Raw genomic sequence first — 54,746 nt, 5'->3', positions numbered from 1 at the left:
ATCGAGGACATCGAGCGCATCTACGCGCATCCGCAGTCGTTCATGCAGACCTCGGCGTGGCTGCGCGCCAACCTGCCGAAGGCCGAGAAGATTCCGGTCTCGAGCAATGCCGAGGGTGCGCGTCGCGCGCGCAACGCCGACGACGCAGCGGCCATCGGCGGCGAGAGTGCCGGCCACGTATACGGCCTGAAGAAGGTGGTCACCAAGCCGATCCAGAATGATGCCGACAACACCACCCGCTTCCTGGTGGTGGGCCGCAACATCTTCCCGACCTCCGGCCACGACCGCACCTCGGTGCTGGTGTTCATCCATGACAAGCCCGGTGCGCTGTTCGATGTGCTCAGCCCGTTCGCCCGCCACGGCATCAGCATGAACCGCATCGAGTCGCGGCCGTCGCACCACGGAAAATGGGAATACGGCTTCTTCATCGACCTGGCCGGCCACATCGACGACGCGCCGATGCAGGCGGCGCTGGCCGAGCTGGAAGCGCACTCGGCGCAGATCAAGGTGCTGGGCTCCTACCCGGTGGCCGTGCCCTGAGTGCTGCTGTGGCGGCCCTGGCCGCCGCTCCCTGATGCATCGCCGGCGCTGCCGGCGTTTACGGAACGATCGAACGATGAGCAACGCGCAACACTGGATCGCCCGCAAGGGCCAGCCGCTGCAGGGCAGCCTGACCATTCCCGGCGACAAGTCGGTCTCGCACCGCTCGGTGATGTTCGCCGCGCTGGCCGATGGCACTTCGCATATCGAAGGCTTCCTGGAAGGCGAGGACACCCGCGCCACCGCGCGCATCTTCAGCCAGCTGGGTGTGCGCATCGAAACCCCCAGCCCGTCGCAGCGCATCGTGCATGGCGTCGGTATCGACGGCCTGAAAGCACCGGAGGCACCGCTGGACTGCGGCAATGCCGGCACCGGCATGCGCCTGCTGGCCGGCCTGCTGGCGGGCCAGGCGTTCGACTGCACGCTGATCGGCGATGAGTCGCTGTCCGGCCGCCCGATGCGCCGTGTCACCGGCCCGCTGTCGCAGATGGGCGCAAGGATCGATACCCAGGACGACGGCACGCCGCCGCTGCACGTGCATGGCGGCCAGACGCTGCATGGCATCGACTTCGCCTCGCCGGTGGCCAGCGCACAGATCAAGTCGGCCGTGCTGCTGGCCGGCCTGTACGCGCAGGGCGAAACCCGCGTGGTGGAACCCCACCCGACCCGCGACTACACCGAACGCATGCTGTCCGCGTTCGGCGTGGACATCGAATTCTCGCCGGGCAAGGCGCGCCTGCGGGGCGGCCAGCGCCTGCGCGCCACGGACATCGTAGTGCCGGCCGATTTTTCCTCGGCGGCGTTCTACCTGGTCGCCGCCAGCATCATTCCCGGCTCCGAGCTGCGCCTGAAGCAGGTCGGCCTGAACCCGCGTCGCACCGGCCTGCTGCACGCGCTGCGCCTGATGGGGGCGGATATCACCGAAGAGAATCCGGCCGAGCAGGGCGGTGAGCCGGTGGCCGATCTGGTGGTGCGCTACGCTCCGCTGAAGGGCGCGCGTATTCCCGAAGCACTGGTGCCGGACATGATCGACGAGTTCCCGGCGCTGTTCGTGGCCGCCGCCGCCGCCGAAGGCCAGACCGTGGTGAGCGGTGCTGCCGAACTGCGGGTGAAGGAATCCGATCGTCTTGCGGCGATGGCCACTGGCCTGCGCGCGCTGGGCATGCAGGTGGACGAGACCGAGGATGGCGCCACCCTCCATGGCGGGGCTCGGCTGGGGAGTGGCACCATCGAAAGCCACGGCGACCATCGCATCGCCATGGCATTCGCCATTGCCGGCCAGATCAGCGACGGCGAAGTGCGCATCAACGACATCGCCAACGTCGCCACGTCCTTCCCGGACTTCGATGGCCTGGCGCGCAGAGCCGGCTTCAACCTGGCCTGATCGGCGGATCGCGTTTTCCGGTAGGTGCCAACCCTGGTTGGCACGCTCATATCGCCCGGTAGGTGCCAACCCTGGTTGGCACGCTCACATCGCCCGGTAGGTGCCAACCCTGGTTGGCACGCTCACATCGCCCGGCAGGTGCCAACCTTGGTTGGCACGCCTCTCCAGATAAAAGGACGGAGGCCGAAGCCTCCGTCTAAACATCACGAACCCCTCGTCCGCGATCAACGCTGTTCGGTACGGAAATCCACCGGGACCCGCACCACACTGGCCACTGCACGGCCCTCATGCATCGCCGGCTGGAACTTCCAGTTCTGCACGGCGCTCAACACCGCGCGATCCAGGTCACGGCTGCGCTCGCCGGTGCGCGAAACGATCGCTGCACGGGTGACCTGGCCGCGGGTATCGACATTCAGGCTGGCGATCACGCTGCCCTGGACGCCATTGCGCAGTGCGGCGGCGGGATAGGTCGGCTTGATGTTGCCCGCCAGCGGACGTGCCTCGCGATTGCGCACGGCAGGAGCGGGGTGGCGCGGGTCGCTGGCCGGCGCGGCCTGGCGGGCGGCGGGCGCCTGCGTGTCGGCCACCGGCGCCTGTTCGGGGGCGGGCAGCATGCGCTCGCCGACCGGTGCAGGTGCCACGTCTTCCGGGTTCGCGTGACGCAGCCAGAGCAGGGCGGCGGCAAACATCGCCACGATCAGCGCGATCCACATCCAGGGCGACGTGGACCTGTGCTGCGGGCCGGATTCCTGCTGCAGCTGCGGCGAGTGAAGGTCTTCGTGGGTGGTGGCGGTCATCGCAAACTCCTTCCGTCAATGGACGACGGGCAGAGTGTTGCGCGGGGCGGCGGCGACAAGTGTCAGCGTTGCGTCAACGTCACCGGCAGGGTTCAGTTTGCCTGCCGGGAAACGTTCAGTTACTGGGTCTTGAAGTCGAACGGCACTTCAATGCTGCCCGGTACGGGCTGGCCGTTGCTCTGCGCCGGGGTGAAGCGCCAGCGCCGCACGGCATCGGTCGCGGCGCGGTCGAGCTCGCGTGAGCCGCTGCGCTGGATCACGGTGGCATTGTTCGGATAGCCGGTGGCATCCACGTCCACGCGTACCACCACGCTGCCCGTCTCGCCCGCGCGCAGGGCGGCGGCCGGGTAGGTCGGCGGCGGCGACTGGCCGGCAATCGGCATCGGCTGGCTGTTGCCGGTGGTGGCTGGCGCAGGGGTCGGCGCGGCCGGGGCCGGTTCAGCGATGGGCGCCGGCGGCGGCGGGGCGGTTTCGACCAGCTTCGGGGCGTCTTCCTCCACCGGGGCCGGCTTGGCATCAGGCATGTCGCTGGAACCGGCAGCCGCCGCCAGCGGTTCGGGCAGCGGCTCGACCTGCGCGGTCTCCTGCGGGGTCTGCGCGGCCGGGTCGGCGCGGAAGAACTCCTTGTCGCGACCGGTCAACCACACCAGTACGAACAGCAGCACGCCCACGCCGAAGGCGATGCCGGCGATCTTCAGGGCGTTGCGCGGGATATGCACAGTGAACGACTTGGAGGACGACGAGCGAGGTGCAGACATGGACCGGACCAGTACGGAATGGCTCGATTCTGCCACGGCGGGAATGAACCGGGCGGCAGAAATCCGTATAACAGGCGATAATCCCGTTCCTGACACCCACCACGACACCTGCCATGCTTGATCCAGCCCTGCTCCGCCACCAGCCCGCCGACCTCGCTGAACGCCTGCGCACCAGCCGCGGCTTCGAGCTCGACGTGTCTGCCCTGGAGGCCCTGGAGGCGGATCGCAAGCGCATCCAGGTGCGGACCCAGGAACTGCAGAGCCTGCGCAACAGCCGCTCCAAGGCCATCGGCCAAGCCAAGGCCAAGGGCGAGGACGTCTCGGCGATCATGGCCGAGGTCGCTGCCTTCGCCGACGAGTTGAAGGCCTCGGAAGTGGCGCTGGACGAGCTGCGCGAGAAGATCGAAGCGATCTCGATGGGCATTCCGAACCTGCCGGCCGATGACGTGCCGGCCGGTGCCGACGAGAACGACAACGTCGAGCAGGCGCGCTGGGGTACCCCGCGCCAGTTCGATTTCAAGGTGCTCGACCACGTCGAACTGGGCGCCCGCAACGGCTGGCTGGACGGCGAGACCGCGGCCAAGCTGTCCGGTTCGCGCTTCACCGTCCTGCGCGGCCCGATCGCGCGCCTGCACCGCGCCCTGGCCCAGTTCATGGTCGACCTGCACACCGGCGAGCACGGCTACGAGGAAACCAATGTGCCGCTGCTGGTCAACGCCGATTCGCTGCGCGGCACCAGCCAGCTGCCGAAATTCGAGGACGATCTGTTCAAGACCGCCGTGGGCGACTCCACGCGGTACCTGATCCCGACTTCGGAAGTGCCGCTGACCAACATCGTGCGCGACGAGATCGTGGACGCCGAGCGCCTGCCGCTGCGCATGACCGCGCACTCGATGTGCTTCCGTGCCGAGGCCGGCAGTGGTGGCCGCGACGTGCGCGGCATGATCCGCCAGCACCAGTTCGAGAAGGTCGAGCTGGTCTCGATCAGCCGCCCGGAAGACAGCGACGCCGAACACCAGCGCATGACCCGGTGCGCCGAAGTGGTGCTGGAAAAGCTGGGCCTGCCGTACCGCAAGGTGCTGCTGTGCACCGGTGACATGGGCTTCTCGGCAGTGAAGACCTACGACCTGGAAGTCTGGCTGCCGTCGCAGCAAACCTACCGCGAGATTTCCTCGTGCTCGAACTGTGGCGATTTCCAGGCCCGCCGCATGCAGGCGCGCTGGCGCAACCCGGCCACCGGCAAGCCGGAGCTGGTGCACACGCTGAACGGCTCGGGCGTGGCCGTTGGCCGCGCGATGATCGCAGTGATGGAGAACTACCAGAATGCCGACGGCAGCATCACCGTGCCGGAAGCCCTGCGCCCGTACATGGGCGGCCTGGAAACCATCGCCTGATTCCCTGACCGGGTAGGTGGCATGCTTGCATGGCACCGCATCCACGCATGGCGTGGATCTACTGGAGGATGTTGCACGCGCCCGGCATGAATTCGCCGATGCCACAGTAGATCCACGCCATGCGTGGATGAACCACCGTGATCACTCCACAGCGCGCAGCTTCTCCAGCGGTACCCATCCCGGTTCGCCGGTCTCCGGCACGCACCACGCCCAGCCATTGAGCGTGCGCATCCCGCGCAGCACCTGCCCTGGATCCACATCCAGCTCCCGCGCGCAGTAATCTTGCGTGGCAAACGCGCCACCCTGCGCATCGCGACCGATCACCGGCGCCGGCACGAAACCGGGCTGCTGCCCCTCGGCCTCGCACAGGAACCAGTCGTCCCAGCCCTCCGGGCCTTCATAGCGTTCGCCCACCACCAGCGCCTGGCCGCGGCGCAGGATGATCGGATGCGGAAATTCGCTGCGGTGCGCAGCCGTCACGATGTAATCCATCGCCCCAGCCTAACGTTCTGGTGAGCGCCGCGCATGGCACGGAATCCACGCACGCGTGCAGTAGATCCACGCCATGCGTGGATGGCGCAGACCCCAGGCCGGACGCCACAAAAAAACGGCCCCGCAAAGCGGGGCCGCCAGGGTGGGCCGGGAGGGGGAGGGGATCCCGGCCCGCGTTCAGCGCCCAGACGAGGAGAGAGGGGCGCCGAACGTTGGAACGCGTTACGCAGCGACGGCTTCGGCCGCTTCGTGCGACGGCAGCGCCGCCAGCGCACCGGCGATGGCGTCTTCACGGTGCTGCGGCGAGTAGGCGATGCCCTCGGCGCGCACGAACTCGACTTCGTTGATGCCCATGAAGGCGAACACCTGACGCAGGAACGGCTCCTGGAAGTCGGCCGGCGAGTCGGTATAGATGCCGCCACGGCTGCTGGCGATGATCACCCGCTTGCCACCGGCCAGGCCCACCGGGCCGTTCTCGGTGTACTTGAAGGTGCGGCCGGCCACGGCCACGCGGTCGATCCAGGCCTTCAACGTGGACGGGATGCTGAAGTTGTACATCGGCGCGCCGATCACCACGATGTCGGCCTCCAGGAACTGCTGCATCACCTGTTCAGCATCGGTCGCTTCAGCGGCGTCGGTCTTGGCCAGCGAGCTGCTGCGCAGGTGCGGTACCGGATTGGCGTCAAGATCGCGATAATCGACCTGCAGGCCGTCGATCTGGCTGGCGAGGCGGGCGACCACGGCGGCCGACAGCTGGCGCGAGACGGAGTTGTCGCCAAGCACGCTGGCGTCGAGATGCAGAAGCTTCATGGCAGTCACCTATGTTCTGGGAGGAAGGAGCGGGGTGGCCCCGCCGACGGAGAGAACGATAGGTTGTTGCAAAGGCGGAATAAAGGTGATTGAATGCCACGTATTGTTCTAGATATGGAACTCGGGCATGCATGACCTGAATGACCTGTACTACTTCGCGATGGTGGTCGACCACGGCGGATTTGCCGCCGCCGAGCGGGCGCTGGGTATTCCCAAGTCGCGACTGAGCCGCCGCATCAGCCAGCTGGAAACCGACCTGGGCGTGCGCCTGCTGCAGCGCTCCACGCGCCGTTTCGCGGTCACCGATGTCGGCACCAGCGTGCACCGCCATGCGCAGACGATGCTGGCCGAAGCGCAGGCCGCACGCGAAGTGGTGGACCGCCTCAGCGCCGAACCGCGCGGCGTGGTGCGCGCCAGCGTGCCGGTGTCACTGGCGCAGATGCAGCTGCCCAAGCTGCTGCCCAAGTTCCTTGAGCAGTATCCGAAGGTGCGGTTGCAGCTGAACATCAGCAACCGCCGCGTGGACATCATCAACGAAGGCTACGACGTGGCCCTGCGCGTGCGTTCGCGCCTGGACGACGACGGCAGCCTGGTGATGCGTAGCTTCGGCCAGGTGCAGGAACTGCTGGTGGCCAGCCCGAAGTACCTGGACCGCGCCGGCCGCCCCAAGGACCCGGAAGAGCTGACCCAGCACGTGACCCTCAGCATCAGCGAAGACGAAGCCCGCCAGCGCTGGGAACTGCATGGCCCGGAAGGCGAAGTGCGCCGGGTCGACCTGCAGCCCCGCGTGGCCGGCTTCGACTTCCCGCTGCTGCAGAGCATGGTGAAGGACGGTTTCGGCATCACCATGCTGCCGGAAACCGTGTGCGCCGACGCCGTGCGTAATGGCGAGCTGGAAGTGGTGCTGCCGGACTGGTCGCTGCCGCAGGGCGTGTGCCACGCCGTGTTCGCCTCGCGCCGCGGCCTGCTGCCGGCGGTGCGCGTGTTCATCGACTTCCTGGCCGAGCACCTGCCGCCGCAGCTGGAGGCCTCGCGCCTGGATTGCGGTGGCGCCTGTGAAAAGGCCAAGGAGCGGATCAAGGCCAGTGCACTGGGTGCGCTGGCGGTGGATGCCGGCTGAGAAGGCGGGTAGGTAGCGCCGGGCCATGCCCGGCGTTGCTGTATTCCGGCGCCGATCAGTTCCGGCCGAACAGCCGGTCCCAGAAACTACGGCGTCGCGGTGCGGCCGGTGGCGGTCCGGCTGCAACGACGGGCGCTTCCAGCACCGCCATCAGCTCCGCGCTGCGCGGCTTCTTCAGGAATCGCGCATAGTCCAGATAGCTGGTCACCTTGCTCATGTGCAGGCGTTCGGGCATTGCCGGCAATGCGCCGCCCTGCAACAGCACCCGCAATGCCTGCGGACGATCCAGGCGGATCGCCTCGTACAGGGCGGTGCCGCCACAGCCCGGTTCGATCAGGTTGGCGCGCTGCGGCGCATCCTCCAACAGGGTTTGCAATGCCTCCGCGTCGTCTCGTTCTACTGCAGCCACCAGCCGCGCCAGCGCCTCGGCTTCCGCAGCTGGCAGGTTGTCGCGATAGGCCTGGTCGGCAATCTCGCGCTCGTCGCGCCCATCGCCGCCCTGGATGCAAAGGAAATCGGTGACCAGGGCGACCGGAATGCCGGACGTATCCAGCGCCCAGTAGCTGGGATAGACACCGTCGCCCCAGCCGCTGGTGAACACCACCAGGCCATGCGGCGAGTCCTTCCCCCAGGGGCGGTACTCGGCGCCTTCATCCAGGCCATCGTGGTCGATCAGTGCATCCGACCATTCACTCTCTTCGTCGCCATCGGCCTGTTCGATCAGGGCCAGCAGCGCCTGCTGGGTGTCGGTGTCCATGAAGCAACCGATGCCGGCGTCGACCGGGTAGCCGATGAAGCTGTCCTCATCCAGTCCGGTCAGGTCCTGCGTGGTCCAGCGCGCCATCTGCCAGTGCAGGGCGGTCGCGGTGAGAGCTTCGCGTGGCTTGAACCAGACCACGGCCAACGCCGGGCGGCCGCTGTGCACGATGATCTCGACCGGATGCCGGCCCAGCGGGGCGGTGTAGTCGGCCAGCGCAGGCGCCTCGGCCTGCACCAGCGGATCGCAGACCACCACGTGCCCGCTGCTGACCGGCAGGTGCCCGGCGAAGGTGCGGTGCAGGGCCACAGCGGCCAGCTGGGTGTCGTCCAGCAGGCAGGTGCGCAGGTTGGCCAGATCGAGATGGGCCATGGCGGCTCCGAGTGCGGTGAAGGCCCCCACCGTGCCGGATGCGGAGGGCAGGGGCAAGGTGGTCTTGGGCAAATGCCCTTCACGTGCGAGAATACGGCGCTGCCCGGGCGACCGGGACCCGATTGGAGAGATGGCCGAGCGGTTTAAGGCACCGGTCTTGAAAACCGGCGAAGGGTTAAACCTTCCGTGGGTTCGAATCCCACTCTCTCCGCCAAGAAGTTCAGAAGAGCCCCTGGAAGCAGGGGCTTTTCTGTTTCCACGGCCCTTGCTGGCCAGCCATCCGGCAACCAAGGTCAGGTGAACGAATGAACCGGTGCATTCCTCTGACCCAACAGGGAATTGCTTCATTCAAGGACGTAATCGTTGCAGGTGCACAAGCGCTGACGTTGGCGCCGGGCAATTTGAATGTGCCAGACACCCGCGCTAGGCTTCGGATGCCCAAGGAGGGCGACCAACGGAGTCATGGCATGAAGATTGGATTCAAGCTTTCTGTTGCTGTTGCGGCCTGTGCGTTGACCTTTGGAATCAGCAGCGCCACGGCGAAAGCCCCTGACCCATGTTCCGTCTGCGAGGTCCAATACGTTGCGTGCGAGGCGTCAGGTACAAACTTGAGTATCTGTACCCGCAACTATATGCAATGCCTGCGTCTGAACGGCTGCATTATCCCGTAGCAGGGCGCGGCGGGGACGTGTGGGGACCTTGCGATACCCTGCAACCTTGCCACCCTCCAGACAAAAGCCTCGGTCCTGCCGGGGCTTTTTCGCTTCCGGAAACGCCATGGCGCGCATCGTGCCGGGGGCGAAACCGAGACGGTGCCTATGTGCCCTGATGCAGGCAGGCATATGTGGAGGGAGCGGCATTCAGCCCCGACGCCCACCTGTTGGCTTGTTGTGGCACAACGGGTAACTCGAGCACGACCGGAAAGCCCCATGTGGCCCATTCCGGTCCACGAATACGCCCACCTTGCACACCGGGCAGCGCTCATCGTGGATGGCCGCGCCTGAAATCGCGGTTACTTCCACTGCCCCGTCCTTCACCAGCTCATCCAGGAATGGCGAGTGCTTGCCCTGCAGGGTGAACATCGCGACCGACCGTCGCGCACGCGTCAGCGCGACATAGAACAGGCGCCGTTCTTCGCTCAGCGGATAGGTATCGCCGTCCGGCATTGCCAGCGAAAGCACCGGGTCATCCGCGCGCAGGCTCGGGAAGCTGCGGTTGATCATGCCCGGCAGGATCACGTAGTCCGCCTCGCGCCCCTTCGATCGATGTGCGGTAAGGAACTCGACGTCCATCGTGCTGCCGAAGGCCGTCTTCCAATCCGAAGGCATCGCACCGCGATCCGCGCGATACCGCCCCAGAACAAAGACCGTCACGCGCCCGGTGCGGCCCTGCGGCACCGCACCTGACAACAGTTGCTGGTGCAGCTTCGCAAGGTACTGGCGAACGCCATCCTGCACCTCCTCGCGCCGGTTCATCTGGAACGCCTGCAGCACCGGGCGCATTGCCGGCGCAGCAGAGCGAACTTCCTTGGCGATCTGCGCGGGGTTGCGGCTGATGAAGCGGCTGGACACATCACACAGTGCCTGTGGGCAGCGGAACGTCTGCTCCAGTTTCAGCACCTGGCCATGGCCCATCCATTCGCGGAATCCAGTCATCACCGCAACGTCGGCGCCAGCGAAGCGATTGATCGATTGCCAGTCATCGCCCACCGCAAACAGATGGCGGCCCGGTTGGCTGACCAGGGCACGGCAGAGGCGCGCGCGGGCGCGCGATGCGTCCTGGAATTCGTCGGCCATCACCAGTTCGTAGGGCGATTCATAGTGGCCCTGTTCCAGCAGCCCGGCCGCCATGTTGAGCATGTCCTCGAAATCGATGCTGCGCTCGTCAGCCAGTGCGTTGTCCCAGGCCTGGAAAACCGGCCCGGCGATCTCCAGGAAGCGCCGGTAGCGTTCCTTGAACTGATCCTCGGGCATCTGCCGCAGGCGCGCCGCCATATCGTCCAGTGTCAGGCAGTTGCTCTTGGCATGGGCAATGAAGGTGCGCATCAGGCCAATCAGGTCTGCGTCCGGCATCGGCTTGGCGCCTTGATCAGGCAGCTCGCGGTCCGGGTTCGGGTCGAGCTCGACATCAGACGCGCCAAGCCGCTCGGCAAGATGCTGCAGGGCCTGTCCACTGCGCAGGCCAAACGACGTCGTCTCGACCAGGGCGGTGCCGCGCGCCACATGCTGCTGGCGCTTCCAGTGCATCCCTTCGCTGTAGTTGGCAAAGTGCTTCGGCGGCTGGCCATCGGCATCCAGCGCGAAGTGCTCGTGATACAGCCGGGCGTCCGGGTAGTAGAAGTCCGGACGATACTGGCGGTGGGTGTCTGTCGCGGTATCGAACTCGTAGCGCCGCTCGTAGTCGTAGGCCACGCCGTTGTAGAACAGCCAGTCGGCGATGACGCACTCTTCCAGGCTCTTCACCCGCTCACCCTGCAGGGTACGCATGTAGGGCGTGCCATCGCGGTCGTAGCCATCGGCCATCATGTCGGCACCGAACGGCGGAAGGTCGCGCCCGAACACCAGGCGGAACATGTCCCACTGGGTGCGGAAGTGGGTCGAGCGGTCCTTCAGGTCGTCCACCAGTTCGGCCAGCTTGTTGAAGCCCAGCGTCGCGTCGACCGCCCATTCCGGGATATCGGGCTTGCGCCCTGTGGCTTTGGCGATGATGGACAGGCCGAGGGCGTGGAAAGTCCGGGCCTCAACCACGGTATCGCCCATGCCGAGCCGGTCGAAGCATCGCTGTGCGCGCGCTTCCAGCTCCTTGGCGGCGTCCTTGTTGAAGGCGAGCATCACGATCCGTTCGGGTTCGACAAAGCCACGATCGATGGCATAAGCGGCCTTGGCGACCATCGTGGAGGTCTTGCCAGAGCCGGCCGCGGCCACGACCTGCACCCGGTTGTCGAAGCAGATGACGGCACGGGCCTGTTCCTCGGTCAGCGGTTTGCTCTCGACCCGGTCCAGGAAGTCCTTGGCCAGCACCCGCTCACGCGTTGCCATGGTCGCGTTGGCCTCGGCCCAGGTGGCGGGCCAGTCCAACTGCCAGTCGTGCAGGGCATCCAGCGCAGCACGATGGCTGTGCGAATGCAGGTCGCCATGCACGCTTTCATCAAGGAACAGTTGCTCCAGCTCCGCCGGCTGCAGCGGCAGGGAGGAACGTTCGGCCAGCAGCGCCTGCTGCTGTTCGTGGGTGATCCAGCGGCGGCCGGCACGGCCGCGATCGATGAGGGCGTCCGCGGCGCTCAACCACGCCTGGATCTGCGCCAGGATCGTGTCAAACAGAGCCTTGCGCCCGCGTGTGGTGCGCGCAAAGCGCACCTGCTGCAGCGCCGCCGCAAGCCGGGACGCCTGCGCGTTGGCAAGCCCGTCCACCGACAGCCTCAGTGCGCCTTCTGTCTTCAGCTCGACCCGCGACCAGAAAAGCCCTGGAATGACCTGCACGCTGTGATCGTCATCCAAGCGTTGCCGGTATTGCTGACCGGCGACGTTCAGCTCGATGCTTTCGCCATCCAGCCGCAGCCACCAGTGTGGCGAACGAGTCACACGTTGGCCCCAGATCGAGGGGCGCCATTCCATAGACATCCAGGTACTGCCTTGCAAGCGTCAACCGGGCATGTAGAGCCCCTAAGCCCGCATGATAAGGGGCCTTGACGTTGCATGTGGCCTTTCACACGCGGGCGGGGTGAGTGCGGGAGCCGTCCATTGCTGCCCACCCAATTGCCTGGCGCATGGCATCATGGAGCGTCTGGATCCAGGAGCTGGCCATGGATATCGACTGGGACCGCGTGGGAACCTTGAAGCACATCGGTGGTGGCTACGATATCCGGACGGATCCATTGAGGATCCTGGTGACCACCGCGAAGCAAGGGCACGAGGGCGAAGTTTCCGACATGCTGATCGTGATGGATGATGGCACCGTCATTCCGCCGGATGGGATCCTGCGTTTGGCACGGGCGCCGGGCCGGATCCCTTAGGCGTTCGGAAACCGGCAGCGCCAGCGGCAGTTGCTGAATCAGCAGTTGCTGAATCACTCGTAGGCACGATCCCGCTTTGCAGGGGGGACTTCAACCGCGTCGCCACGCCGGATCAGCTCATCCAGATCCACCGCCGATGCCGCCAGTGCATCCTGTGCGTCGAAATCCCACCTGTTCCTGTAGTCCCGCGCCAGCAGGTCGCAGACCGCTTTTGCGCGCTGGTAGGCATCGTCTTTTCCCTCGGCCTGCTGCAACTCATCGCGATGGATCTGGCACAGCATGAGCTGGTGCGCGTCCTCGGCGCGCTGGCGCTCCCAGTCGATGTCGGGCAGGCCCGAAAGTGCGGCGGCAAGCGCGAATGCGGTCATTGGCATGTCGGGAGTCCAGCGGCGGTGGGAGCCTGAGCGTATGCGACCGGCGATGGCCGAAGACCACTGCCGCGCCGCATGTTTCACGGCAGGTTCACCATTCGCTGCAGCATGGAAGGCGCGTTGCAGCCCTCCATCTACACCCATCCATCGAGCCCCGTTGCGGTCATCCGCTCAGGCATTTACATCCACAACGATGCGGCCGCGCACCTGACCGGGGATGATCTTCTCGTACACGTCCAGCACGTCCGCAAGCCCGATCAGCTGCACCGTGCTTTCCAGCTTCTGCGGGTCCAGGTCGGTAGCGAGGCGATCCCACGCGCGCTGGCGAACGTCCTGCGGCGCGTTCACCGAATCCAAGCCCGCAAGGGTCACGTTGCGCAGGATGAAGGGCAGCACCGAGCCGTGCAGCGCGTCGCTCTGCGCCAGGCCGCACGCGGCTACGGCACCGCGGTACTTGGTCTCGGCGATCGCGTTGACGAGGGTAGGGCCGCCGGCCACATCCACCACGCCGGCCCAGCGTTCGGCGCTCACCGGCCGGTCGCGCGGTTCCGAAAGCTGCGCGCGGTCGATGATTTCGCTCGCACCCAGGTTGTGCAGATACTCAGCATGCTCCGGGCGCCCGGTAGCGGCCACCACGCGATAGCCCAGCTTTGAAAGGATCGCCACCGCGATCGAGCCGACACCGCCGTTGGCGCCGGTCACCAGCACATCGCCCTTGTCGGGCGTCACGCCAGCATGTTCCAGGGCCAGTACGCACAGCATGGCGGTATAGCCAGCGGTGCCGATGGCCATGGCGTCGCGGGTGCTCAGGTTGCCGGGAATCCGGTTGAGCCATTCACCCCGCACGCGGGCGCGCTGTGCCAGGCCGCCGTGGTGGCCCATGCTCAGGTCCCAGCCATTGAGCACAACGCGGTCGCCTGGCTTGAAGTCGGCCCTGCTGGATTCCAGCACCACGCCTGCCAGATCGACGCCGGGAATGAGCGGGAACGTCCGGATGACCGGACTCTTGCCGGTGAGGGCAAGCGCATCCTTGTAGTTGAGCGTGGAGTACTCGACCTGCACCAGGACGTCACCGTCCATCAGGTTGGCTTCATCGAAATCGACCAGTTCGGTCGAAACCTGGTTGTTCGTCTTGCGGGCGAGCAGTGCTTTGAACGTCATGGAGGGGCTCACATTCACCGGATGAGGCCATGCTAGGCTCGCGCCTCTATCGCAACAAGAACGATGATTTCCCGTAGGTACTATGGTTTTCCGGAGTATGCATGCGTAGCAAGCGTTGGGATGGCAAGAGCGGTTGTGCCGTGGAAGTCACGCTGTCGGTGATCGGCGGCGTGTGGAAGCCGATCATTCTTTTTCACCTGATGACGGGCAAGCGGCGTTTCATGGAACTGACGCGGCGGGTGCCCAACGCCACCCAGTCCATGCTGACCAGCCAACTGCGTGAGCTGGAAGCCGACGGCGTGGTGATCCGCCACGTGTACCCGGAAGTGCCGCCGAAGGTGGAATACGAGCTGTCCGAGTTCGGACGCACGCTGGTGCCGGTGCTGCTGGCCATGCGCGAGTGGGGTGAAACCTATCGTGGCCATGGAAGCACGGAAGACGATTGCCAGCGTTGAAGACACTTTTGGTCCTGCGCGAGCGCATTCTGGATGCGCTCGCGCCTGGATGGGTCAGGCCGGCTGCGCTTTCCGGCCCTGCACCACCCGGGTGGCCAGCAGCGCCAGGGTGACCAGCCCGGAGGCGATGGCCAGCCACAACAACAGCAGGGAGTTGTCCGTTTCGCCAACGGCCATCGCCACGGACGGGTCTTTGGCGTTGTAGCGGATATCAATCTCTTCCGCCTCGTCGGTGGCACGCATCCGATTGCCAAGGTCGTTGGAGACCGCGATCTTCTCGACGCGTGATTGGCCGTCTTCGGTTTCGAACTCGACATTCAGGACGAAGTTGCTCTTTCTTCCCCTTTTCTCATCCCAATGCACTTCGGTGACGAGGCCCACCGCATCGCGCCCCTCGGCACCGTCAGTGAGGGCATGACGGTGATGGTCGTTGTAGGCGGCCACGGAAAGTGCGACCGCCACGCCAGCAGCAACAAGAATGTTGCGCCAGGAAGTGAATTCCATAATGAGCTCCTGATCCATTGAGGTCGGCGACTATAGTCTTCACCTCGCGGATCTCGTACGGAAATGGCCTGGCGCAGAAATTTCGTTGTGATCAGATCGCGCTCGAATGTGCCTGTGGGCTCCTCCATGCAAGCGTTCCCGGTGTGTATCCAGCGCGGAACGTCTGTGCTGGAGCTGAAGGCGGAGGCCGTGCGTATTGCGACTTTCTGCGCGATCGCCATGGTCGGCGTGTCGCGTTCGGCTCGATGTGATCGTTGGGTAGTACGCGCAGGCAGGCGCGATGTATCAACGAAGCACGTCAGTCGGTGGACGGTTCGCCATCCCGTGACGCAACCAGCGTAGGAACGCGTCAGCGCGGACTTTTCCTACTTTGCTTCGGCGATGGAGTGCGCCCATCATCGCCGCGCCAAGGCACTCGCCCTGGCCGGGATTGGCGTCCCGAACTTACGTACCGCTACCGGTCGCGATTGCAGCCGAAGCTGCAACCGCGACAATGCACCGCCTACCGGCTCATGGTGGACGGTGCGTGGGGATCTTCCGATCCGCCGGCTTTAGCGGTACGTATCCGGCACGCCAACCCGCACCGTCCGCCACCTTGCATCTGCAGGTGGCCACATCGTGAGGTTGCCGTCATGCCCGAACGTCTTCCCGACCATCCCCGCCTGCACGCGCTGCTGGGTGCCGCTGTACTTGATCTTCCCGCTGCCTTGGCCGAAACGCTGGAGGACGCGCTCCGCGAATCAGCCGAGTTCGTCACCCCATCGGCATTCTTTGCACAACTGAAAGGCCACGGCAGGAACCTGCGCGCTGATGGCGAGGCCTGGAGTGAAATGTGCCTGAGCCCCGGCCGCGCCTTCGACATGGCCCTGGCGACCCGCAGCGTTTCGGGCATCACGGCGTTGACCGCGGTGCTGCATGCCGCGCATGTGGCACGGGAGAACGACGATCCTGCCTGCTGTCCCTCCGCCGCCGTGGTCGAAGGTCTGTTCAACGCCTGCCAGGCGCTGTCGCTGCAGGTGGAACGCTGCCTGGTGCCGTGAAGGGCTGCGACGCGGTTCCTGTTCCGTTGACGCCCGGTTCCCTATAGTGGCGCTGGAACCCTGCAATGGAATGCCCATGCACGTGATGTCCCCCGGCCGTTGCCTGACGCTTGCACTCGCCGTCGCAACGAGTGCCAGCGCGTGTGCACGGCCGCCGTCCACCGAACACGAAAGGAATCCCGCCATGTCCGGCGCACCCCAGACCGGCCGCACGATCAACGGCCACACCTATACCGATGCGCCCGTGGACGTGAAGCTCGGGCCGAACACTTTCCGCATTCCGGCCAACTACCTGGACAGCCAGATCGCACCGTGGCCCGGCGAGGGCGTGACGCTGGTCATCGAGTGGCCGGACATGAAGCCGACGCCGCCGGGTGCCCGGGCCAATCCGCGTACGAATGATTTCCGGAAGGAGATTGCTGTTCGTATCAACTACATCGATCGCATTCCAATTGAGACTTCGCTTTCAAGGCTTTCCTCAAATGAAGCCATCACGGAGGAGGGTTCTGTGGAAAGGGAGGATCCCAGGGACCGTCTCGATCAACGCGTTGCACAGCCGGAGACCTTGGGCCTGACGCCCTATGCAATCGATGAAGCGAAGATGGTGTTGTACGCGAAGAAGTACGAGGCCCGGTATGGGAAGCCGCCTGTCCGCAATCCGGCATTCGAGCGCGACTGGTATGTTGCACGGGACGGTGCTGGGGGACTGACAAGCTTCATCAAGTGCGATAGCGCAACGTTCCTGGGGGACGGAGTGCGCCTGACGCAGGACGAGGTCATTGATCTGGACGATCCTGTGGCTGCCGGATGCGTTCACTACTTTGTCGATATCTCTGACAGCCTATCCATCTCCCTGCATTACAAGAGAGCTTTCTTGAAAGACTGGAAACGCATGGAAGATGCTGTTCGCGATGTTCTTGCTGCAGCACGGACGCGCTAAACGACGAGGCTCAAGGAGAAAGCAATGAGCGGCCTGACCCAGAAGGACATCAGAATCCTCATCGATTATGCAGATGCCGGTAATCGTGAGCTGTACTGGAACTACCTGTCGCAACTGCCGGGTTCGGACGGCTACGGTACGCTGGCGCTAGGTGTGGTACGTAATGACAGTTTGCCTGGACGCGTGGCCAATGCCTACGCGCAAAGCCATGCCAGATCTCAGAATGACGAAGGTTCGCGCTTTCCAAATGCCGAGCTGAGCGAGCGCCAGTGGGAAGCATTCGGGCGGACACTGCTGCGGGAAGATCTGGAGCTTCGACAGGCGTGGATGGGAAACGGACGTGCGGATCTCGCGCTGAATCTGCCTGGCGCTGACGTCATGCTGGCTCATGACCGCGCTTTCGAGCAGCACAGACTGGACCCCAATTGCTGGACTCCTCGAGTGCTCCTGCAAGCCGCCTCGGACAAGAGCGGCCCCGAGAAGCTGGAACAGATCTGGACCAACATGCTCAACAATGACTACGCCGGGGGCCCGCGCGTAGGCAACACCAGCGTCGATGCCATCAGCCAGATGGGATGGGCGAAGGGCGGGCAGTACCTGACCCGGTTGAGCGTGCTGGAAGCTACCCAGGCATTGGAAGGACGCTCGGCGGTCGATCCGAACGTCATCGGTGGCAACAGCTACTACGCGATGTACTTCGAAGCGGACAGGAAGTGGGCCAGTGTCAGCGCGGGTGGCGGCCATATGTCGATGCGGGAGATCACTGACCCCGCCCGTATCGCCGAACTCAACGACGCGCGCGAGGTTCGTCTGGAACGGCAGGAAAAGCGAACCCAGTTCCACCCGGACGACCCGTACCGGACCATCACCCGCAGTCCGCTTACCGCAGCCGTGGACGACGTGCCGGATCCCGCGCAGGCCCCGACCCGTCTGGCCGACATTGGTCCTGGCCACCGTGAGTACGCCTTGATGCAGCAGGTGCGCGAAGGCGTGGCCGCGATCGATGCCAGCGCGGGACGTACCCATGATGAGAACAGCGAGCGCCTGGTGGCGAGCGTGATGGCCTTGGCGCGTCACAACCAGCTTGAACGTGCCGACCATGTCCTGCTGAGCGCGCAGACCGCCGATCATCCGGCCGGCCGCAACGTGTTCGTGGTGCAGGGCGAGTTGAATGATCCGGCGCATCTGCGGGCCTCCATGCCCACGGACCGGGCGGTGCAGACGCCGGTCGAGCAGTCACTGCAGGCCCTGCAGGCAGTGGGTGCGGAACGTGAACAGGCACACGCGCAGCGCCAGCAGCAGGAGGTCGATGCGCGGGCGCGCGACACCCCGGCCATGCGGATGGCCTGACCGGCCCCCCGGGTGAGCCGGTCACGGGCTCGGGTCTAAAGTGGTTTTCGCCTAGGCCTTTAAGCCTTGGGGCGCGGACCCTTCGTTCGCCTCCGCAGTTTTACCTATAATCGATTGGGAACTCTGCAATGGAATGCCCATGCACGTGATGTCCCCCGGCCGTTGCCTGACGCTTGCACTTGCCGTCGCGGTGAGTGCCGGCGCGTGTGCGCGGCCGCCGTCCACCGAACACGAAAGGAATCCCGCCATGTCCGGCGCAACGCAGACCGGCCGCACGATCAACGGCCACACCTATACCGATGCGCCCGTGGACGTGAAGCTCGGGCCGAACACTTTCCGCATTCCGGCCAACTACCTGGACAGCCAGATCGCACCGTGGCCGGGCGAGGGCGTGACGCTGGTCATCGAGTGGCCGAACATGACGCCGACGCCGCCGGGTGCCCGGGCGAATCCGCGTACGAATGATTTCCGGAAGGAAATTGCTGTGGCGATCGACTACATCGATCGTGCGCCAATCGAAACATCATTGGAGCGATTGTCCTCCAACCAGGCATCCACCGAGGAAGGATCCGTGGAGCGAGGGGATCCTCGGGATCGACTCGATCTGCGTATTGCGCGGCCCGACGTCATGGGACTGACGCCTTACGCCATCGATGAAACGAGGATGGGGATTTTCTCGAAGGAATACGAGGCACGCTATGGAAAACCGCCCACCCGTAATCCTGCCTATGAAGATGACTGGTACATCGCGCGCGCTCCCAACGGCAGCCTGACCACATTCATCAAATGCGAAAGCACGGCGTTTCGTGGGGATGGCGTTCGCCTGCAGGGCGATCAGGTCATCAGTGAGCAAGGGCAAGCCGCTGCGGGGTGCTTCCACTATTTCTCGGATGTGGAGAACAAGCTTTCCATCTCGCTGAACTACAAGCGGGCCTTCCTGGCGGACTGGAAGCGGATGGAAGATGCGGTGCGGGATCTTCTCGCGCGCTCCCGCGTCCGGCAGTGAGTGCATTCAGGAGCAGGCGATGGGCGGATTGACGCAAGAGAATCTCAGGATTCTGGCCAGCTATGCCAAGGCCGGAAACCGTGAGTTGTACTGGAACTATCTGTCGCAGCTGCCAGATGCGGATGGCTATGGCACGCTTGCGCTGGGTGTTGTTCGCAACGACAGCCTGCCAGGCCGCGTTGCAAACAGCTACGCACAGGATTACGCCCGAGATCAGGAAGGCAAGGGCTCCGGCTTTCCCGATGCGCAGCTGAGCGAGCGGCAATGGGAGATGTTTGGGCAGACGCTTCTGCGCCAGGACCTGGAGCGACGCCTGTTCTGGATGGAGCAGGGGCGTCCCGAATTTGCACTGAATCTTCCCGGCAAGGATGTAATGCTGGCACACGACCGGGCATTCGAACGGCATGAACTCGATCCCAACTGCTGGACGCCGCGCGTGTTGCTGCAGGCGGCTGAGCAGAAGAGCGGCCCCGAGAAGCTGGAACAGATCTGGACCAACATGCTCAACAATGACTACGCCGGAGGCCCGCGCGTAGGCAACACCAGCGTCGATGCCATCAGCCAGATGGGATGGACGAAGGGCGGGCAATACCTGACCCGGTTGAGCGTGCTGGAAGCCACCCAGGCACTGGAAGGGCGCTCGGCGGTCGATCCGAACGTCATCGGTGGCAACAGCTACTACGCGATGTACTTCGAAGCGGACAGGAAATGGGCCAGTGTCAGCGCGGGTGGTGGCCACATGTCGATGCGTGAGATCACCGATCCGGCCCGCATCGCTGAACTCAACGACGCGCGGGACGTTCGTCTGGAACGGCAGGAAAAACGTACCCAGTTCCACCCGGACGACCCGTACCGGACCATCACCCGCAGCCCGCTGACCGCAGCCGTGGACGACGTGCGGGATCCCGCGCAGGTAGCGACCCGTCTGGCCGACATTGGACCCGGCCACCGTGAGTACGCATTGATGCAGCAGGTGCGCGAAGGCGTGGCCGCGATCGATGCCGGCGCCGGGCGTACCCACGACGAGAACAGCGAGCGCCTGGTGGCGAGCGTGATGGCCTTGGCGCGCCACAACCAGCTCGAACGTGCCGACCATGTGCTGCTGAGCGCGCAGACTGCCGATCACCCGGCCGGCCGCAACGTGTTCGTGGTGCAGGGCGAGTTGAATGATCCGGCGCATCTGCGGGCCTCCATGCCCACGGACCGGGCGGTGCAGACGCCGGTCGAGCAGTCACTGCAGGCCCTGCGGGCAGTCGGTGCGGATCGTGAACAGGCACACGCGCAGCGCCAGCAGGAGGTCGATGCGCAGGCGCGCGACATCCCGGCGATACGGATGGGCTAGGGTCCCGGCCTGTCGCAGCTTCGCCTCACGCGGTCTTTGCAACTCGGTGCGCGGGCATTGCTAAGTTCGCTTGGCGACCGACGCGTACCAGCCGGGTAGATGTCCGCCTGGGTGGATGCCATTTCACCGCTGCGGTAGCCGCCCACTTTGGTGGGCATTCTGGCCCTGGCGCGCGGTGACGCAGCCGTGCCCACCAAGGTGGGCACCCACCAAGGCGATGTGGATTGGCATCCAGTACCGGGGCGCTACCTCGCCGGGGCGTCTGCCGTCTGCGCGGCCACCATGGCCTGCTGCATCTCCTTCAGCGACAGATAGCCATCACCATCGGTGTCCAGGCCCGCAAAGTACTTCGCAATCTCCGGCACCAACGTGGCTTCATCCTTGCTGATCCTGCCATCCTTGTTCGTGTCCATGGCACTGAACGCGGCGTCGATCGAATCGGCCTGCTTGCTGAAGCGCCCCTGCTGGAATCTGGTGTATTCGGCCTTGTCGACACGCCCATCCTTGTTGGTGTCCATCGCTGTGAACGTGGAATCGATGTAGGCCTGCTTCGGGTCAGCCGGCGCGGCCTGGGAGGCCAGCGGAGCGGCGCACAATGCGATCAACAGAGCGGTCTTCTTCATGGGTCGTATGTCCTTGAGATGTGCAGGTCAGCGGCAGGGATAGGTGTAGCCGTCGGCGCCGCGATAGGTATCGTTGCGGCGGTCATAATTGCCGTAGCGGCGAATGCAGTAGTCGGCGCGTTCGCGGGTCTCGCGTTCGCGCTTGGCGGCTGCGGCAATCACACCGGCCACGACGGCTGCGCCCACCACGCCCACCACCACACCGGTGGTCTTGGCATCGTGGCGGCGCTCACGTTCCCGGTCACGCTCACGCTCGCGTTCACGACGCTCCCATGCATCACGATCGCGGTCACGGTAGTCCTGGTCCCACTGCGGGTTGTAGCGGTTACCGCGTTGCGCATGGGCGTCGCCGGAGTAGGGCAACAGCAGCATCAGTTGTGCAGCCGCTGCCAGCAGCAGTGCGGTTCCTCCTGGTTTCAGAGACATCGTCCAGCTCCTGTGCGGACATTGTTGGTAGCTCCAGTAGAGCCCGCAGACATTGCGCGAACCTGCCGTCACTGCAGGTAAGGTCACTGGCTATCGAACCAGTGCTTCGACCGGGTCCAGCTGCGCGGCGCGGCGTGCTGGCAGGAAGCCGAAGCCAATACCGATCAGGCTGGAACAGGCGAAGGCGGCCAGGATCGAATTGGCGGAGAACACCAGGCTGAAACCCACGTTGGCCAGCGCCAACCCTGCCCCCAATGCCAGGGCCACGCCGATGCCGAGCACGCCACCGAGCAGGCAGACCAGGACCGATTCGATCAGGAACTGTTGCAGGATGTCGCTGCGCCGCGCGCCCACCGCCATGCGCACGCCGATCTCGCGTGTTCGCTCGGTCACCGACACCAGCATGATGTTCATCACTCCGATTCCGCCCACTACCAGCGCGATGGCGGCGATGGAGCTGATCATCATGGTCAGGATGCCGGTGGTCTGTTCGATGGACTGGCGGATCTGCGCGTTGTTGCTCATGTAGAAATCGGTGCTGCCATGGCGGCGTGCCAGCAATCGTCCGATGGCGCGCTCGGCCGCCTCCATGCTGATGGCATCGGAGACACGCACGGTGATGCTGGAAACGTGGCTCTGCCCGAGCATGCGCGCCATGGTGGTGGTGTAGGGCAGCCACACCCGCAGCAGCGAGGCATCGCCGACCGCGCCGGCGTCCTTCTTCACCACGCCCACCACGCGCACCGGCACGTTGCCCAGCAGCAGGGTCTGGCCGATGGGATTGTCCACCGCAGCGAAGAAGCGGGCGCGGGTATTGGCATCGATCACCACTACCTGCTGGTAGCCGGCCACGGCGGCCGGGCCGAAGAAGGCACCTTCGCCCAGCTTCAGGCCATGCACGCGGAAGTACTGCTCGCTGACGCCCTGCACCTGCACGCTGGCCGAGCGGTTGCCGCGCAGCGCGGTGCCGGTGGTGGCCACGCCGGGTGTAGCGCTGTCCACGAACGGCTGCCCGGCCAGGGCCACGCTGTCGCCGGGGGTGAGCGTTTCCACCCGCGCCGAGTGCAGGTCGCCGAAGCCGGACCCGGGATAGATCTCGATGGTGTTGGTGCCCAGCGAGGAAATGTTGGACAGGATGGCCTGGCGCGCGCCGGTACCCAGCGCGACCACGGAGACGACCGACGCAATGCCGATGATGATGCCGAGCATGGTCAGGAAGGTGCGCATGCGGTGCGCGTTCATTGCGCGCAGGGCCATGCGTAACGCCTCCGTAAAGCGGTCACGCACCGCCTGCCAGCCGCTGCCACCGCCGCGCTGCGGCGGGGCCGCCGCTGACCCATCCGCGGCAGAGACCTTGCCCGTGGCGCGATCATCGACAATCCGGCCATCGCGGATCTCGATGATGCGATGAGCATGTTCGGCCATGGCCATGTCGTGCGTCACCAGCACCACGGTGTGGCCCTCGGCATGCAGCTCGCCCAGGATCTTCATCACCTCCCTGCCGGAGTGGGTGTCCAGTGCACCCGTCGGCTCATCGGCGAAGATCACCGCGCCGCCGTTCATCAGTGCGCGCGCAATCGAAACACGCTGCTGCTGGCCACCTGACAGCTCGCCAGGCAGATGCTGCATACGTTCGCTCAGGCCCAGCCGCGCCAACAGCTCGGCCGCGCGGGCGTGGCGGGTGGCCGCCGCCATGCCGGCATAGATCGCTGGCACTTCTACATTGCCCAATGCGGTCAGGTCGGTCAGCAGGTGATAGCGCTGGAAGATGAAGCCGAAGTGCTCGCGGCGTAGTTCGGCCAGTTCATCGGGCGACATCTGAGCGGTTTCGCGTCCGGCGATCTGGTATGCACCGGCGGAAGGGCGATCGAGGCAGCCGAGGATGTTCATCAACGTGGACTTGCCCGAGCCGGACTGGCCCACGATGGCCACCAGTTCGCCTGCGTGGATGTCCAGGTCCACGCCATCGAGCACGACCAGGGTCTGTTCGCCGGCCGCGAACTCGCGGCGGATGCCGCGTACGCGCAGCAAAGGGGCGGTGGTGGATGTGCTCATTTCGACGGCGCGTGTGCGGTAGCGGCTTCGTCCCGGGCCTGCGCCAGCACCACCTGTTCGCCCTCTTTCAGGCCGCTGCGTACCTCCACCTGGATCTGGTCGTCCAGCCCGATGGTGATGCGGCGCGCATGGGCGTGCCCGTCCGCGCCACGCACCTGTACGCTGTAGCTGCCATCGGCCGCGCGTGCACCGAGCGCAGCGGAGGGCAGCGTCAGTACGTTGTCGGCGCGACCCAGCACGATGCGCACCTGCGCGGTCATGTAGCTGCGCAGGCGGCCATCGGCGTTGGCGACGTCGAACTGCCCGTTGTAGTACATGGCGGTGCGGCTGCCACCGCCGGTCGCGGGTGAAGCAAGGGCGGAGGCGTCTTCCTGGGTGATCGATTCCGGAGCCGGGGCGATGTCGCGCAGCGTGCTCCTGTAGCGACGTCCCGCGTCGCCAAGAATGGTGAAGTACGCTTCCTGACCAACGGACGTGTGCACAACATCCGCCTCGGAGATTTCCGCGTAGACCGTCATCACGTCCTGGTTGCCCAGCATCACGATGGTCGGTGCGCTCTGTACCGCGTTCACGGTCTGCCCCTGGCGCGCCACCACGGCCAGCACGGTGCCGTCGGTGGGGGCGGTGATACGGGTGTACTCGAGGTTGGTCTGTGCGATATCCACGTCGGTCTGCCGCTGCACGATCTCACCCTCCAGCGCGGCGATCTGTTCCCGGGTGGCATCGACCTTGGCCTTGGCCGCATCGACGTCGGCGCGTGCCACCAACTGCGAGGTCACCAGCTGCTGCTGTCGATGCAATGTCAGCTCGAACTGGCGCAGGTCGGTGGCCAGCGCATCGCGGTTGGCGCGCGCGGTGCGCTGTGCTGCCTGCGCACTCAGCAATGCGTTGCGCTGGGTGCGCGAATCGATATCGGCAATCGGATCGCCGGCCTTCACCTTGTCGCCCAGCTTCACATGCAGGGCCTCGATGCGGCCGGATACCTGCGCGCCCACGCTCACCAGCCGCGAGGGCTTCAGTGTTCCGGTGGCTTCAACGACCTGTTCAATGTTGCCCCGGGTTACCGGTGCCACCTGCAGCTTCGGTGGTGGTACGGGCCGGAGCCAAGCGAAGAGTGCCAACGTTGTGCAGAGGAGTGCGGCAGCAATGATCAGCACACGGCGGCGGCTGCGCGGTGTGGCGCTCATCGGCGCGGCATCCGGAAGAGACAGGGCATCGTGGATCCTCGAGACTGTTGGAATGCACGCCTGGGGCGACAGGTGTGGATGGTGGTCGAGTCTCGATGCGCTGGATTGCGCGAACCTTGCGATGGTGCAGGCGTGTCAGTGGGCAATGCCCTGCGTGAGCAGTGCCATCGCGATGAACTGGATCATGCTACCGAGCGCCAACAGCACGTGGCGGAGGCGTTGCGCCGGCGTGGGCAAGGTCGAAAGGTGGCACAATGCGCCGACCAGCAGCACGGCGCAGACCGCAATCGGCAGCGTTGCGGTGGCGGCGATGATCGCGATGATCATCAACGTGGCAGCAAGCATCACGGTGGCTGCATGCGTATCCAGGGCCCGCAGCAGCGGGGGAGCCGGGCGCAGTGCAGCCCCTCGCCACACGACCAGCATGTGCAGTGCGGCATGCACGGCGACGAACACCAGCACGGCAGTGGCCGTTGCATGCGCGTGCCGATACGCGGAAGCCACCAGCGCAAGGCCTGGGAGCAGCAGGAACAGTGCGGCGAACAGGCGGATCAGTACGCCGGCCCGCTCGCGTTCGGGAATCATCCGCAGCCAGTGCGGCCAGTGTTCCAACCCACGCGCGCGGCCTGCATGCGCGCGGCAGTTCCATGCTGCGGCGGTCAGGCTGGGCGTATTCCGAGGCGGCGGGGCAGGGGTGGAAGAGGGCGGTGGAGGAGCTCCCTGTGTCACATGCAGGCTTCCTGTCAGTTCCGGACGCAGCACCTGCTGTGCCGCTCACCTGGATGCTGGGCAGCGAACATTGCCGCAACCTTGCGCATCAACCGCAGTCCTGGCGCGCGGACAGCCAGTAGTCATCCGCGCATAGTCATCCACGTGGAAGCGATGCGCTCAGTACTCCGGCGCCAATGCGCTGGTGACGCCTGGATGCACGGGGAACTCGATGCGGATCAGGGCGCCGCCACCGGGCGCATCCAGAATCGTGACGTGGCCACCGTGGCGGTCGATCACCTGCCGCACCAGGTTCAAGCCCAATCCGGCGCCTGTCTGCCGGGGGCGCAGGCGTTGGAAGGGTTCGAATACGCGTTCGCGCTGGTCGACCGGAATGCCAGGTCCATCGTCTTCCACCTCAAGGCAGCTGCCCTGTACGCGCACGATGATATGGCGTCCACCGTGCTCGGCGGCATTCAATACCAGGTTGGAGAGCACCCGTTCGATGGCACCGGACTCGCCCAGCACCGGGAAGTTCGGTTCCACTGCCACGGCGACCGTCTTGTCGGACTGGATCAGCAGGGGGGCCAGATCGGCGACGACCCGCTTGGCCACGCGGGCCAGGTTGAGGGAGTCCTTCGGTCCATCGGCTTCCATGCGGTGCAGGTCCAGGAGCTGCTCGGCAAGCGTTGCCAGCCGAGCGACTTCCACCGCCAGGCTGCGTGAGGTGGAATCGTCGGTGGCATCGATCTTCACCCGCAGGATGGCGATCGGTGTACGCAGCTCATGGGCGGCGGCGGCGATGAAGCGGCGCTGCCGTTCGTGCCCTTCGTCCAGTCGGTCCAGCGCTTCGTTCACCGCGGTCACCAGCGGTGCGATCTCCACCGGTACGGCGGTCTCTGTCAGACGGATGCCGCGACGGCTGGCAGAGATGTTGCGGGCTTCCTGCGCGATGCGCTCCACGCCAGCCAGGGCGCGGCGCACGATGATCGGGGTCAGGATGATGGTGGCCAGGCCCAGCAGCAGGAAGATCGGCAGGGTGATGATGTGTGCGGCCAGCGCCATCTGCCAGGTCAGCGAATCGGTTTCGCCATGGGCCATGATGGTCAGCTTGCCGGCCGGACCGCTGTGCTGGCGTATCACCACGGCCAGGCCGTCGTTGCGGCCGCGTCCGCGCAGGTCGCCATAGGGAATGCCGTCGAGGGCGCCGACCAGCGAGGCGTAGGCGGGCGGAACGTGGCCGAATGTCACATGTTGGCCCTGCTCATCCTCGGCGATGAACCACGCGCCGGGGACGATCTTCAGCAGCTCGTCCAGCGCCGGCGTGCGTTGCACATACAGCTCGCCCTTGCTGTCCCGACGAACGGCCTCTGCCGCCACCGGGGCGAAGGTCTGGATGGTGTAGTAGCCGCCGCTGTCGACACGCACCAGCACCATCAGCAATGCGAAGAAGGCCACCAGCAGTGCGAGCAGCTGGTAGATCAGGGTTTTGACGATCAGCGGGCGCTTCAGTGAGGGACGAAGCGCCATTACTTCGTTTCCCGCATCAGATAGCCGACACCGCGGATGGCATGGATTTCCACCCCCGCATCCGCGTCGGCCAGCTTGCGCCGCAGGCGTGAGACATGCGAGTCCAGCGTGTTGGAATGGATGCCGTCGTCGAAGCCGTACACCGCCATCTCGATGGATTCGCGAAGCACGGTGCGGCCCAGCCGGCGGGCGAGGGCCGCCAGCACGCGGATCTCGCGGCGCGGAAGCTCCAGTCGCTGTCCGCCCACGCTGGCTTCGCCCGAGGTGGGGTCGAACAGCAGCCGGCCGATGCTCACCGGCTCCACCTGCATGCCGCTCGGCCGGCGCCCGGCCGCGCGGATCCGCGCGAACAGTTCTTCCAGCGCGAAGGGCTTGGCCAGGTAGTCGTCGGCGCCCTCATCCAGGCCGGCGATGCGGTCCGGCAACTGTCCCAGTGCGCTGAGCACGATGATCGGCACCCCCGGATTGCGCCCGCGCAGCACGGGAATGAGCCCCAGCCCGTCACCATCGGGCAGGGTGCGGTCCAGCAGCACCAGGTCGTGTGATCCGGAAAGTGCTGCTTGGCGGGCCAGTGCCAGGGTGCTGGCCAGGTCCACGACGTAGCGCTCCCGCTGCAGGGCAGACTTCAGGGTGGCAGCCAGTTCGGCTTCGTCTTCGATCAGCAGGATGTGCATCGGCAGGCGTCAGGCGGGAAGGAGGCATAAGGCGGGCGGCAAGCGCCGGCACCGTATTACAGGAACATTGCGTGAACATGGCGTTCCTTCGGGGCCTGCCGGTGACGCCGCAACACCCGCTGCGGCGCGGGCCGCCCGGCGCAAGGTTCGCGCAATCCGCGCACTCCAGCCTTGGCGCCCGCTCGCTGATCCCCAACCCCTGGAGTGCCCATGAAGTTGTTCGTCCCGCTGTTGCTGGTTGCCGCCTTGAGTGGCTGCACCACTGCCAAAATGACCGTCACCCCCGATGGCCGCCGTGGTGTTTCCATCGACTGCAGCGGTTCCAGTTCCTGGAGTGGCTGCTACGAAAAGGCCGGGCAGATGTGCCCAGGCGGCTATGTGGTCTTCAGCAAGGATGGCGATGAAGGAAATGCCATCGCGGTGGGCAACAGGAACGGCTTCACCTCTACCCAGATGGCCACCCGCTCGATGCTGGTGTCCTGCTCGCACTGACCTGGGCAGGGGAGGTGGGTTGCCACCTCCCCCTCGATATCCAATACAACGATGCCCCTCGAAAGGGGCATTGTTGGGGGTTACGGCGCTGTCTTCGCTTGTCGCGGATCGGCAATGATGCGCGAGGGCGATCCATACAGCACCAGGACCCGCATGCCGGTGGTGAACACCGGATCGGGGCCCTGCACAACCGTCATCAGGTTGCCGTTCTCCGTCTGCACAACATATTCCAGGCCCTTGGCCTGCGAGAGTGCGCGTTCGGAGGCTGCACCGGCAATAGCTCCGACCACGAGGCCGCCAATGGCACCGATGGCCGCCCCCTGGTCGCTGCCACCGATGGTGGAGCCGGCCACACCGCCAGCCGCAGCGCCGGCAACGGCACCACCGCCCTGTGAACCGTCAATACTGACCGCGCGGACGCTGATGACCGTACCGCCGACAGTTCGATTGACCTGTCCCACTGAACCGATGGAATAACTGTCCGTACGCACATTTGGCGCGCAGGCCGTCAGCATCGCAGCAACGGATGCAGCCACCAGCAGGCGCTTCATGGCGCTTCCTGCTTGTTCGGGAACATCGGCTTGGTAATGTCCACGGTTTCCAGCGCCTGCAGGAACTGGGCGATGTTGTTCTGTGCTGAGCGGCTGATCGACTCGCGGGCACGGATTACCCCTGCGAAGGCATAGTTGAACGGAACTTCGCCGGATGCGCTGACATCCTGGGTGTAGACGATGCTGCCGGTTGCACGATCGATCAGCTCGTAGCGGGCGATCGTCTTGGTGGTCATCGATGCACCGAAGCTGGGAATGTCGATCGCCAGAATCTTCACCGACAGGCTCAACTTCACCGGTGCATCGTCGCGGAACACCGCCATCTTATTGAGCGCTTCGGTCAGCGCGTTCTGCCACATCTGCGGCACTTCGTGCTGGGCCTGCGCGGGAATCTTGCCCTTGGCTTCATCCGGACGTGCCAGCGTGACCGTCAGCGACTTCAGTTCGCCATCAATCTTCTTGCTGCTGACCCCGACGTTCGGGACCGAGAAATTGAGCGGCGGATTGGTGGTACAACCCGCCAGCGACACGGCGATGATCGCCGCGAACAGGAACTTCTTCATCCATTTTCCCCTGTGACTACGTTGAAACATCCATGGTGAATCGTATGTTCGTCGGCAACGTCGATGCTGCACCGCAGCGGTCGCATGAAGACGTGGCTGACTGCGCGCAAGGATACCTGAATTGGGGTGGTCTACCGTCCGGGCAGGCGGCACGCTGGCACGAGATGCCGGCGACGCAGGTGGCTCCGCTCAGAAGCTGTAAGCCGCCTGCACATACACCCGCCGCGGCTCGCCCGGGAAATGCCCGTTGCGCTCGATGAAGCCGCTGGCCGCGTACACCTTGCCGAACAGGTTCTTGACGTTGGCCTGGAACTGCCACTGCTTCCACGTGGTCTTCCAGCTCATGTCGAATACCGTGTATGCCTTGACCGCCTGCCCATCCAGGCTGACACGCTCGCCCACATGGTCGGCGCCGAAGCCGATGGCCGAGTTGATCGACGGCAGGTCGTAGCGCGTCCACAGGCCGAGCTTGTTGCGTGGCGCATTGGCGAAGCGGTCGCCGGAGGCATTGGTGATGCCGTTCGGTCCGGCATCCTTCACCCGTGCGTCGTTGTAGGCGTAGGTCAGGTTCACCACCCAGCGCTCGGTCACGTCGGCCAGCAGGTCCAGTTCCATGCCCGTGCTGCGTACCAGGCCCAGTGCAGCGAGTTGGTTCACCCCGCCGATCACCTCGCCGGTGGCCTGCACGATGTTGCTGCGGTCGATGCGGTAGGCCGCCATGTTCAGGGTCACACGGTCGGCCAGCAGGGACTTCAGACCGACTTCCCATTGCCTGCTGCGCTCCGCGTCGAACGGTCCGCCGGCCGCCGGGTTCTGGTTGGTGGCACTCTGCGGCACGAAGCCGCTGGCGATGTTGGCATACAGGTTCACGCCGTCCCGGACGGTAAAGGTACTGCCCAGGCGCCAGCTGAGATCGTTGCCATCCACGCTGCCGCCACCCATGCGGTCCTGATCCTTGAACCCATCCCAGCGCAGCCCGGCCAGCACATGCCAGCGCGTGCCCAGTGCCAGCTCATCCTGCAGGTAGCCGCCGTAGCGCTTGCTGCGGGTGGCGGTGCTGCGCCACGGCAGGGCAGCCAGGTTGTAGTCATGCCAGGTGCTCGCGCCATAGACCGGGTTGAACAGGTCGATGCCGCGCACCGGGCCGGCGCCGCGTGCCAGGTCGGCGCTGTTGGCGGTCTGCGCGGTGAAGTCGGCGTCGAGCTGGTACACGTCGGCGCCGAACAGCACCTTGTGTTCGATACGGCCGGTGTTGATCCGCCATACGGCATTGCCGCTGGCGGTGAAGGCAGTGTTGTCACGGATCTGGTTGCGCAGCTGGCGCGTCATCCACTCGGCCACGCCGTCGCGGTCACGATCAATCAGCCCCATCGGCTCGTGGTACATCTGGTGCTCGTTGTTGCTGAACCAGCGCGCAGCAAGGTCCACGTCCAGGTTGTCGCGCGGTGCGAAGCGATACTGCGCCAGTGCGACCTTGGCGCGCATGTCGAGGAAGTCACTGGCCTCGTTGTGGTTCCAGCGGCGGTCGGTCAGGAAGCTGCCGGCATCGTTCACCGGCACGCCGCGCAGGCGGTTGCCGCCCAGGTTCTGGGTGATGTCGGTGAACTGCAGCACCAGTTCGCCGGTCTGGCCGACATCGAAGGCCAGCGAGGCATCGCCGATCACGCTTTCGCTGTCGGCATTCCAGCGCACGCCCTGCTCGCTGTCGGCATACAGGCCGGCGCGATAGCGAATGCTGCCGCTGGCATTCAAGGGGCCGGTGCCTTCGATCGATCCGGCGCGGAAGTCCTTGTCGCCTGCCTGCAGCTCGATGCGGCGTTCGGCGCGCGCCTTGGGCTTGCGCGTTACATAGTTGATGACACCGCCCGCATCACCACCGCCGTACAGCGCACCGGCCGGACCTTTCAGTACTTCCACGCGTTCGATATTGAACAGTTGCGGCACCGAGAAGCCCGCATAGGGATCACCACGCAGGCCGTCGTAGAGAACGTTCTCCTGGCGGAACCCGCGCAGGGTGACGCCGGCATAGCTGAAGAAGCTGATGCCGCTGATGCTGCGGTACAGATCGGTGACCTGGCGCGCGGCCTGGTCGTCGATCAGCTCGCGCGGCACGACCTGGATCGACTGCGGCACCAGTTCCAACGGGGTATCGGTGCGGGTGCCGACGGCCGCATCGTTGGCACGGTACAGGGTCTGCGCGCGGCCGCGGACTTCGACCTTGTCCAGGTCCTTCGGGGTGTCAGCGGAGGCCTCGGTGGCCAGTGCAGGCGTAGCCAGGGAAAGGGGCAGCGCCAGGCAGAGGGCGTGCTTGAGCGGGGTTGGAAGCGGCATGAGGGGGTCGGGGCGGGCTGCAAATGAGAAAGATTAGCATTTGCAACGCTTCGTGACCTATCCCCCGAGTGCGCTATGGACGCAGGCCCGGGTCGGTATATGGGGTGCCGGCCAAGGCCACCAGCACGCCGGTGCCACCGCGCACGATCAGCTGCAGCATCGCTTGGCGCGGATCCTCGCCCCTCTGCTGGCTGGCCAGTCCACTCTCATAGGCGGCCACCATCGACGCCAGCAGCATGGCTGCGCCCAGGCGTGCCTCCGCGTCCTGCGCGGGCCGACCGGCCGCGTCGGCCATCAGCTGGGCCAGGTCGTCGGCCAGCTGTGCCTGCAGCCGTCGCGCGTGCGCCACCAGCACCGGACTGTCGGCCACGGTTGCCCAGAAGGCCGCTGCACCGGAGTTGATCCGTAACAGCGGATGGCCGCTGTCCAGCAGCTCCCGCACCAGCGATTGGAAGGCGGCCAGCGGGGCCATGCCACGGCGCGCCGCCATGCCTTCGCGAAGCAGGGTCCGGGCCTCCTCATCGCGGTCGAACACCAGGTCTTCCTTGCTGGCGAAATAATTGAAGACCGTCTTGCGCGAGACCCCCGCCGCATTGGCAATCTCGGACATGGACACGGCTTCGAAGCCGCGGCGGATGATCAGTTCGGTGGCGACGTCCGAAATGGTCTGTCGGGTCTCGGTCTTGCGCTGCTCGCGGCGGCCCCGGGGCGGGATCATGGGCGGTTCACTTGTGGAAACGTACACCGAGTGTAACATTGGCGTCGCCAGAGCGCCGGCCCGGCGCTCACAGGGAAATCCCATGTTGTACGACGTCGTCATCGCCGGGGCCGGCCCGGTCGGCCTGTTCCTGTCGTGCGAGCTGGCCCAGGCCGGCTGTTCGGTCCTGTTGCTGGAGCAGGCAGCGTCGCCCGAGACGCCCTTGAAACGCCTGCCCTTTGGCTTGCGCGGCTTGAATGCGCCCACCCTGGAGGCCCTGGATCGACGTGGCCTGCTGGATGCGGTTGCCGCCAGTCAGGTGCTGAAGCCGGACAACGGCGCACCGCCGCCCGGCACCGCCCATTGGCTGGCGCAACCGCGGCCACTGGGCGGCCACTTCGCCGGCATTCCTTTTGCGCTGGACAACGTGGACAGTGCGCGCTGGCGCCATCGCCTGCCGACGCCGGTGCCCACCCAGATGGCGGTCGAGCTGCAGTCGCTGGAGGCGGTGCTGGCCGAGCGTGCGGTGTCGCTGGGTGTACAGATCGAGCGTGGCTGCACGGTGCAGGCGGTGCACGCACGCGAAGCACAGATGGTGGTCCAGACCGGTCGCGGGCTGATGCGGGGCCGCTGGCTGGTCGGTTGCGATGGCGCCCGCAGCACGGTACGCAAGCAATCGGGGTTCGTGTTCGCAGGGACGGCGCCGGAGTTCACCGGGCACACGCTGCAGGTCGAACTGGCAGACCCGTCGGTGCTCGTCCCGGGGCGTCAGTTCACCGAACACGGCATGTGCAATTTCAATCCGCCGGGCATGCTGGCGCTGGCCGATTTCGACGGTGGCGCCGGCCATCGCACGCCGCTGGACCGGCACACCGCCCAGGCGCTGCTGCGGCGTGTCTCCGGGCGAGAGGCAACGATCACGGCGTTGCATCTGGCCACCACATGGACCGATGCCGCGCGCCAAGCCACGGCCTATCGCAGCGGCCGCGTGCTGTTGGCCGGTGATGCCGCGCACATGCATTCGCCGTTGGGCGGGCAGGGGCTGAACCTCGGCATCGGCGATGCGATGAACCTGGGGTGGAAGCTGGCCGCGGTGGTGCGAGGTGATGTGGCAGAGTCGCTGTTGGACAGCTATCAGGCTGAGCGCCATCCGATCGGCGCCCAGGTGCTCGACTGGTCACGTGCGCAGGTGGCGTTGATGCGGCCAGGCCCCGGGTCGCGCGCGCTGGCGGCGGTCATCGCCGACCTGGCCGCGACCCGCGACGGTGCCACCTATCTCGCCGAGCGGCTGTGGGGTATAGCACCGCCACCGGTGCTCGACGGCAGCCATCCGCGGGTTGGCCGAAGCGCACCGGACGTCCAACTGGCTGATGACCGTCGGATGGGAGAGCTGCTGCGTGCAGGGCAGGGCGTGCTGCTGGGGCTCGATACCGGCGATTCGCTCGGTCCGATCATTGAGCGCTGGCAGCGGTCGGTCACCTGCGTGATGTCCACGGCGCGCGACACGCTGGGACTGGGCGCCGTGCTGGTCCGCCCCGACGGTATCGTCGCCTGGGCCTGCGATGCTGGCGGTGACACGTCGGGGCTGGAGCCTTCGCTGGAACGCTGGTTCGGTTCGCTGCGGTGACCGCCCGCTAGGGCGACGCCACCACGGCCTGCGCGCAGCGCCCGGCTTCGGTCATCACCGAGGCCAGCTGCTTCAATGAGTAAGGCTTGCGCAGCAGGGTGAAGCCATGGCCAGGGTCCCGGGCCAGCAGTTCGCTGTAGCCGCTGGTAAGGATCACTGGAAGCCCAGGCAGGCGGCTGCGGATGGTACGGGCCAGATCCAGGCCGTTCATGCCAGGCATCACTACGTCGCTGAACACTACATCGAAGCGGGAGGCATCCCGTTCGAGCTCCGCCAGGGCCTCGTCCGCATTGTGCGCAAGTACCACGTTGTAATCGAGCTCGCGCAGGGCGCCGACGGCAAATTCGGCCACATCGACGTTGTCTTCCACAACCAGCACGCAGACACCGTGACCATGCTGCAGCCCCGGTAGCGTCGCCGGCCGTTCCGTCATTTCTCTCGCCTGCGCCAGCGGCAGGTACAGGGTGAAGCGGGTACCGGCGCCCGCCTGGCTCTGCACGTCCACCTCGCCTTCCGACTGCTTGACGAAGCCGAACACCTGGCTGAGGCCGAGGCCGGTTCCGGCGCCGACGCTCTTGGTGGTGAAGAAGGGCTCGAAGATGCGGTCGACGACGGCGGGGTCGATGCCTGCTCCGGTGTCGGTCACGCTGATCGCGGCGAAGTCGCCCTTCATCGGCGCGGCGAAGCGCACCGAAGGCACCGCGGTTACCTGCTCCACCTCGATGGTCACCCTGCCGTGTCCCTCGATCGCATCGCGCGCGTTGACCGCGATGTTGATCAATGCAGTGTCCAGCTGGGTCCGGTCCAGCAGCACCGGCAACGGCGTGCCGGGCAACGTCAACGACACCTGGATGCGTGCACCCAGTACCGTGGTGATGATGTCCGAAAGCGCGTGCACGCTCTCGCAGAGATCGAAGACCTCCGGCGACAGGCTCTGGCGACGCGAGAACGCAAGCAGTTGCGCGGTCAGCTTGGTGGCGCGGTCCGAGGCTGTGGCAATGGCCTGGATGTAGCGGCGCCGGGTGTCGTCTGACGGCCACGTGTGCAGGAGCATGTCCACCGAACCGGTGATGACCTGCAGCAGGTTGTTGAAGTCGTGGGCCACACCGCCGGTGAGCTGGCCGATCGCCTCCAGCTTCTGCGACTGGCGCAGCTGCTCGCGGGCGCGCACCAGTTCCAGATGGGCCTCCCGCGCCTGCTCGGTGATCGCCGCGACCTGGCGGCTGTGCAGGTCGCGCTCGATCACCCGTTCGGTCTGCTCGCTGACCACGCACAGGATACCGGCGACACTGCCGCAGCCGACGCGCAGCGGTGAATAGGAAAACGTCCAGAAAGTTTCGCGCAGCGTGCCGTCGCGATCCATCATCAATGGCAGGTTCTTGAAGCTGCGGCTGGTGCCGGCAAAGGCGTCGTCGACGGCATGCACCACGTCCGGCCATACGTCCGCCCAGACATCCTCCAGACGGTTGCCCATCGCGCCGTGCAGCTTTTCCCCCAGCATCGGCAGATAGGCATCATTGAAGAAGAACGCCTTGTCTTCCTTGCCCCAGGCAAGCCACAGGGGTTCCGGCGAATCCAGGATCATCGCCAGCAAGGTGCGAAGTTCGGCGGGTGCGCTTGCGGCAGTGGCCGAGCGGGCCCAGTCACTGTCCTGCAGCAGTCGGTAGGCGAGCTGATCAGGTGCAGAGACTGGCAGGGGAAAAGGATGCATGGCCGCCATTGGCGCAGGGAGGTGGCGCAGCATAGCCGAGCGCATGTCATGATGCCCTGCACACCCTCGGCATGAAGGGCCTCGCCACTTCGCCGTTGACGTGGCAGGGATGCACCCTTTGTTCAGCAGGTTGCCGCTATCGCGGCGCAGCGCGAAGGGAGGCGAAGCTGGCCTGATCGGCGGGTCTAGCCCTTACGACCTGCCTGCGCGGTGAGCACATCCCGGCCAGCCTCGGTCAGATCGATATCCCCGTCTTCCGCCTGTACCGCCCATCCGGCGGTCACCGCCCACGTTGCGGCATCGCCGCGCACCGGCTCTGCAGCGGCGATTGCCTGGAGTATTTTCCGCTGTTCCGCAGTCATTTCCACGTGGCGGCCCTCAGATACCCAGCAACGACGCCGGTTGCCAGTCCGACAGGCGGGCGTGGCTGACCGGTTGATGGCAGCCGCACCCGTCACAACGAAACAACGCCCCGCCCGGAAGTTGCACCAGGTTGTCTTCGCTGGCAGAGCTGGTCGACGAGCAATGCCGGCAGGTGACCGTGAGCGCAGTGATGCGCTGCACGCTGCCTGATAGATCGAACACGGCCTCGAACGCGCGAATGACAGGGTGGGCAGTGTCCGGCATCTGAGTCTCGACAGGGTGGGGAGACCTCATCGTCGCGCGCCGGCTGTGATGGAGCAGTCAGCCGGATGCATGGGCGCGATCAAGACAGGCGCGGCAACCGGGCGCGCACCTTCGTCAGGGATTGTTCTTCTTTCCGCTCAGGTCCAGCGGCTTGTCACTGCCCTTGCGCTCGCTCGACCACACTTCCATGCCCTTGTTGCAGCGGCTCTCGCGGGCAGCGACCTCGGGCGGCAGGTCCTTCAGGTGCGGCGACTCCTGGCAGGCTTGATGCATGTTGCTGTCGTCATAGGTGGCGCAGGCGCTGAGCGATGCGAGGGCGATGGCAATGAGGGTCACGCGGAGCGGGGGCTGCAGGTTCATGGGGGGGCCTCGGGTGATGCCGGGATGGCCATGGAATTCAAATCCGTGACACCGGGCATGCACAATCGGACCAACCGCACTTGTTATCCTATAACAGATGCGCGATAGTCCGGCCCCTGCCGGCGTCAGGCGATGCAGATCACCAGTACCGTGCACAGCACCAGCATCAGCACGAACACGCGTCGGCTCAGTGCCAGGCAGGCCAGATAGGCTGCGAGCGCCCACGCTGCCAGCAGCGCGCAGGCCATCACCCATAGCCCGATACCCATCATCGAACCCGTCGCCAACGCAGACAGTGCGATGGCCTTGAACAGCGCCACGCCCAACACGCTGCCCAGCATGCCGGCCTGCAAGGCGATGGCATCATGGCGGGCAGGTGCGCGATGGGGGTGCATTGCGGGTCCGGTACGGGCCGAGAGCGCGGCGTCGGCTGCACTGTGCCCAAATGCACATCCACGAAATGTGTTCATCGCGCGCGAAGACCGCGATGAAGCCCGTTCAGTCGAACTCACCCTCGGCCGATTCCAGGCGCTGCCGGTACGCCGCGCGGTGCTGGTACAGGCGCTGGCACTCGGCCGACCTGTGGATGCGGCTGCCGGGTTCATTGGCCACCGAGTCGCACATCCGCGCGATGTGATTGTTCTCCGCCAGTTCGGTGACGAAGAACACGGCAGTGATGCCGGTGCCAAGCAGCACGACATACAGCAGACGGCTGAGCCAGCGTGACAATTTCCGCTCGAAGTGCTGCTGGATGGTCAGGTCGAAGCGGATGATGCTGAGCACGATCCAGACGATGGCGACCAGGAAGCAGAGCGTGGGCAGCAGGTCGCGCCAGATGCCTGCTTCGTAGACCGACTCGCTGTAATGGACCGCAGCTCCGGCACCCGCGATGGCAATGGCCAGCGCCCAGTTGCGGCCCAGTGAGAGCAGGTCATCGAGCAGCTTTTCGTGGTTCCTGGTTGGTCCTGCTGCCACGAGGGTTCCTTCTGCGTGTTGCGACCGGCGACGGGCTGCCGCCGATCGTGCAGATGGTGAAGCATCGATTCGGTGATGAGAAGCCTGCCCGCTCAGTATCCTCCTGCGCGTGCACCGATCCAGCGCCGGTAGCGGCGGGTCCGGCACTTTGCGGCCGCCTGTGCCAGCAGCAGTGCCCAGACGGGCGAAACACCCGGCGCCGTGGGCCGGAGCCTGCTCAGCCGCGCCAACTGGTACTTCACTGCGGCCATGTGTGCGCTGGCGGCCAACGGTTTGTTGCGCCAGTCGATGGTGCGCAGTGTCGGCACCGGGTCGCGGCCCTGCTGCCAGCGGTGTGGCAGATCCGGCTCGATCGCCAGCGCGGTTGCGACGCCGACCATGGCCACACCGCTGTCAAGTACCTGATCGGCCACGGCGCGACGGCGGATGCCACCGGTGACCATCAGCGGCATGGTTGCCACCGTGGCGATCTCACGCGCGAACTCAAGGAAGTAGGCCTCGCGGGCCAGGCTGCGCTGGTCGCGTGCGGCACCGGTCATGGCCGGTGCTTCGTAGCTGCCACCGGACAGTTCGACCAGGTCCACGCCGAGCGGCGCCAGCATTTCCACCACTGCGCGCGCATCCTCGGGCGAGAAGCCACCGCGCTGGAAATCGGCGGAATTGAGCTTCACGGCCACCGCGAACGTGGGCGACACGGTGGCGCGCACCCCCTGCACGATCTCCAGCAGTAGGCGCGCACGGTTGTGCAGGCTGCCGCCCCAGCGGTCGTCGCGGCGGTTGGACAGCGGCGACAGGAACTGGCTGAGCAGGTAACCGTGCGCGGCATGGATCTGCACGCCACTGAACCCGGCGCGCTCGGCCAGCTCGGCGCTGCGGATGAAGCGGGCGATCACCTCTTCGATGTCCGCCTCGGTCATCGCCCGCGGCGGTGCGAACTGCCTGGACAGCGCGCCCATCTCCAGGGCGACGGCTGACGGCGCGAGTGCCGGTTGGCCGAGTGCGGCCGGCATCTGCCTCCCGGGATGGTTGATCTGCATCCACATCTGCGCGCCCCGTGAGCGTGCCGTTTCGGCCCAGGCGATGAAGCGGTCAAGGTGGCGGTCGTCTTCCAGCACCACGCCGCCGGGGCCGGTCATGGCGCGGCCATCGACCATCACGTTGCCGGTGATGATCAGTCCTGCGCCGCCATCGGCCCAACGCTGGTAGAGCTGCAGCAGCGCAGCGGACGGCGCGTGGTCGGCGTCGGCCATGTTTTCCTCCATCGCGGCCTTGGCAATGCGGTTGCGGATGATGGCACCGGAGGGTAGTGCCAGGGGCGAGAACAGCGACATCGGACAGCTCCGGGACAGGGGAATGGCGCTACGCTAACCTTCAAGTTTTATTGAAGGTCAACAGGCTCCCATGGCGAGGATTCAGGCAGATGAAGATCGGTGAGCTGGCCCGCCTCACGGGCCTCGCGGCGTCGCGCATTCGCTTCTATGAAGACGCGGGGCTGCTGGTGGCGCAGCGCCAGGCCAATGGCTACCGCGACTATCCGGAACAGGCGGTGCTGTTGCTGGAATTGATCACGGGCGCGCAGCGTGCAGGCTTCAGCCTGGAAGAGATCCGCGCCCTGCTGCCACCGGACATGGGCCAGTGGCAGCATGAGGCGTTGATCGCGATGCTGCAGCAGAAGGTGGCTGACATCGAAGCGTTGCAGCTGCGGTTGGCAGAGAGCCGGGCGCACCTGCTGGCCCTGATCGAGGACATCCAGGCGCGGCCGGACGGCATCGACTGTGCAGCCAATTCGCGGCGGGTGCTGGACCGTGTGAAGCGCGGTGAGCTGGCGCGGCCGACCCTGGTGGCCGGCGATACAGCGTTGCTGCGACCGGATCGCCGTCGCCGCAGAGGCAGCAACTGACGATCCGGCGCAATGTTCAGTGGCTGCCGACGACGGCGGTGCTGCGCTTCTTGTCCAGCATCACCGCCACGCACCACAGCAGCAGGCCGCCGATCGCGGTAGCCGCGCCGACATAGCCGGTACTGGCCGGGCTGAAGCCGGCGCTGATTGCCATGCCGCCCAGCCACGGGCCGAGTGCGTTGGCAGTATTGAAAGCGGCGTGGTTGGAGGCCGCCGCCAGCGTCTGCGCCTCACCGGCCACGTCCATCAGGCGGGTCTGCAGCACCGCCGCCAGTGCGCCCATGGTGCCGACAGTGATGATCATCGGGCCGATGGTCCACACCGACTGTGCGGCCAGCGGATACAGCAGCAGCATCACGATCGACCACAGCAGCACCACGGCGGCGGCCTTGAAGTGGAACTTGTCCACCAGCCAGCCACCGGCGATGTTGCCGATGATCGCGCCGATGCCGAACACGCCCACCGCCAGCGGCATCCACGATTCGGCCACGCCGGTGACCTGCACCAGGGTCGGTGCCAGGTAGGTGAACACGCAGAACATGCCGGCGAAGCCGACCGCGCCGATCGCCAGCGCCAGCCACACCTGGGACGTGTTGAAGGCGCGCAGCTCGCGCATCGGCGAGGTACGTACTTCATCCGGGTCCGGTAGCAGGAAGCGCGCGATCATCGCCACGGTGGCGATGGCCAGCACGCTGACCAGGGCAAAGGCGGTGCGCCAGCTCAGCTGCTGACCCAGCCAGGTCGTCAGCGGGTTGCCGACCAGGATCGCGATCGACAGGCCCAGCAGCACGCGTGACATCGCCTGGCCGCGCTGGCCTGCGGGACTGATCGCGGCGGCCACCAGCATCGCCACGCCGAAGTAGGCGCCATGCGGCAGGCCGGCGACGAAGCGCGCCACCAGCATCGTGCCGTAGTTCGGTGCCAGCGCGCTGGCCAGGTTGCCGACCGCGTAGAAGCCCATCAGTGCCAGCAGCAGCTTGCGGCGCGGGAAGCTGGCGCCGACGAAGGCGAGGATCGGGGCGCCGACCACCACGCCGATGGCATAGGCGCTGATCAGATGCCCGACCTGGGTTTCGGAAATCGACAGGCCGCGGCTGATCTCCAGCATCAGGCCCATGCTGGCGAACTCGCTGGTGCCGATGGCGAAGCCACCCAGTGAAAGGGCGAGGATGATCAGGGTGCGCTGGCGGGGCGTCAGCCGCGCAGCCAGGGAAGAGTTGGGGCTCATGCGGGGGCGCGATGGGGGGCGGGAGCCGCCCATTGTACTGCTGCACTGCAGCAGGAGCAGCAGCACTCAGGGTAAATCAGCGTTTGATCGGTGACACGCCGGCCCGCCGAGCCTCGTCGCGCCCGGCTCAGATGCCCAGCGCCGCCCGGGCATGAGCGTACTTTCCGTGCAGGCGCGCGGCCGTCGCCGCATCGAGCATCGCCAGCCGCTGCGGATCGGCGTTGTCATCCAGATCGGCGCGCTTCACTTTCAGTGCCAGCGGGTGGGCGGCAATGCGCGCGTAGTAGCTGTCCGCGTCGGGTGCTGCATCGCGGTTGAGCAGTTGCACCGCCTCGCGCAGCGGTGCGGGAAATACCTCGATCCGCGCGGCAAACGCCGGGCAGTCCTCGGCCACGTCATGCAGCCAGGCCACCACTTCGGCGTCATCGTCGCCGCGCACCGCAGCCGCCACCCGCGCCACATGGCCGATGTAAGGCTGGCCGGCCTTGTCGATCTGCCCCGCGTGGGCCTCGGTGGCCAGCGTGCGGGCAAGTGCTACCCAGTCCATTGCGGTCTCCTTGGATATCCGCGCACAGTTTCGCGCAGAAGCCGCAGCGGTTGTGGATGCGCCCATGACGCTGCCACCGGCATGATGGCGGGGCAGGGGGCGCAGTGTTGCCCCGACAAGGAGGAGTGCGATGCAGGAATTCAGGCATGTGCTGGAAACCCGTGGCCGCTACCAGCTGGTAGCGGTGTCCCACGAGCCGGTGTACGCTCCCGGCGATGTGGTCGGCCATGCGGTCGTCGCCGACGATGGGGATCGTCTGACCGACCTGATATCACTGGCCGAAGCGCGCCAACGCTTGCTGCAACTGGTGCGTGAAGAGGGCGAGGAGCCCGGGCTGGAAAACGAGAACCACCTGCGGAAGAAGGCGTCGCGCTGGCGCCACCGCTAGGCCGTCGCGCCGCGTGCGCATCATGGAGGATTCGGGTGTTGCCCAGTAAGAAGTATCTGCTCATCGCCATCATCACGCTGGCGACCCTGTTGCTTGGTTTCGTGTTCTCCGGCTATTTGACCTTGCTGTTCCTGGGGCTGGACACCCAGCTGTTCACCTGGAACACCTACTACCAGTACGTCCACGCCATCGGCCAACCGCAGGTCGCGCCCTTCGTGGGCAAGATCAAATGGGCGGGCTACGTAGGCTTCGGCCTGCCCCTGCTGGTGCTGCTGGTGGCCGGCCTGGTGCTGCTGCTGAAGAAGGACAAGCGCTCGCTGCACGGCGACGCGCGCTTCGCCACCGGCGCCGACCTGGCCAAGCACGGCATGTTCAAGAAGACCGGCCAGAGCATCGTGGTCGGCAGCCATGGCGGCAAGCTGGTGCGCCTGGATGGCCAGCAGTTCGTGATCCTGGCCGCGCCCACCCGCTCGGGCAAGGGCGTGGGCGTGGTCATCCCGAACCTGCTGGAGTACGGCGAATCGCTGGTGGTACTGGACATCAAGCAGGAGAACTTCGACCTGACCAGCGGCTGGCGCGCCAGCCAGGGCCAGGAGATCTACCTGTTCAACCCCTTCGCCGAGGACCGGCGCACGCACCGCTGGAACCCGCTCAGCTACGTCTCCGACGATCCGGCCTTCCGGGTGTCGGACCTGATGAGCATCGCCGCGATGCTGTACCCAGACGGGGCCGAGGACCAGAAGTTCTGGGTCAGCCAGGCACGCAACGCGTTCATGGCCTTTACCCTGTACCTGTTCGAGAACTGGGACGACGAGCGCAGCAGCGGTTTCCCGGGCGGCGCCGGCACGCCCACGCTCGGTGCGGTGTACCGTCTGTCCTCCGGCGACGGCACCGACCTGAAGAAGTACCTCAAGACCCTGTCGGAGCGACCGTTCCTCAGTGCCAATGCCCGTTCGGCGTTCGCCAACATGCTGTCGCAGGCCGATGAGACCTTCGCCTCGATCCTGGGCACCTTCAAGGAGCCGCTCAATCCCTGGATCAACCCGGTGCTGGACAAGGCCACCAGCAGCAACGACTTCCTGCTGACCGACGTCCGCAAGAAGAAGATGACCATCTACATCGGCATCCAGCCCAACAAGCTGGCCGAGAGCCGGCTGATCATCAACCTGTTCTTCAGCCAGCTGATCAACCTCAACACCAAGGAACTGCCCAAGTCCAACCCGGACCTGAAGTACCAGTGCCTGCTGCTGATGGACGAATTCACCTCGATCGGCAAAGTGGAGATCATCGCCTCGGCGGTCTCCTACATGGCCGGCTACAACATCCGCCTGCTGCCGATCATCCAGAGCATGTCCCAGCTCGACGCCACCTACGGCCGGGAAGTCTCTCGCACGATCATCACCAACCACGCGCTGCAGATCCTGTACGCGCCGCGCGAACAGCAGGATGCCAACGACTACTCGGACATGCTGGGCTACACCACGGTGCGCAGGAAGAACGTCACCCATGCCCGCGAGAAGACCCACAACTTCACCGAGGAACGGCGCGCGCTGATGCTGCCGCAGGAGCTGAAGGCGATGGGGCCGGACATGGAGGTGTTCCTGTACGAGGGGATACCTCACCCGGTGAAGTGCGACAAGATCCGGTACTACAAGGATCGCTACTTCACCTCGAGGTTGCTGCCGAAGGTGGACGTTCCGATGCTGAACGTCTAATTCACGTCGCTGAATTTGTGATCACCATTCGTAGTTAAGAATGTGAATTCGTGATTTCGGTCAAGAATTTGGCATTTGTTCATGGATTTTCAGACTTGTCTGACATGGAATTGACGCGTGGTTGTGCAACCCTGTGCATGTCGTTCAGAAATGTGTGATGGATGGCAGATGTTGTAGAGCAGGGTGGCCAGGAGTTTGTGCCATGAAACAAGGATGGTTTCGACGTTGGTGAGGTATGCGGGTGTGTCGTCGGCAGTGTCTGGCGGCCCCGCGACTTGGTTGGCAGCCGTTGGCTGCAGGGGAGCCGGAGCAGGTGTGCTGCCAGTCAGTGCGTCGCTCCGATTCCGGCGTGCGCGACGCAGCGCCGGACGACCAGGGGGCCAATGCTCGGGACTGCTTTTTCGTACGTCAAAGTGAAGCCCGTATGAATCAGGCGTTTATCGCGAAAATGTCCATCGCCGCAGTGGCGGCGTTGATGGTGGCCGGTTGCGCCACCAAGTCCGCTCCCGATTTCGGAGGCCGCTGGAAGCCGGTCAACCGCTTTGCTGCGGCACCCACCGAGATCCCGCTGTACTCCAGCTACGTCTACCAGGCCTCGCCGATGGATGGCACGCTCAAAGCCATGCTCGAGCGCTGGGCCAAGGATTCCGGACGCACGCTGGATTACCGCCTGAGCTCGGACTTCACCCTGTACGGCGCGGTCTCCAGCATCGACACCACCAACGCTCAGCAGGCCGTGATCGATCTGACGGCGGCCTATGCAGCGCAGGGCATCTCCGTCTCCATCGTTGGCAACCAGATCGTTGTGCAGAGCGCTGGCTCGACGCCGACCGCGTCGGCACAGGGCGCTGATTCCAACAGCGGCACCTGAGTCCACCTCGAAATCATCGAACGTGCCGCTCCCCGCGCCTGTCGCAGGGGTGCCACGCCCATTGATGTTTCAGCAGTACGGAAGAATCCATGTTCCGCAAGAAGGATCCCGGCAATAGTCCCAAGGTCGAGCAGTCGGTCGCCAAGGCGGTCAGCTACGAGATCACCGTGGCCGACATGGCGCGCCGCAGCGAGCGGCGTGCGTGGTGGGTCGCCACAGGCTCGTTGCTGATGTCGCTCGCACTGGCGGGCGGCTACTACTACATGCTGCCGCTGAAGGAAAAGGTGCCGTTCCTGGTCATGGCCGATGCCTACACCGGCACAGCGACCGTCGCGCGGTTGAGTGGCACCTTCCAGGGCGAGACGATCACCACCAACGAAGCGATCAATCGCAGCAACGTCGCCCAGTACGTACTCGCGCGCGAATCGTATGACTCGGCGGTGATGGGCCTGCGTGACTGGGAACTGGTGTTCGTGATGTCCAGCAGCCCGGTTGCTCAGAGCATGCGTATGCGATACGCAGGAAGTAACCCTCAGAACCCGTTTGTAATGTACGGCCGCGAAAAGGCCATTCGGGTCAAGATCCTGAGCATCACGCCGCTGGGGGCTGAGCCGAACGGCAGCTTCCGCGGTGCGTCGGTGCGCATCCAGCGCAGCCTGTTGGACAAGCGGACCGGAGCATCCAGCTACCTTGACAACCAGCTGGTGACGATGCGCTTCGAGTACAACCAGAACCTGGCGTTGTCCGAACAGGATCGCATCCTCAATCCGCTGGCCTTCCAGGTCACCGAGTACCGAGTCGACAACGACTATTCGCGTGGCGTGCCGGTGCCGGATGACGGCGCCATGCAGGCGCAGGCGCAGCAGGCCGCACAGGCGGCGCAGCAGGCACAGGGCGTCTACGATCCCAACAATCCGGCCGCAGCCACCATGATCGACCCGGCCACCGGCCAGCCGGTCGCGGTGCCAGCCAACGGTCAGGTACCGGGCCAGCCGATGCCGGGACAGCCTGTACAGGGCCAACTGATGCCGGGTCAGCCGGTGCAGGGGCAAGCAATGCCGGGGCAGGCCATGCCCGGACAGCCGGCCATGAGGCCGGCGCAGAACAATCCCACCGGAACTGCTGATGGAGCAAGCAACCGATGAGTAGTCGAAATATCAGGGGAAGCGCGCTGGCGCTGCTGTCGATGTTGTCGTTGCTGTTCTCAGCAGCGGCGATGGCGCAGGCGGTGGACCACTACGAGTACGAGAAGGACCGTATCTACCCGGTTCGCACCGGCCTGGGCCTGACCACCCAGATCGAGTTGAGCCCGAACGAGAAGATCCTCGACTACAGCACCGGCTTCAGCAGCGGCTGGGAACTAACCCGTCGCGAGAACGTGTTCTACCTCAAGCCGAAGAACGTCGACGTCGACACCAACATGATGGTGCGCACCGAGACCCATTCCTACATCTTCGAACTGAAGGTGGTGGCCACCGACTGGCGCCAGCTGGAGCAGGCCCGTCGTGCAGGCGTGCAGTACAAGATCGCCTTCGTCTATCCCAACGACACCGTGTTCGGTGTCGCCCAGGAAGCGGTGGAGGAAGAGGCCAAACCGCTGTTGAGCTCTGAACTGGCCAAGGACCGCCAGTACAACTTCAACTACTCCTATTCGACCAGCAAGGCGAAGAAGATGGGGTGGCTGATCCCGGTCAACGCCTACGACGATAGCCGTTTCACCTACCTGAAACTGCCGAACTCGCCGGAGTACAAGACCGGCATCTTCCCGGCGGTGTTTGGTCGCGAAACGGAATACGGTGAGGACTTTGTGGTCAACACCACGGTTGAAGGCAATACGCTGATCGTGCACGGGACCTACCCGTACTTGGTCATCCGCCACGGCGACTTCGTCGTCGGTCTGCGAAGGAACGTGAAGAAATGAGCCAGCAGAACACTCCCGGAAACGACCCGAACAACGGACGCGACGAGAGCCAGAGCCCGTATGGCGCACAGGGTGCCGCGGACGCGCCGTCGAATCCCTACTTCGGCACGGCCCAGGCCGAGCCGGCGCCGGATCTTGACGCGGCCGCGCCGCAGCTGCGCTCGGCCGAAGAGCAGCGGCTGAACCGAAAGGCGCTGCTGTTCCTCGGTGGCATCGTGCTGCTGCTGATGGCAATGGGCTTCCTGCTGTTCCGCAAGGGGCAGGATGATGCGACCGAGCAGAACAAGCCGCGGGAAGAGGCGCGTGCGACGACACCACAGCTGCCGAGCGTGGGTACCGCAGCTGATCCGGCGCCGCCGGTGGCTGCTGCCGATCCGATTCCGATGCTGCCGCCTGCGCCCCAGCAGGAAGTGCCCATGCCCGGTTTTCCGTCGGCGAGTAGGCCACAAGAAGATCGCGGGCCGACGTTGATGGACCGGCGCATGGGCGGCGGTTCCGGGGTAGGGGGGGGCGACGCGGGCGCGTCGTCCGGTAGCCAGAACTCTGACTACAACCAGGCGATGATCGCTGCCATGCAGGCGGCAGCAAATCCTCAGACCCAGCCGCAGAAGGTCCGTCGTGGCCCCGACGTGGAAAATGTCTCCAATGCCGCCTATATCCGTAGCCCTGACGCGCTGCTGGTTCGTGGCACGTACCTGAGATGCGTGCTGGAAACGCGGATCATCACCGACGTGGCCGGCTACACATCGTGCCTGCTGACCGAGCCGGTGTACTCGATCAATGGGCGCAGCCTGCTGCTTCCGAAGGGCTCCAAGATCTATGGCTCCTACGGCGGTGGTCCGATCGGCAAGCGGGTGGAAGTGATCTGGGATCGCATCACCACGCCGAATGGCATCGACGTGGCGATGTCCAGCCCTGGTACGGACGGCCTGGGCGGGGCAGGACATCCTGGCCAGTACAGTGCGCACTGGGGTAGCCGTATCGCGTCGGCGCTGATGATCAGCCTCATCGCTGACGCCTTCAAGTACGCCGCAGCCGAGCACGGTCCAGAATCGACAACGGTCGCCAGCAACGGCTTTGCCGTGCGCTCTCCCTACGAGAGCGCAACCGCTCGCACCATGGAGCGACTTGCCAATGAGGCGCTCAGCGAGCGCCGTCCGCCAACCGTCACGATCAACCAGGGCACGATCGTGAATGTCTACGTCGCCAAGGACGTTGACTTCACCAACGTGCTGAACCCCCGCCGGTAACTCAACGAACGATCATGGACGCCGAAGTGTCACCCCTCGCCCTCGTCTCCAGCGATTTCCTGCGCTATCAGTACGAAGTGCTGGGCATCGCCGAGTACATGACGTCTCCGGAAGTGACGGAAATCTGCATCAACCGTCCCGGTGAGCTGTACCTGGAAACCCGGGCGGGGTGGCAGCGGGTGGACGTGCCGAGCCTGACCTTCGAGCGGGCCCGGCAGTTCTGCACGGCGGTGGTGAACGAGAGCAACACCGGCCAGCGCATCACCGATGCCGATCCGGTCGTGTCGCTCACGTTCCCCACTGGCCAGCGTGCGCAGTTCGTGATTCCGCCGGCATGTGATGCAGGCAAGGTGTCGATCACCATCCGTCTGCCGTCCAAGCACACCAAGTCGCTCAGCCAGTATCACGAAGACGGCTTCTTCAATCAGATCCTGGAAACCGATGGCAGCATCAGCGAGCAGGATCGTGAGCTGCTGGAGCTGCGCCATTCGCGCGAGTACGCCGAGTTCTTCCGGCGTGCGGTGATGTACCGCAAGAACATCGTGGTATCCGGTGCGACCGGTAGCGGCAAGACCACCTTCATGAAAGCGTTGGTCAATCATATCCCGGACAACGAGCGACTGGTCACCATCGAGGACGCGCGCGAACTGTTTCTGACCCAACCCAATGTCGTGCACCTGCTGTATTCCAAGGGTGGACAAAGCACCAGCAATGTCAGCGCCAAGAGCTGCATGGAAGCCTGCCTGCGCATGAAGCCCGAACGCATCATCCTCGCCGAGCTGCGCGGTGACGAGGCGTTCTACTTCATCCGTAACTGCGCGTCCGGCCACCCGGGGTCGATCACCAGCTGCCACGCCGGCAGTCCGGAACAGACCTGGGACCAGCTGGCGCTGATGGTGAAGGCTTCGGCCGAGGGTTCGGGCCTGGAGTTCAACGTGATCAAGCGGCTGTTGATGATGACCATCGACATCGTCGTGCATATCAAGGCGCATGCCGGCTCGCGCTACATCACCGGCATCGACTTCAATCCTGGGCGTGCCCAGGGGCAGGAGGGCTGAAGGATGCTGCCAGGACTGGAAATGATGGCGTGCCCGGAGATGGCCGTCTCGATGGATGTGATGCAGCATGTAATCAACGTCGAATCGTCGCGCAATCCCTACGCCATCGGCGTGGTCGGCGGCGCACTGGTGCGCCAGCCCAAGGCCTTGGATGAAGCGCTGGCGACGGTACGCATGCTGGAAGAGAAGGGCTACAACTTCTCGATCGGACTGGCCCAGGTCAATCGCTACAACCTGGGCAAATACGGGCTGGATTCCTACGAGAAGGCCTTCCAGCAGTGCCCGAACCTGCAGGCGGGTTCGCGCATCCTCGCCGAGTGCTACAAGCGCTCCGGTGGTGATTGGGGCAAGTCGTTCAGCTGCTACTACTCGGGCAATTTCGAGACCGGCTTCCGTCACGGCTACGTGCAGAAGGTCTATGACTCGATGCGCCGCGGGCAGATGCTTGCCAGCAATGGCGTTGCACCGATCGACGTGGTCAGCCGCGGCGAGCGCCGCAGCGTGAAGGTCGAACATCATCCGCAGCTGGCCTCTCCGGCGCAGGCCCGCATCGTTGCGCAGTCCAATGGCCCGGTGTACGTGCCGTCGGAAGATCCCGCACGCGCCTATGTCGTGTACCCGTCCACCGGTGCGATGGCGCGGGGCAGCCTGCTGAATCTCGCCGACCAGACGCTGTCCAAGGTGGTGCTGGGTTCAGTGGACAGGATGATGCAGCCTCAGGCGCAGCCCAGCCAAGGGCCCGCCTATCCCCAGCAACAGGCCGGTGGCATGCCGCAGCAGCTGCCTCAGCAGGGTGCTGCACAGGCGATGGCCATGCCGCAGCAGTTGCCAAGTGCTGCTGGCGCCGGCAATGAGGGGCCAGTGATGCTGCGGCCCTGGAGCGAGCGCAACCAGCCTGTCGCCGGTGGCGACAATTCATTCAACGCACCGGTGCAGGCTGCGCCGGTGCAGCAGATTCCCGCAGGGGATGCGGCCTTCGTGTTCTGACGAAGTCGTGGTGCGGCCAGTCCCCCGGCTGGTCGATTCAGTTGTGTTAGTCCATCAACAAGGAAATCAATCCATGAAGCGATCCAATCTCGACCTCGTCCAGGCCCAGCGCACGCTGAAGACTCTCCTGATGGCCACCCTCTTCGTTGGTGCGCTGTTCGCTCCGGAGGTCTTCGCCAATCAGGGCGGCGTCAATTATGGTGGCACCGAGAAGAAGGTATGTGGCTTCTTCGACAGCATCAATGGTCTGCTGAACATGGCCTCGATCGCCGTGGTGACCATTGCCGTCATCTTTGCTGGCTACCAGATTGCCTTTGCGCATAAGCGCATTGGTGATGTGGCTCCGATCCTGATCGGTGGCGTACTGATCGGTGCCGCTGGCCAGATCGCACGTATGCTGCTGGGTGACGACTATGGCACCTGCGAGGGCAAGACCTCCATGCTGATCCAGCAGGCTGTCCAGTACTACAGTGCATAAGAACGTCGTCTTCCGCGGCTGCACACGTCCGGCAATGTTCCTGGGCGTTCCCTACCTGCCATTCTTCATGGTGGCAGGTGGGTTGCTGCTGCTCAGCATGTACACGAACTTCTGGTTTCTGCTCACCATTCCGGTGGCGGTCTTCATCATGCGGCAGATGGCTAAGCGTGACGAAATGATCTTCCGCCTGTTGGGCCTGCGCCTGCTGTTCAAGCTGAAAGTCCGCAACGTGCAGGAACACGATGGTATGTGGGTGTTCAACCCCAACCATTACCGCGACAAACCGGCCCGAATGGATTGAGGTCCGGATCCGGCCCGCGGGCGCAAGCGTCCGTCGGGTCTGTTGAAACTTCTTGGCAGTACCTCTTTGGAAGCAGTCGTATGTTCAGCCCTGACACCTCCATCAGTGAGTTCATTCCCCTGTCGACGCATGTCGCCCCGAACGTGGTCAAGACCACGGGCGGCGACTACCTGTTGACGTGGTACCTGGAAGGACTGCCGTTCGTTGGTCGCGAGGAATGGGAGCTGGAGCACCGGCACAATACGTTCAACCGCCTGCTGCAGACGCTGAGGGCACCGGATTTCGTCAATGTCGCCTTCTGGGTGCACGACATTCGCCGTCGCCGTACGTTGAAAGGCAAGAGCCACTACAGCCAGCGCTTCAATCAGGATGTATCCGACCAGTACATGGGCATGCTGTCCGCCCAGCGCATCATGCAGAACGAGCTGTACCTCACCATGATCTACCGCCCGGTCGTGGCCGGGAAACGCTTCGTGGAAAGGTCGGCGAATGTCGAGCGCTTGCAGGCCGAGCAGGAGCAGGCCATCGAGAAGCTGATGGAACTGGCCGGCAACGTCGAGGCAGTGATCCGCGATTACGCACCGTATCGCCTGGGCATGTACGAGGCCAAGAACGGCGTGGTGTTCTCTGAAACGCTGGAGCTGTTCGGCTACCTGATCAATCGCATCGACGAGCCGGTCCCGGTGCTGTCGGCACCGATCAAGGACTACCTGCCGGTCAGCCGGCACATGTTCTCGGCCAAAACCGGTGACTTCGTCATCAACACCCCTAATGGTGCCAACCACTTCGGCGCCATCCTGAACATCAAGGAGTATGCCGAAGGAACTTACCCGGGCATCCTCAACGGCCTGAAGTACCTGGACTACGAGTACGTCATCACCCATTCGTTCAGCCCGATGGGGCGTCAGGACGCGCTCAAGGTGCTCGACCGCACCAAGGGCATGATGATCTCCTCCGGTGACAAGGCAGTCAGCCAGATCGTCGAGCTGGACCAGGCGATGGATCAGCTGTCGTCGGGTAATTTCGTGCTGGGCGAGTACCACTTCATCATGACGGTCTACGGCGACAGCCAGGCCAAGCTGTCGCAGAACGTGGCCACGACACGCGCCGAGCTGTCCAATGCCGGTTTTGTGTCGACCAAGGAAGACCTGGCGGTTACCTCGTCCTTCTATTCGCAATTGCCGGCCAACTGGCGCTACCGCACCCGCCTCGCCAACGTCAGCTCGCTGAATTTCCTGGGCCTGTCGCCGCTGCACAACTTCGCGACCGGCAAGCAGCACAACAACCCGTGGGGCGACTGCGTCACCACACTGCAGACCACGAACGGCCAGCCGTACTACTTCAATTTCCACGCGACCCATCCGTCGGAGAATTCGCTGGGCGAGAAGGCGATCGCCAATACCATGGTGATCGGCAAGTCCGGTACCGGTAAGACTGCGCTGATCAACTTCCTGCTCAGCCAGGTTCAGAAGTACGAGCCGTCACCGACCATCTTCTTCTTCGACAAGGACCGTGGCGCTGAGATTTTCGTCCGCGCCTGCGGTGGTAACTATCTGGCCCTGGAGAACGGCGCGCCGACCGGGTTCAACCCGTTCCAATGCGAGAACAATGAAGCCAACGTGCAGTTTCTGGCCGACCTGATCAAGGTGCTGGCCGGCAAGCGTGAATACAGTGCGCGCGAGGAGGAGGACATCTACCGCGCAGTGGAAAGCATGCTTGATACGCCGATGCACCTGCGCAGCATGACCAACTTCCAGAAGAGCCTGCCCAACATGGGCGACGATGGGCTCTACGCGCGCATGCGCCGCTGGACCTCGGGCAATTCGCTGGGCTGGGTATTCGACAATCCGGTCGACACCGTTGATCTGAGCAAGGCCAATATCATCGGCTTCGACTACACCGACATCATCGACAATCCCGAAGTGCGCGTGCCGGTCATCAATTACCTGCTGCACCGCCTGGAATCGTTGATCGATGGTCGTCCGCTGATCTACGTGATGGACGAGTTCTGGAAGATCCTGGACGGCGAGGGTGGCCTGAAGGAATTCGCGAAGAACAAGCAGAAGACCATCCGTAAGCAGAATGGTCTGGGCATCTTCGCAACGCAGAGCCCGGAAGATGCACTGAAGAGTGATATCTCCGCCGCCCTGATCGAACAGACCGCCACCCTGATCCTGCTGCCGAACCCGAATGCCAGCAAGAGCGATTACATGGATGGCCTGAAGCTGACCGAGGCCGAGTTCAAGGTGGTTACCGCGCTCGACGAGCGCTCGCGCTGCTTCTTGGTCAAGCAAGGCCATGCGTCCAGCGTCTGCCAGCTCAACCTGCGTGGCATGGACGACATCCTGTCGGTGATCTCGGCCTCGACCGACAACATCGACATCATGCATCGCGTGTTGCAGACCGCTGCAGTCCGCAACCGGATCACCGTGGACGAGCTCACGCCGGAGCAGTGGCTGGAAGACTTCTACAAACATCGAAAAGGGTCCGGGAAGCGGGCCGAGCAGGAGGAGACGGCATGAAGACGCTCGCTCAGACGAACAAGGAAACCCCCATGACAACTGAACTCCGCCGCACTCCGGTGCGACGCAGGCGCTTCGCGCCGATGATGGCCGCAGTGTTGACCCTGGGCATGACCATCAGTACAGGCACCAGTCCCGCGCAGGCGATGACGGTCTATGACCCATTCAACTGGATCATGAATTTCATGCAGGAGATGAAGGCCGGTCAGGAATATCTTCAGACTGCGCAGCGTTGGAGTGAAACGGCTCAGCAGTACTCCAAGACCATCGACAACTGGATGTCCAAGCTCCAGAACTGGACCCAGATCATTGCTTCCCCCCTGATGCCGCCGACTCCTGCGCTGACGAAGATTCCCGAGAACTGGAACGTGGCCGAGAAGTGCGGCGGCGATTCCATGATCAGCATGAATGGTCTGATGGCAGTGTTGAACATGAGCCCGGGCGGTGACATCGGCGCGCAGCAGCGTGCGATCTGCTCTTACATCCAGGTGCTTGAGAACAAGAAGTACAACGAGACTGTCGAGGTCGTGCAGATGTCCATGCCGGCGATGGAGCAGATGCTTCAGCAGCTGCGTCGGATCCGCAACGCGTTCAAGAATGAAGGCGCACTGCAGGAGGATATCTCCAACAATACGGCAACCTCGGTCGAGCTTGAGAAGGCCTTCAAGAAGTGGGAGACCACCATCAAGGTCTACGACCAGCAGATCGCTGCCTTGCAGGGGCGGCAGAAGAATCTGGCCGAGCGTGCGTTGCGGGGCGAGCGCAACCCGATTGGAAGTGTCATCAAGGCCGGCGCGCTGAAGGCCGCGCTCTCCACCAAGTGAATCACGTGCGCAACGCACTCCAGCAGGGCCCCGACGCGGGGCGGGTGATGTGATGAGTCAGGGAATGATGCACGGTATGGTGTTCAATGATCTGTTGCACGGCACGTTGTTCGCCTCCGTGGGCGACTTCGTCTTCTTCCGGCTGATCCTGGAATATCTGCGCGAAGAGATCACCAATTTCGGCAACGGTATCCTGAGCCGGATGATGACCTGGGTCGGCACGATGGCCCTGGTGCTGATGACGCTGTGGGTGCTCATCCAGGGCTTCCGCATCGTGACTGGGCGAAGCCGTGACTCGATGGCTGCGTTGATGACGAACATGGCACGGGCGGCACTGATCGTTACGGTCGCTACGTCGATGGCCATGTTTGGGACCAAGCTGCAGAACTTCCTGACTGGCGATGTTCAGGACCAGATCACCTATATCGTGACCGGAAAGAAGTCGACTGCCGAGGAATTGATTGATAAGAACCTGGGTTATATGCAGTTGGCGCTCACGTCGGTGAGTGTGCTGGATGTTGCCGGCGACGTAACGCTGGATAGCGCAAAGACCCGTGCGATGTGGTTCATTGGGCTGGGCACCGGCGGACCGGCCGTTACGGCGGGCGCCATGCTATTGCTGTACCAGATCGCAATGTCATTGTTCATTGGTTTTGGTCCGCTGTTCATCCTCTGCCTGCTGTTTGAGCAGACAAAGTCCCTGTTCCAACGATGGTTGTTCTATGGCATCGGCACCATGTTCTCAATGGCGGTGCTGGCTGCGATGACCGGCATTGCCATGGAAATGGTGGCGCGCGTGGCGGCTTCGTTCTGGGGCGCGTCTGCGCTGGGTGCACTGCTGGGGTCGAACCTGACCGAGGGCATGAGCAGCATGGCGCTGCAGCAGGGCGGCATGGGCCTGATCCTGACGACGCTGATCCTGACTGCGCCCCCAATGGCTGCGATGTTCTTCCAGGGCACCCTGGGTACCTTCATGGCATATTCGCAGATAGGTGGTAGCGCCGTGCCGACCTC

At 64.7% G+C, this 54,746-nt stretch carries 56 protein-coding genes and 1 tRNA gene (1 of these 57 running past the window's edge); 28 read left to right on the top strand and 29 right to left on the bottom strand.

Annotation, left to right across the window (positions count from 1 at the left end; genetic code table 11):
• Both pheA and aroA read left to right on the top strand, forming a co-directional pair.
• A protein-coding gene (pheA, locus tag AC5QAB_RS20010) for a prephenate dehydratase (protein WP_014647616.1) crosses the window boundary here: on the top strand, positions 1 to 540 show its 3' end. It extends 660 nt beyond the left edge of the window; only the last 540 of its 1,200 coding nucleotides appear in the window; its start codon lies off the left edge, out of view; its stop codon occupies positions 538 to 540.
• A gap of 76 nt (positions 541 to 616) precedes the next feature.
• Positions 617 to 1,924 (top strand): 3-phosphoshikimate 1-carboxyvinyltransferase, encoded by a 1,308-nt coding sequence (gene aroA / locus AC5QAB_RS20005; protein ID WP_495233584.1) that lies wholly within the window; start codon positions 617 to 619, stop codon positions 1,922 to 1,924.
• A gap of 224 nt (positions 1,925 to 2,148) precedes the next feature.
• Here the strand turns inward: aroA and AC5QAB_RS20000 are convergent, their stop codons facing one another.
• Together AC5QAB_RS20000 and AC5QAB_RS19995 are read right to left on the bottom strand one after the other, a co-directional pair.
• On the bottom strand, positions 2,149 to 2,721 hold the full coding sequence (locus AC5QAB_RS20000; RefSeq protein WP_074724829.1) for an energy transducer TonB: 573 nt from the start codon (positions 2,719 to 2,721) through the stop codon (positions 2,149 to 2,151).
• 119 nt (positions 2,722 to 2,840) lie between these two features.
• A complete protein-coding gene (locus AC5QAB_RS19995) occupies positions 2,841 to 3,479 on the bottom strand; it encodes an energy transducer TonB (RefSeq protein ID WP_074724828.1) in 639 nt (212 codons plus the stop codon).
• Between the two features lie 113 nt (positions 3,480 to 3,592).
• Between AC5QAB_RS19995 and serS the strand changes: the two genes are divergently transcribed.
• Positions 3,593 to 4,873: a serine--tRNA ligase gene (gene serS, locus AC5QAB_RS19990; RefSeq protein ID WP_495233583.1), complete on the top strand. Its 1,281-nt coding sequence runs from the start codon at positions 3,593 to 3,595 to the stop codon at positions 4,871 to 4,873.
• Positions 4,874 to 5,014: 141 nt separating this feature from the next.
• On the opposite strand, the gene AC5QAB_RS19985 is transcribed toward serS, so the two are convergent.
• The gene (locus tag AC5QAB_RS19985; protein WP_414615041.1) at positions 5,015 to 5,365 is read right to left on the bottom strand and encodes an SH3 domain-containing protein; all 351 of its coding nucleotides are present in this window, start codon (positions 5,363 to 5,365) and stop codon (positions 5,015 to 5,017) included.
• A 222-nt stretch (positions 5,366 to 5,587) separates the two neighbouring features.
• Positions 5,588 to 6,175 (bottom strand): FMN-dependent NADH-azoreductase, encoded by a 588-nt coding sequence (locus AC5QAB_RS19980; protein WP_014647610.1) that lies wholly within the window; start codon positions 6,173 to 6,175, stop codon positions 5,588 to 5,590.
• Between the two features lie 127 nt (positions 6,176 to 6,302).
• Here AC5QAB_RS19980 and AC5QAB_RS19975 point away from each other — a divergent pair, with 127 nt between their 5' ends.
• Positions 6,303 to 7,295 carry a LysR family transcriptional regulator gene (locus AC5QAB_RS19975; protein ID WP_005410175.1) on the top strand — a complete coding sequence of 331 codons (993 nt, stop codon included), beginning with the start codon at positions 6,303 to 6,305 and terminating at the stop codon, positions 7,293 to 7,295.
• Between the two features lie 55 nt (positions 7,296 to 7,350).
• Here the strand turns inward: AC5QAB_RS19975 and AC5QAB_RS19970 are convergent, their stop codons facing one another.
• Positions 7,351 to 8,424: a DUF4241 domain-containing protein gene (locus AC5QAB_RS19970; RefSeq protein WP_495233582.1), complete on the bottom strand. Its 1,074-nt coding sequence runs from the start codon at positions 8,422 to 8,424 to the stop codon at positions 7,351 to 7,353.
• Positions 8,425 to 8,548: 124 nt separating this feature from the next.
• Here AC5QAB_RS19970 and AC5QAB_RS19965 point away from each other — a divergent pair.
• Positions 8,549 to 8,638: transfer RNA gene (locus AC5QAB_RS19965), tRNA-Ser, on the top strand.
• A gap of 646 nt (positions 8,639 to 9,284) precedes the next feature.
• Here AC5QAB_RS19965 and AC5QAB_RS19960 read toward each other — a convergent pair.
• A complete protein-coding gene (locus AC5QAB_RS19960; protein ID WP_495233585.1) occupies positions 9,285 to 12,038 on the bottom strand; it encodes a UvrD-helicase domain-containing protein in 2,754 nt (917 codons plus the stop codon).
• Positions 12,039 to 12,226: 188 nt separating this feature from the next.
• On the opposite strand from AC5QAB_RS19960, the gene AC5QAB_RS19955 reads away from it, so the two are divergent.
• Positions 12,227 to 12,436 (top strand): hypothetical protein, encoded by a 210-nt coding sequence (locus AC5QAB_RS19955; protein ID WP_101766421.1) that lies wholly within the window; start codon positions 12,227 to 12,229, stop codon positions 12,434 to 12,436.
• Positions 12,437 to 12,489: 53 nt separating this feature from the next.
• On the opposite strand, the gene AC5QAB_RS19950 is transcribed toward AC5QAB_RS19955, so the two are convergent.
• Complete coding sequence (locus tag AC5QAB_RS19950; RefSeq protein WP_246864215.1) at positions 12,490 to 12,804, bottom strand: hypothetical protein; 315 nt, start codon at positions 12,802 to 12,804, stop codon at positions 12,490 to 12,492.
• 174 nt (positions 12,805 to 12,978) lie between these two features.
• The gene (gene acuI / locus AC5QAB_RS19945) at positions 12,979 to 13,968 is read right to left on the bottom strand and encodes an acrylyl-CoA reductase (NADPH) (RefSeq protein WP_262217584.1); all 990 of its coding nucleotides are present in this window, start codon (positions 13,966 to 13,968) and stop codon (positions 12,979 to 12,981) included.
• Between the two features lie 101 nt (positions 13,969 to 14,069).
• On the opposite strand from acuI, the gene AC5QAB_RS19940 reads away from it, so the two are divergent.
• The gene (locus tag AC5QAB_RS19940; RefSeq protein ID WP_049442490.1) at positions 14,070 to 14,423 is read left to right on the top strand and encodes a winged helix-turn-helix transcriptional regulator; all 354 of its coding nucleotides are present in this window, start codon (positions 14,070 to 14,072) and stop codon (positions 14,421 to 14,423) included.
• 54 nt (positions 14,424 to 14,477) lie between these two features.
• Here the strand turns inward: AC5QAB_RS19940 and AC5QAB_RS19935 are convergent, their stop codons facing one another.
• Positions 14,478 to 14,927, bottom strand: a complete 450-nt coding sequence (locus AC5QAB_RS19935) for a DUF3592 domain-containing protein (RefSeq protein WP_049415020.1) — start codon at positions 14,925 to 14,927, stop codon at positions 14,478 to 14,480.
• Positions 14,928 to 15,559: 632 nt separating this feature from the next.
• Here AC5QAB_RS19935 and AC5QAB_RS19930 point away from each other — a divergent pair.
• From AC5QAB_RS19930 to AC5QAB_RS19910, 5 genes are all read left to right on the top strand, one after another.
• A complete protein-coding gene (locus AC5QAB_RS19930; RefSeq protein WP_049419600.1) occupies positions 15,560 to 15,967 on the top strand; it encodes a hypothetical protein in 408 nt (135 codons plus the stop codon).
• 76 nt (positions 15,968 to 16,043) lie between these two features.
• Positions 16,044 to 16,907, top strand: a complete 864-nt coding sequence (locus AC5QAB_RS19925) for a Smlt3025 familytype IV secretion system inhibitor (protein ID WP_041863587.1) — start codon at positions 16,044 to 16,046, stop codon at positions 16,905 to 16,907.
• Between the two features lie 24 nt (positions 16,908 to 16,931).
• On the top strand, positions 16,932 to 18,257 hold the full coding sequence (locus AC5QAB_RS19920; RefSeq protein WP_014647604.1) for a Smlt3024 family type IV secretion system effector: 1,326 nt from the start codon (positions 16,932 to 16,934) through the stop codon (positions 18,255 to 18,257).
• 139 nt (positions 18,258 to 18,396) lie between these two features.
• Positions 18,397 to 19,263, top strand: a complete 867-nt coding sequence (locus tag AC5QAB_RS19915) for a Smlt3025 familytype IV secretion system inhibitor (RefSeq protein WP_495233581.1) — start codon at positions 18,397 to 18,399, stop codon at positions 19,261 to 19,263.
• A 19-nt stretch (positions 19,264 to 19,282) separates the two neighbouring features.
• Complete coding sequence (locus AC5QAB_RS19910) at positions 19,283 to 20,605, top strand: Smlt3024 family type IV secretion system effector (RefSeq protein ID WP_495233580.1); 1,323 nt, start codon at positions 19,283 to 19,285, stop codon at positions 20,603 to 20,605.
• Positions 20,606 to 20,850: 245 nt separating this feature from the next.
• Here AC5QAB_RS19910 and AC5QAB_RS19905 read toward each other — a convergent pair whose 3' ends face one another.
• From AC5QAB_RS19905 to AC5QAB_RS19875, 7 genes are all read right to left on the bottom strand, one after another.
• Positions 20,851 to 21,228, bottom strand: coding sequence for an EF-hand domain-containing protein (locus AC5QAB_RS19905; protein ID WP_014647601.1), 378 nt, complete (start codon positions 21,226 to 21,228; stop codon positions 20,851 to 20,853).
• Positions 21,229 to 21,255: 27 nt separating this feature from the next.
• Positions 21,256 to 21,654, bottom strand: a complete 399-nt coding sequence (locus tag AC5QAB_RS19900; protein WP_032957406.1) for a hypothetical protein — start codon at positions 21,652 to 21,654, stop codon at positions 21,256 to 21,258.
• Positions 21,655 to 21,744: 90 nt separating this feature from the next.
• Positions 21,745 to 23,709: a MacB family efflux pump subunit gene (locus AC5QAB_RS19895; RefSeq protein ID WP_495233579.1), complete on the bottom strand. Its 1,965-nt coding sequence runs from the start codon at positions 23,707 to 23,709 to the stop codon at positions 21,745 to 21,747.
• Positions 23,706 to 24,896 (bottom strand): efflux RND transporter periplasmic adaptor subunit, encoded by a 1,191-nt coding sequence (locus AC5QAB_RS19890; protein ID WP_046431376.1) that lies wholly within the window; start codon positions 24,894 to 24,896, stop codon positions 23,706 to 23,708. Before AC5QAB_RS19890 ends, AC5QAB_RS19895 begins: the two co-directional genes overlap by 4 nt.
• 135 nt (positions 24,897 to 25,031) lie before the next feature.
• Entirely contained in the window at positions 25,032 to 25,481 is a 450-nt protein-coding gene (locus AC5QAB_RS19885) for a hypothetical protein (protein WP_080354615.1), read from the bottom strand.
• 303 nt (positions 25,482 to 25,784) lie between these two features.
• The gene (locus tag AC5QAB_RS19880; RefSeq protein WP_197556815.1) at positions 25,785 to 27,134 is read right to left on the bottom strand and encodes a sensor histidine kinase; all 1,350 of its coding nucleotides are present in this window, start codon (positions 27,132 to 27,134) and stop codon (positions 25,785 to 25,787) included.
• The gene (locus AC5QAB_RS19875; protein WP_014647595.1) at positions 27,134 to 27,808 is read right to left on the bottom strand and encodes a response regulator transcription factor; all 675 of its coding nucleotides are present in this window, start codon (positions 27,806 to 27,808) and stop codon (positions 27,134 to 27,136) included. Before AC5QAB_RS19875 ends, AC5QAB_RS19880 begins: the two co-directional genes overlap by 1 nt.
• Before the next feature lie 210 nt (positions 27,809 to 28,018).
• Here AC5QAB_RS19875 and AC5QAB_RS19870 point away from each other — a divergent pair, with 210 nt between their 5' ends.
• Positions 28,019 to 28,300: a hypothetical protein gene (locus AC5QAB_RS19870; RefSeq protein ID WP_032957412.1), complete on the top strand. Its 282-nt coding sequence runs from the start codon at positions 28,019 to 28,021 to the stop codon at positions 28,298 to 28,300.
• A gap of 80 nt (positions 28,301 to 28,380) precedes the next feature.
• On the opposite strand, the gene AC5QAB_RS19865 is transcribed toward AC5QAB_RS19870, so the two are convergent.
• The 4 genes from AC5QAB_RS19865 to AC5QAB_RS19850 form a co-directional block, all read right to left on the bottom strand.
• Positions 28,381 to 28,851: an outer membrane lipoprotein gene (locus AC5QAB_RS19865; RefSeq protein ID WP_032957414.1), complete on the bottom strand. Its 471-nt coding sequence runs from the start codon at positions 28,849 to 28,851 to the stop codon at positions 28,381 to 28,383.
• Entirely contained in the window at positions 28,848 to 29,414 is a 567-nt protein-coding gene (locus AC5QAB_RS19860) for a putative periplasmic lipoprotein (RefSeq protein ID WP_032957416.1), read from the bottom strand. The genes AC5QAB_RS19865 and AC5QAB_RS19860 overlap by 4 nt, the downstream gene beginning before the upstream one ends.
• Positions 29,415 to 29,603: 189 nt before the next feature.
• Positions 29,604 to 31,745: a TonB-dependent siderophore receptor gene (locus tag AC5QAB_RS19855; protein ID WP_423172621.1), complete on the bottom strand. Its 2,142-nt coding sequence runs from the start codon at positions 31,743 to 31,745 to the stop codon at positions 29,604 to 29,606.
• 73 nt (positions 31,746 to 31,818) lie between these two features.
• Positions 31,819 to 32,463, bottom strand: coding sequence for a TetR/AcrR family transcriptional regulator (locus AC5QAB_RS19850; RefSeq protein ID WP_046431363.1), 645 nt, complete (start codon positions 32,461 to 32,463; stop codon positions 31,819 to 31,821).
• An 82-nt stretch (positions 32,464 to 32,545) separates the two neighbouring features.
• Between AC5QAB_RS19850 and AC5QAB_RS19845 the strand changes: the two genes are divergently transcribed.
• Positions 32,546 to 34,069 carry an FAD-dependent monooxygenase gene (locus AC5QAB_RS19845; protein WP_134966688.1) on the top strand — a complete coding sequence of 508 codons (1,524 nt, stop codon included), beginning with the start codon at positions 32,546 to 32,548 and terminating at the stop codon, positions 34,067 to 34,069.
• A gap of 7 nt (positions 34,070 to 34,076) precedes the next feature.
• Here the strand turns inward: AC5QAB_RS19845 and AC5QAB_RS19840 are convergent, their stop codons facing one another.
• From AC5QAB_RS19840 to AC5QAB_RS19810, 7 genes are all read right to left on the bottom strand, one after another.
• Entirely contained in the window at positions 34,077 to 35,780 is a 1,704-nt protein-coding gene (locus tag AC5QAB_RS19840; RefSeq protein ID WP_041864224.1) for an ATP-binding protein, read from the bottom strand.
• 185 nt (positions 35,781 to 35,965) lie between these two features.
• Complete coding sequence (locus tag AC5QAB_RS19835; RefSeq protein ID WP_172980598.1) at positions 35,966 to 36,142, bottom strand: hypothetical protein; 177 nt, start codon at positions 36,140 to 36,142, stop codon at positions 35,966 to 35,968.
• Positions 36,143 to 36,158: 16 nt separating this feature from the next.
• On the bottom strand, positions 36,159 to 36,407 hold the full coding sequence (locus tag AC5QAB_RS19830; RefSeq protein WP_014647589.1) for a hypothetical protein: 249 nt from the start codon (positions 36,405 to 36,407) through the stop codon (positions 36,159 to 36,161).
• 114 nt (positions 36,408 to 36,521) lie between these two features.
• Positions 36,522 to 36,767 carry a hypothetical protein gene (locus tag AC5QAB_RS19825; protein ID WP_032957423.1) on the bottom strand — a complete coding sequence of 82 codons (246 nt, stop codon included), beginning with the start codon at positions 36,765 to 36,767 and terminating at the stop codon, positions 36,522 to 36,524.
• A gap of 125 nt (positions 36,768 to 36,892) precedes the next feature.
• Positions 36,893 to 37,162 carry a hypothetical protein gene (locus AC5QAB_RS19820; protein ID WP_032957425.1) on the bottom strand — a complete coding sequence of 90 codons (270 nt, stop codon included), beginning with the start codon at positions 37,160 to 37,162 and terminating at the stop codon, positions 36,893 to 36,895.
• 103 nt (positions 37,163 to 37,265) lie between these two features.
• Positions 37,266 to 37,742 carry a hypothetical protein gene (locus AC5QAB_RS19815; RefSeq protein ID WP_046431353.1) on the bottom strand — a complete coding sequence of 159 codons (477 nt, stop codon included), beginning with the start codon at positions 37,740 to 37,742 and terminating at the stop codon, positions 37,266 to 37,268.
• Between the two features lie 92 nt (positions 37,743 to 37,834).
• Entirely contained in the window at positions 37,835 to 39,073 is a 1,239-nt protein-coding gene (locus tag AC5QAB_RS19810) for an NADH:flavin oxidoreductase/NADH oxidase family protein (RefSeq protein WP_100450279.1), read from the bottom strand.
• 89 nt (positions 39,074 to 39,162) lie between these two features.
• Here AC5QAB_RS19810 and AC5QAB_RS19805 point away from each other — a divergent pair, with 89 nt between their 5' ends.
• Entirely contained in the window at positions 39,163 to 39,642 is a 480-nt protein-coding gene (locus AC5QAB_RS19805; RefSeq protein ID WP_046431348.1) for a MerR family transcriptional regulator, read from the top strand.
• Positions 39,643 to 39,658: 16 nt separating this feature from the next.
• Here the strand turns inward: AC5QAB_RS19805 and AC5QAB_RS19800 are convergent, their stop codons facing one another.
• Both AC5QAB_RS19800 and AC5QAB_RS19795 read right to left on the bottom strand, forming a co-directional pair.
• Positions 39,659 to 40,870, bottom strand: coding sequence for an MFS transporter (locus tag AC5QAB_RS19800; protein ID WP_014647583.1), 1,212 nt, complete (start codon positions 40,868 to 40,870; stop codon positions 39,659 to 39,661).
• A gap of 127 nt (positions 40,871 to 40,997) precedes the next feature.
• Positions 40,998 to 41,417, bottom strand: coding sequence for an HD domain-containing protein (locus tag AC5QAB_RS19795; protein ID WP_032957003.1), 420 nt, complete (start codon positions 41,415 to 41,417; stop codon positions 40,998 to 41,000).
• 130 nt (positions 41,418 to 41,547) lie between these two features.
• Here AC5QAB_RS19795 and AC5QAB_RS19790 point away from each other — a divergent pair, with 130 nt between their 5' ends.
• The 13 genes from AC5QAB_RS19790 to AC5QAB_RS19730 form a co-directional block, all read left to right on the top strand.
• Positions 41,548 to 41,805: a hypothetical protein gene (locus tag AC5QAB_RS19790; RefSeq protein WP_014647581.1), complete on the top strand. Its 258-nt coding sequence runs from the start codon at positions 41,548 to 41,550 to the stop codon at positions 41,803 to 41,805.
• A 35-nt stretch (positions 41,806 to 41,840) separates the two neighbouring features.
• Positions 41,841 to 43,520, top strand: coding sequence for a type IV secretory system conjugative DNA transfer family protein (locus AC5QAB_RS19785; RefSeq protein WP_014647580.1), 1,680 nt, complete (start codon positions 41,841 to 41,843; stop codon positions 43,518 to 43,520).
• A gap of 424 nt (positions 43,521 to 43,944) precedes the next feature.
• Entirely contained in the window at positions 43,945 to 44,391 is a 447-nt protein-coding gene (locus AC5QAB_RS19780) for a hypothetical protein (RefSeq protein WP_032957008.1), read from the top strand.
• A gap of 89 nt (positions 44,392 to 44,480) precedes the next feature.
• A complete protein-coding gene (locus AC5QAB_RS19775; protein WP_495233578.1) occupies positions 44,481 to 45,536 on the top strand; it encodes a VirB8 family type IV secretion system protein in 1,056 nt (351 codons plus the stop codon).
• On the top strand, positions 45,533 to 46,312 hold the full coding sequence (locus AC5QAB_RS19770; protein WP_021202792.1) for a TrbG/VirB9 family P-type conjugative transfer protein: 780 nt from the start codon (positions 45,533 to 45,535) through the stop codon (positions 46,310 to 46,312). The genes AC5QAB_RS19775 and AC5QAB_RS19770 overlap by 4 nt, the downstream gene beginning before the upstream one ends.
• A complete protein-coding gene (locus AC5QAB_RS19765; RefSeq protein ID WP_169411833.1) occupies positions 46,309 to 47,562 on the top strand; it encodes a TrbI/VirB10 family protein in 1,254 nt (417 codons plus the stop codon). The genes AC5QAB_RS19770 and AC5QAB_RS19765 overlap by 4 nt, the downstream gene beginning before the upstream one ends.
• A 14-nt stretch (positions 47,563 to 47,576) precedes the next feature.
• Positions 47,577 to 48,620, top strand: a complete 1,044-nt coding sequence (virB11, locus tag AC5QAB_RS19760) for a P-type DNA transfer ATPase VirB11 (protein ID WP_032961561.1) — start codon at positions 47,577 to 47,579, stop codon at positions 48,618 to 48,620.
• Positions 48,621 to 48,623: 3 nt separating this feature from the next.
• Complete coding sequence (locus AC5QAB_RS19755; RefSeq protein WP_241884535.1) at positions 48,624 to 49,607, top strand: lytic transglycosylase domain-containing protein; 984 nt, start codon at positions 48,624 to 48,626, stop codon at positions 49,605 to 49,607.
• Positions 49,608 to 49,680: 73 nt separating this feature from the next.
• Positions 49,681 to 50,085 (top strand): TrbC/VirB2 family protein, encoded by a 405-nt coding sequence (locus AC5QAB_RS19750; RefSeq protein WP_014647573.1) that lies wholly within the window; start codon positions 49,681 to 49,683, stop codon positions 50,083 to 50,085.
• Positions 50,078 to 50,386 (top strand): VirB3 family type IV secretion system protein, encoded by a 309-nt coding sequence (locus AC5QAB_RS19745; protein WP_005417227.1) that lies wholly within the window; start codon positions 50,078 to 50,080, stop codon positions 50,384 to 50,386. Before AC5QAB_RS19750 ends, AC5QAB_RS19745 begins: the two co-directional genes overlap by 8 nt.
• 80 nt (positions 50,387 to 50,466) lie before the next feature.
• Positions 50,467 to 52,908: a VirB4 family type IV secretion/conjugal transfer ATPase gene (locus AC5QAB_RS19740; protein WP_241884534.1), complete on the top strand. Its 2,442-nt coding sequence runs from the start codon at positions 50,467 to 50,469 to the stop codon at positions 52,906 to 52,908.
• Positions 52,905 to 53,732, top strand: a complete 828-nt coding sequence (locus AC5QAB_RS19735; protein ID WP_236636397.1) for a hypothetical protein — start codon at positions 52,905 to 52,907, stop codon at positions 53,730 to 53,732. The genes AC5QAB_RS19740 and AC5QAB_RS19735 overlap by 4 nt, the downstream gene beginning before the upstream one ends.
• 76 nt (positions 53,733 to 53,808) lie before the next feature.
• Positions 53,809 to 54,746: TrbL/VirB6 family protein (locus AC5QAB_RS19730; protein WP_495233577.1), on the top strand; the 938-nt coding region annotated here is incomplete at its 3' end.

The organism is Stenotrophomonas sp. YJH_SMC_127 (genome assembly GCF_059372445.1).
The sequence above is the reverse complement of the archived record's forward strand: the minus strand, read 5'-3'. Positions and strand labels throughout refer to the sequence as shown.

What these genes read in the sequence shown, in the direction of transcription:
- AC5QAB_RS19895 (WP_495233579.1), bottom strand. Translation starts at nt 23,709, where the DNA reads ATGAGCACATCCACCACCGCCCCTTTGCTGCGCGTACGCGGCATCCGC.
- AC5QAB_RS19950 (WP_246864215.1), bottom strand. Translation starts at nt 12,804, where the DNA reads ATGACCGCATTCGCGCTTGCCGCCGCACTTTCGGGCCTGCCCGACATC.
- AC5QAB_RS19830 (WP_014647589.1), bottom strand. Translation starts at nt 36,407, where the DNA reads ATGCCGGACACTGCCCACCCTGTCATTCGCGCGTTCGAGGCCGTGTTC.
- AC5QAB_RS19970 (WP_495233582.1), bottom strand. Translation starts at nt 8,424, where the DNA reads ATGGCCCATCTCGATCTGGCCAACCTGCGCACCTGCCTGCTGGACGAC.
- AC5QAB_RS19860 (WP_032957416.1), bottom strand. Translation starts at nt 29,414, where the DNA reads ATGAAGAAGTTCCTGTTCGCGGCGATCATCGCCGTGTCGCTGGCGGGT.
- acuI (WP_262217584.1), bottom strand. Translation starts at nt 13,968, where the DNA reads ATGACGTTCAAAGCACTGCTCGCCCGCAAGACGAACAACCAGGTTTCG.
- AC5QAB_RS19870 (WP_032957412.1), top strand. Translation starts at nt 28,019, where the DNA reads ATGAAGTTGTTCGTCCCGCTGTTGCTGGTTGCCGCCTTGAGTGGCTGC.
- AC5QAB_RS19985 (WP_414615041.1), bottom strand. Translation starts at nt 5,365, where the DNA reads ATGGATTACATCGTGACGGCTGCGCACCGCAGCGAATTTCCGCATCCG.
- AC5QAB_RS19775 (WP_495233578.1), top strand. Translation starts at nt 44,481, where the DNA reads ATGTTCCGCAAGAAGGATCCCGGCAATAGTCCCAAGGTCGAGCAGTCG.
- AC5QAB_RS19740 (WP_241884534.1), top strand. Translation starts at nt 50,467, where the DNA reads ATGTTCAGCCCTGACACCTCCATCAGTGAGTTCATTCCCCTGTCGACG.
- AC5QAB_RS19735 (WP_236636397.1), top strand. Translation starts at nt 52,905, where the DNA reads ATGAAGACGCTCGCTCAGACGAACAAGGAAACCCCCATGACAACTGAA.
- AC5QAB_RS19905 (WP_014647601.1), bottom strand. Translation starts at nt 21,228, where the DNA reads ATGAAGAAGACCGCTCTGTTGATCGCATTGTGCGCCGCTCCGCTGGCC.
- AC5QAB_RS19925 (WP_041863587.1), top strand. Translation starts at nt 16,044, where the DNA reads ATGCACGTGATGTCCCCCGGCCGTTGCCTGACGCTTGCACTCGCCGTC.
- AC5QAB_RS19920 (WP_014647604.1), top strand. Translation starts at nt 16,932, where the DNA reads ATGAGCGGCCTGACCCAGAAGGACATCAGAATCCTCATCGATTATGCA.
- AC5QAB_RS19875 (WP_014647595.1), bottom strand. Translation starts at nt 27,808, where the DNA reads ATGCACATCCTGCTGATCGAAGACGAAGCCGAACTGGCTGCCACCCTG.
- AC5QAB_RS19835 (WP_172980598.1), bottom strand. Translation starts at nt 36,142, where the DNA reads ATGACTGCGGAACAGCGGAAAATACTCCAGGCAATCGCCGCTGCAGAG.
- AC5QAB_RS19770 (WP_021202792.1), top strand. Translation starts at nt 45,533, where the DNA reads ATGAGTAGTCGAAATATCAGGGGAAGCGCGCTGGCGCTGCTGTCGATG.
- AC5QAB_RS20000 (WP_074724829.1), bottom strand. Translation starts at nt 2,721, where the DNA reads ATGACCGCCACCACCCACGAAGACCTTCACTCGCCGCAGCTGCAGCAG.
- AC5QAB_RS19915 (WP_495233581.1), top strand. Translation starts at nt 18,397, where the DNA reads ATGCACGTGATGTCCCCCGGCCGTTGCCTGACGCTTGCACTTGCCGTC.
- AC5QAB_RS19790 (WP_014647581.1), top strand. Translation starts at nt 41,548, where the DNA reads ATGCAGGAATTCAGGCATGTGCTGGAAACCCGTGGCCGCTACCAGCTG.
- AC5QAB_RS19975 (WP_005410175.1), top strand. Translation starts at nt 6,303, where the DNA reads ATGCATGACCTGAATGACCTGTACTACTTCGCGATGGTGGTCGACCAC.
- AC5QAB_RS19935 (WP_049415020.1), bottom strand. Translation starts at nt 14,927, where the DNA reads ATGGAATTCACTTCCTGGCGCAACATTCTTGTTGCTGCTGGCGTGGCG.
- AC5QAB_RS19810 (WP_100450279.1), bottom strand. Translation starts at nt 39,073, where the DNA reads ATGTCGCTGTTCTCGCCCCTGGCACTACCCTCCGGTGCCATCATCCGC.
- AC5QAB_RS19955 (WP_101766421.1), top strand. Translation starts at nt 12,227, where the DNA reads ATGGATATCGACTGGGACCGCGTGGGAACCTTGAAGCACATCGGTGGT.
- AC5QAB_RS19850 (WP_046431363.1), bottom strand. Translation starts at nt 32,463, where the DNA reads ATGATCCCGCCCCGGGGCCGCCGCGAGCAGCGCAAGACCGAGACCCGA.
- AC5QAB_RS19755 (WP_241884535.1), top strand. Translation starts at nt 48,624, where the DNA reads ATGCTGCCAGGACTGGAAATGATGGCGTGCCCGGAGATGGCCGTCTCG.
- AC5QAB_RS19960 (WP_495233585.1), bottom strand. Translation starts at nt 12,038, where the DNA reads ATGGAATGGCGCCCCTCGATCTGGGGCCAACGTGTGACTCGTTCGCCA.
- aroA (WP_495233584.1), top strand. Translation starts at nt 617, where the DNA reads ATGAGCAACGCGCAACACTGGATCGCCCGCAAGGGCCAGCCGCTGCAG.
- AC5QAB_RS19890 (WP_046431376.1), bottom strand. Translation starts at nt 24,896, where the DNA reads ATGAGCGCCACACCGCGCAGCCGCCGCCGTGTGCTGATCATTGCTGCC.
- serS (WP_495233583.1), top strand. Translation starts at nt 3,593, where the DNA reads ATGCTTGATCCAGCCCTGCTCCGCCACCAGCCCGCCGACCTCGCTGAA.
- AC5QAB_RS19855 (WP_423172621.1), bottom strand. Translation starts at nt 31,745, where the DNA reads ATGCCGCTTCCAACCCCGCTCAAGCACGCCCTCTGCCTGGCGCTGCCC.
- AC5QAB_RS19940 (WP_049442490.1), top strand. Translation starts at nt 14,070, where the DNA reads ATGCGTAGCAAGCGTTGGGATGGCAAGAGCGGTTGTGCCGTGGAAGTC.
- AC5QAB_RS19840 (WP_041864224.1), bottom strand. Translation starts at nt 35,780, where the DNA reads ATGCATCCTTTTCCCCTGCCAGTCTCTGCACCTGATCAGCTCGCCTAC.
- AC5QAB_RS19885 (WP_080354615.1), bottom strand. Translation starts at nt 25,481, where the DNA reads ATGATTCCCGAACGCGAGCGGGCCGGCGTACTGATCCGCCTGTTCGCC.
- AC5QAB_RS19825 (WP_032957423.1), bottom strand. Translation starts at nt 36,767, where the DNA reads ATGAACCTGCAGCCCCCGCTCCGCGTGACCCTCATTGCCATCGCCCTC.
- AC5QAB_RS19820 (WP_032957425.1), bottom strand. Translation starts at nt 37,162, where the DNA reads ATGCACCCCCATCGCGCACCTGCCCGCCATGATGCCATCGCCTTGCAG.
- AC5QAB_RS19910 (WP_495233580.1), top strand. Translation starts at nt 19,283, where the DNA reads ATGGGCGGATTGACGCAAGAGAATCTCAGGATTCTGGCCAGCTATGCC.
- virB11 (WP_032961561.1), top strand. Translation starts at nt 47,577, where the DNA reads ATGGACGCCGAAGTGTCACCCCTCGCCCTCGTCTCCAGCGATTTCCTG.
- AC5QAB_RS19805 (WP_046431348.1), top strand. Translation starts at nt 39,163, where the DNA reads ATGAAGATCGGTGAGCTGGCCCGCCTCACGGGCCTCGCGGCGTCGCGC.
- AC5QAB_RS19930 (WP_049419600.1), top strand. Translation starts at nt 15,560, where the DNA reads ATGCCCGAACGTCTTCCCGACCATCCCCGCCTGCACGCGCTGCTGGGT.
- AC5QAB_RS19980 (WP_014647610.1), bottom strand. Translation starts at nt 6,175, where the DNA reads ATGAAGCTTCTGCATCTCGACGCCAGCGTGCTTGGCGACAACTCCGTC.
- AC5QAB_RS19865 (WP_032957414.1), bottom strand. Translation starts at nt 28,851, where the DNA reads ATGAAGCGCCTGCTGGTGGCTGCATCCGTTGCTGCGATGCTGACGGCC.
- AC5QAB_RS19900 (WP_032957406.1), bottom strand. Translation starts at nt 21,654, where the DNA reads ATGTCTCTGAAACCAGGAGGAACCGCACTGCTGCTGGCAGCGGCTGCA.
- AC5QAB_RS19995 (WP_074724828.1), bottom strand. Translation starts at nt 3,479, where the DNA reads ATGTCTGCACCTCGCTCGTCGTCCTCCAAGTCGTTCACTGTGCATATC.
- AC5QAB_RS19800 (WP_014647583.1), bottom strand. Translation starts at nt 40,870, where the DNA reads ATGAGCCCCAACTCTTCCCTGGCTGCGCGGCTGACGCCCCGCCAGCGC.
- AC5QAB_RS19880 (WP_197556815.1), bottom strand. Translation starts at nt 27,134, where the DNA reads ATGGCGCTTCGTCCCTCACTGAAGCGCCCGCTGATCGTCAAAACCCTG.
- AC5QAB_RS19845 (WP_134966688.1), top strand. Translation starts at nt 32,546, where the DNA reads ATGTTGTACGACGTCGTCATCGCCGGGGCCGGCCCGGTCGGCCTGTTC.
- AC5QAB_RS19765 (WP_169411833.1), top strand. Translation starts at nt 46,309, where the DNA reads ATGAGCCAGCAGAACACTCCCGGAAACGACCCGAACAACGGACGCGAC.
- AC5QAB_RS19795 (WP_032957003.1), bottom strand. Translation starts at nt 41,417, where the DNA reads ATGGACTGGGTAGCACTTGCCCGCACGCTGGCCACCGAGGCCCACGCG.
- AC5QAB_RS19780 (WP_032957008.1), top strand. Translation starts at nt 43,945, where the DNA reads ATGAATCAGGCGTTTATCGCGAAAATGTCCATCGCCGCAGTGGCGGCG.
- AC5QAB_RS19750 (WP_014647573.1), top strand. Translation starts at nt 49,681, where the DNA reads ATGAAGCGATCCAATCTCGACCTCGTCCAGGCCCAGCGCACGCTGAAG.